This is a genomic window from uncultured Parabacteroides sp. (assembly GCF_947855115.1).
Classification (GTDB): Bacteria; Bacteroidota; Bacteroidia; order Bacteroidales; family Tannerellaceae; genus Parabacteroides.
Map to the genome: position 1 here is coordinate 1 of NZ_CANTZW010000016.1, position 57,671 is coordinate 57,671.

Annotated in this window: 45 protein-coding genes and 2 pseudogenes (1 of these 47 running past the window's edge); 37 read left to right on the forward strand and 10 right to left on the reverse strand. The window is 42.9% G+C overall.

Annotated features, from left to right (window positions below):
* Nucleotides 1–502: pseudogene (locus Q0110_RS10870) on the forward strand (hybrid sensor histidine kinase/response regulator); the annotation flags it as partial.
* Nucleotides 477–1,787: a sigma-54 dependent transcriptional regulator gene (locus Q0110_RS10875; RefSeq protein ID WP_297906172.1), complete on the forward strand. Its 1,311-nt coding sequence runs from the start codon at nucleotides 477–479 to the stop codon at nucleotides 1,785–1,787. The pseudogene Q0110_RS10870 and the gene Q0110_RS10875, both read left to right, overlap by 26 nt.
* A 389-nt stretch (nucleotides 1,788–2,176) precedes the next feature.
* On the opposite strand, the gene Q0110_RS10880 is transcribed toward Q0110_RS10875, so the two are convergent.
* Complete coding sequence (locus Q0110_RS10880; protein WP_297906173.1) at nucleotides 2,177–3,004, reverse strand: helix-turn-helix domain-containing protein; 828 nt, start codon at nucleotides 3,002–3,004, stop codon at nucleotides 2,177–2,179.
* A gap of 126 nt (nucleotides 3,005–3,130) precedes the next feature.
* On the opposite strand from Q0110_RS10880, the gene Q0110_RS10885 reads away from it, so the two are divergent.
* The 15 genes and pseudogenes from Q0110_RS10885 (at nucleotide 3,131) to Q0110_RS10955 (ending at nucleotide 22,723) form a co-directional block, all read left to right on the forward strand.
* On the forward strand, nucleotides 3,131–3,979 hold the full coding sequence (locus tag Q0110_RS10885) for an aldo/keto reductase (protein ID WP_297906174.1): 849 nt from the start codon (nucleotides 3,131–3,133) through the stop codon (nucleotides 3,977–3,979).
* 140 nt (nucleotides 3,980–4,119) lie between these two features.
* On the forward strand, nucleotides 4,120–4,416 hold the full coding sequence (locus Q0110_RS10890; RefSeq protein ID WP_297906175.1) for a hypothetical protein: 297 nt from the start codon (nucleotides 4,120–4,122) through the stop codon (nucleotides 4,414–4,416).
* A 30-nt stretch (nucleotides 4,417–4,446) separates the two neighbouring features.
* Nucleotides 4,447–4,560, forward strand: a pseudogene (locus Q0110_RS10895) (aldo/keto reductase); the annotation flags it as partial.
* Nucleotides 4,561–4,738: 178 nt separating this feature from the next.
* Entirely contained in the window at nucleotides 4,739–5,680 is a 942-nt protein-coding gene (locus Q0110_RS10900) for an alpha/beta hydrolase (protein WP_297906253.1), read from the forward strand.
* Nucleotides 5,681–5,714: 34 nt separating this feature from the next.
* Complete coding sequence (locus tag Q0110_RS10905) at nucleotides 5,715–6,464, forward strand: SDR family oxidoreductase (RefSeq protein ID WP_297906177.1); 750 nt, start codon at nucleotides 5,715–5,717, stop codon at nucleotides 6,462–6,464.
* 27 nt (nucleotides 6,465–6,491) lie between these two features.
* Nucleotides 6,492–7,049 (forward strand): NAD(P)H-dependent oxidoreductase, encoded by a 558-nt coding sequence (locus Q0110_RS10910; RefSeq protein ID WP_297906178.1) that lies wholly within the window; start codon nucleotides 6,492–6,494, stop codon nucleotides 7,047–7,049.
* A gap of 788 nt (nucleotides 7,050–7,837) precedes the next feature.
* Nucleotides 7,838–9,835: an oligopeptide transporter, OPT family gene (locus Q0110_RS10915; RefSeq protein WP_297906179.1), complete on the forward strand. Its 1,998-nt coding sequence runs from the start codon at nucleotides 7,838–7,840 to the stop codon at nucleotides 9,833–9,835.
* An 11-nt stretch (nucleotides 9,836–9,846) separates the two neighbouring features.
* Nucleotides 9,847–11,160 (forward strand): SpoIID/LytB domain-containing protein, encoded by a 1,314-nt coding sequence (locus Q0110_RS10920; protein WP_297906180.1) that lies wholly within the window; start codon nucleotides 9,847–9,849, stop codon nucleotides 11,158–11,160.
* Between the two features lie 235 nt (nucleotides 11,161–11,395).
* The gene (locus tag Q0110_RS10925; protein ID WP_297906181.1) at nucleotides 11,396–12,979 is read left to right on the forward strand and encodes a 5'-nucleotidase C-terminal domain-containing protein; all 1,584 of its coding nucleotides are present in this window, start codon (nucleotides 11,396–11,398) and stop codon (nucleotides 12,977–12,979) included.
* 40 nt (nucleotides 12,980–13,019) lie between these two features.
* The gene (locus Q0110_RS10930; RefSeq protein ID WP_297906182.1) at nucleotides 13,020–14,483 is read left to right on the forward strand and encodes a sodium:solute symporter; all 1,464 of its coding nucleotides are present in this window, start codon (nucleotides 13,020–13,022) and stop codon (nucleotides 14,481–14,483) included.
* A 45-nt stretch (nucleotides 14,484–14,528) separates the two neighbouring features.
* Entirely contained in the window at nucleotides 14,529–15,125 is a 597-nt protein-coding gene (gene yihA, locus Q0110_RS10935; RefSeq protein WP_297906183.1) for a ribosome biogenesis GTP-binding protein YihA/YsxC, read from the forward strand.
* A 55-nt stretch (nucleotides 15,126–15,180) separates the two neighbouring features.
* Nucleotides 15,181–17,055 carry a radical SAM protein gene (locus Q0110_RS10940; protein WP_297906184.1) on the forward strand — a complete coding sequence of 625 codons (1,875 nt, stop codon included), beginning with the start codon at nucleotides 15,181–15,183 and terminating at the stop codon, nucleotides 17,053–17,055.
* A 130-nt stretch (nucleotides 17,056–17,185) separates the two neighbouring features.
* On the forward strand, nucleotides 17,186–18,853 hold the full coding sequence (locus Q0110_RS10945; protein ID WP_297906185.1) for a putative transporter: 1,668 nt from the start codon (nucleotides 17,186–17,188) through the stop codon (nucleotides 18,851–18,853).
* 83 nt (nucleotides 18,854–18,936) lie between these two features.
* Nucleotides 18,937–21,858, forward strand: a complete 2,922-nt coding sequence (locus Q0110_RS10950) for an ATP-binding cassette domain-containing protein (protein WP_297906186.1) — start codon at nucleotides 18,937–18,939, stop codon at nucleotides 21,856–21,858.
* Nucleotides 21,859–21,892: 34 nt separating this feature from the next.
* A complete protein-coding gene (locus Q0110_RS10955) occupies nucleotides 21,893–22,723 on the forward strand; it encodes a hypothetical protein (RefSeq protein WP_297906187.1) in 831 nt (276 codons plus the stop codon).
* An 82-nt stretch (nucleotides 22,724–22,805) separates the two neighbouring features.
* Here the strand turns inward: Q0110_RS10955 and Q0110_RS10960 are convergent, their stop codons facing one another.
* Entirely contained in the window at nucleotides 22,806–23,993 is a 1,188-nt protein-coding gene (locus Q0110_RS10960; protein WP_297906188.1) for an SAM-dependent methyltransferase, read from the reverse strand.
* Between the two features lie 6 nt (nucleotides 23,994–23,999).
* Complete coding sequence (locus Q0110_RS10965; RefSeq protein ID WP_297906189.1) at nucleotides 24,000–26,285, reverse strand: ATP-binding protein; 2,286 nt, start codon at nucleotides 26,283–26,285, stop codon at nucleotides 24,000–24,002.
* Nucleotides 26,286–26,488: 203 nt separating this feature from the next.
* Between Q0110_RS10965 and Q0110_RS10970 the strand changes: the two genes are divergently transcribed.
* The 9 genes from Q0110_RS10970 to Q0110_RS11010 all read left to right on the forward strand — a co-directional run bounded on the left by Q0110_RS10970 (nucleotide 26,489) and on the right by Q0110_RS11010 (nucleotide 35,586).
* Nucleotides 26,489–27,682 (forward strand): saccharopine dehydrogenase family protein, encoded by a 1,194-nt coding sequence (locus Q0110_RS10970; RefSeq protein ID WP_297906190.1) that lies wholly within the window; start codon nucleotides 26,489–26,491, stop codon nucleotides 27,680–27,682.
* A 1-nt stretch (nucleotide 27,683) separates the two neighbouring features.
* Nucleotides 27,684–28,142 carry a thioredoxin-dependent thiol peroxidase gene (gene bcp, locus Q0110_RS10975; protein ID WP_297906191.1) on the forward strand — a complete coding sequence of 153 codons (459 nt, stop codon included), beginning with the start codon at nucleotides 27,684–27,686 and terminating at the stop codon, nucleotides 28,140–28,142.
* 9 nt (nucleotides 28,143–28,151) lie between these two features.
* Nucleotides 28,152–29,204 (forward strand): recombinase RecA, encoded by a 1,053-nt coding sequence (gene recA / locus Q0110_RS10980; RefSeq protein ID WP_297906192.1) that lies wholly within the window; start codon nucleotides 28,152–28,154, stop codon nucleotides 29,202–29,204.
* Between the two features lie 77 nt (nucleotides 29,205–29,281).
* Nucleotides 29,282–30,229, forward strand: a complete 948-nt coding sequence (locus tag Q0110_RS10985; RefSeq protein ID WP_297906193.1) for a GNAT family N-acetyltransferase — start codon at nucleotides 29,282–29,284, stop codon at nucleotides 30,227–30,229.
* Nucleotides 30,220–31,527, forward strand: a complete 1,308-nt coding sequence (locus Q0110_RS10990) for a polysaccharide deacetylase family protein (protein ID WP_297906194.1) — start codon at nucleotides 30,220–30,222, stop codon at nucleotides 31,525–31,527. The genes Q0110_RS10985 and Q0110_RS10990 overlap by 10 nt, the downstream gene beginning before the upstream one ends.
* A gap of 38 nt (nucleotides 31,528–31,565) precedes the next feature.
* Entirely contained in the window at nucleotides 31,566–32,201 is a 636-nt protein-coding gene (locus tag Q0110_RS10995) for a PIG-L family deacetylase (protein WP_297906195.1), read from the forward strand.
* A gap of 14 nt (nucleotides 32,202–32,215) precedes the next feature.
* Nucleotides 32,216–33,451 carry a hypothetical protein gene (locus Q0110_RS11000; RefSeq protein WP_297906196.1) on the forward strand — a complete coding sequence of 412 codons (1,236 nt, stop codon included), beginning with the start codon at nucleotides 32,216–32,218 and terminating at the stop codon, nucleotides 33,449–33,451.
* A gap of 4 nt (nucleotides 33,452–33,455) precedes the next feature.
* Nucleotides 33,456–34,595 carry a glycosyltransferase gene (locus Q0110_RS11005; RefSeq protein ID WP_297906197.1) on the forward strand — a complete coding sequence of 380 codons (1,140 nt, stop codon included), beginning with the start codon at nucleotides 33,456–33,458 and terminating at the stop codon, nucleotides 34,593–34,595.
* Entirely contained in the window at nucleotides 34,573–35,586 is a 1,014-nt protein-coding gene (locus tag Q0110_RS11010) for an SAM-dependent methyltransferase (protein WP_297906198.1), read from the forward strand. The genes Q0110_RS11005 and Q0110_RS11010 overlap by 23 nt, the downstream gene beginning before the upstream one ends.
* Here Q0110_RS11010 and Q0110_RS11015 read toward each other — a convergent pair.
* Both Q0110_RS11015 and Q0110_RS11020 read right to left on the reverse strand, forming a co-directional pair.
* On the reverse strand, nucleotides 35,530–35,940 hold the full coding sequence (locus Q0110_RS11015; RefSeq protein ID WP_297906199.1) for a 2-amino-4-hydroxy-6-hydroxymethyldihydropteridine diphosphokinase: 411 nt from the start codon (nucleotides 35,938–35,940) through the stop codon (nucleotides 35,530–35,532). The genes Q0110_RS11010 and Q0110_RS11015 overlap by 57 nt on opposite strands.
* 17 nt (nucleotides 35,941–35,957) lie before the next feature.
* Nucleotides 35,958–36,443 carry a hypothetical protein gene (locus Q0110_RS11020; protein ID WP_297906200.1) on the reverse strand — a complete coding sequence of 162 codons (486 nt, stop codon included), beginning with the start codon at nucleotides 36,441–36,443 and terminating at the stop codon, nucleotides 35,958–35,960.
* Nucleotides 36,444–36,581: 138 nt separating this feature from the next.
* Here Q0110_RS11020 and feoB point away from each other — a divergent pair, with 138 nt between their 5' ends.
* The 3 genes from feoB to Q0110_RS11035 are packed head-to-tail and all read left to right on the forward strand — an operon-like array spanning nucleotide 36,582 to nucleotide 40,566.
* Entirely contained in the window at nucleotides 36,582–39,071 is a 2,490-nt protein-coding gene (gene feoB, locus Q0110_RS11025) for a ferrous iron transport protein B (RefSeq protein ID WP_297906201.1), read from the forward strand.
* A 50-nt stretch (nucleotides 39,072–39,121) separates the two neighbouring features.
* Entirely contained in the window at nucleotides 39,122–39,277 is a 156-nt protein-coding gene (locus Q0110_RS11030; protein WP_297906202.1) for a FeoB-associated Cys-rich membrane protein, read from the forward strand.
* Between the two features lie 44 nt (nucleotides 39,278–39,321).
* On the forward strand, nucleotides 39,322–40,566 hold the full coding sequence (locus tag Q0110_RS11035) for a metallophosphoesterase (RefSeq protein WP_297906203.1): 1,245 nt from the start codon (nucleotides 39,322–39,324) through the stop codon (nucleotides 40,564–40,566).
* A gap of 7 nt (nucleotides 40,567–40,573) precedes the next feature.
* Here the strand turns inward: Q0110_RS11035 and Q0110_RS11040 are convergent, their stop codons facing one another.
* Nucleotides 40,574–41,890: a UDP-glucose/GDP-mannose dehydrogenase family protein gene (locus Q0110_RS11040; RefSeq protein ID WP_297906204.1), complete on the reverse strand. Its 1,317-nt coding sequence runs from the start codon at nucleotides 41,888–41,890 to the stop codon at nucleotides 40,574–40,576.
* 124 nt (nucleotides 41,891–42,014) lie between these two features.
* On the opposite strand from Q0110_RS11040, the gene Q0110_RS11045 reads away from it, so the two are divergent.
* From Q0110_RS11045 to Q0110_RS11070, 6 genes are all read left to right on the forward strand, one after another.
* Nucleotides 42,015–42,962, forward strand: a complete 948-nt coding sequence (locus Q0110_RS11045; RefSeq protein ID WP_297906205.1) for an ornithine cyclodeaminase — start codon at nucleotides 42,015–42,017, stop codon at nucleotides 42,960–42,962.
* 135 nt (nucleotides 42,963–43,097) lie between these two features.
* Nucleotides 43,098–44,915 carry an aminotransferase class I/II-fold pyridoxal phosphate-dependent enzyme gene (locus Q0110_RS11050; protein WP_297906206.1) on the forward strand — a complete coding sequence of 606 codons (1,818 nt, stop codon included), beginning with the start codon at nucleotides 43,098–43,100 and terminating at the stop codon, nucleotides 44,913–44,915.
* 25 nt (nucleotides 44,916–44,940) lie between these two features.
* Nucleotides 44,941–46,185, forward strand: coding sequence for an oligosaccharide flippase family protein (locus Q0110_RS11055; protein WP_297906207.1), 1,245 nt, complete (start codon nucleotides 44,941–44,943; stop codon nucleotides 46,183–46,185).
* 478 nt (nucleotides 46,186–46,663) lie between these two features.
* Entirely contained in the window at nucleotides 46,664–47,653 is a 990-nt protein-coding gene (locus Q0110_RS11060; RefSeq protein WP_297906208.1) for an O-antigen ligase domain-containing protein, read from the forward strand.
* Complete coding sequence (locus Q0110_RS11065; protein ID WP_297906209.1) at nucleotides 47,631–48,854, forward strand: glycosyltransferase family 4 protein; 1,224 nt, start codon at nucleotides 47,631–47,633, stop codon at nucleotides 48,852–48,854. The genes Q0110_RS11060 and Q0110_RS11065 overlap by 23 nt, the downstream gene beginning before the upstream one ends.
* Nucleotides 48,851–49,930 (forward strand): glycosyltransferase family 4 protein, encoded by a 1,080-nt coding sequence (locus tag Q0110_RS11070; RefSeq protein ID WP_297906210.1) that lies wholly within the window; start codon nucleotides 48,851–48,853, stop codon nucleotides 49,928–49,930. Before Q0110_RS11065 ends, Q0110_RS11070 begins: the two co-directional genes overlap by 4 nt.
* A gap of 46 nt (nucleotides 49,931–49,976) precedes the next feature.
* Here Q0110_RS11070 and Q0110_RS11075 read toward each other — a convergent pair whose 3' ends face one another.
* From Q0110_RS11075 to Q0110_RS11085, 3 genes are read right to left on the reverse strand one after another with little or no spacing between them, the layout of a single operon-like run.
* A complete protein-coding gene (locus tag Q0110_RS11075; RefSeq protein ID WP_297906211.1) occupies nucleotides 49,977–50,840 on the reverse strand; it encodes a LicD family protein in 864 nt (287 codons plus the stop codon).
* Between the two features lie 6 nt (nucleotides 50,841–50,846).
* A complete protein-coding gene (locus Q0110_RS11080; RefSeq protein WP_297906212.1) occupies nucleotides 50,847–52,457 on the reverse strand; it encodes a GNVR domain-containing protein in 1,611 nt (536 codons plus the stop codon).
* Nucleotides 52,458–52,467: 10 nt separating this feature from the next.
* Nucleotides 52,468–53,271 carry a polysaccharide biosynthesis/export family protein gene (locus Q0110_RS11085; protein ID WP_297906213.1) on the reverse strand — a complete coding sequence of 268 codons (804 nt, stop codon included), beginning with the start codon at nucleotides 53,269–53,271 and terminating at the stop codon, nucleotides 52,468–52,470.
* Between the two features lie 196 nt (nucleotides 53,272–53,467).
* Here Q0110_RS11085 and Q0110_RS11090 point away from each other — a divergent pair, with 196 nt between their 5' ends.
* Nucleotides 53,468–54,313 (forward strand): S1-like domain-containing RNA-binding protein, encoded by an 846-nt coding sequence (locus tag Q0110_RS11090; protein ID WP_297906214.1) that lies wholly within the window; start codon nucleotides 53,468–53,470, stop codon nucleotides 54,311–54,313.
* Nucleotides 54,314–54,412: 99 nt separating this feature from the next.
* On the opposite strand, the gene lepA is transcribed toward Q0110_RS11090, so the two are convergent.
* Nucleotides 54,413–56,200 (reverse strand): translation elongation factor 4, encoded by a 1,788-nt coding sequence (gene lepA / locus Q0110_RS11095; RefSeq protein ID WP_297906215.1) that lies wholly within the window; start codon nucleotides 56,198–56,200, stop codon nucleotides 54,413–54,415.
* Nucleotides 56,201–56,286: 86 nt separating this feature from the next.
* Here lepA and Q0110_RS11100 point away from each other — a divergent pair, with 86 nt between their 5' ends.
* On the forward strand, nucleotides 56,287–57,671 hold the 5' portion of the coding sequence (locus tag Q0110_RS11100; protein WP_297906216.1) for a tetratricopeptide repeat protein. 814 nt of this gene lie beyond the right edge of the window; the window shows 1,385 of its 2,199 coding nt (coding positions 1–1,385); it begins with the start codon at nucleotides 56,287–56,289; the stop codon falls past the right edge of the window.

Below are 57,671 nucleotides of genomic sequence, written 5' to 3' on the forward strand. Positions count from 1 at the left end.
CGGCAATTCGCGCACGATTCCGGTCGTCGCCATGACCGCACGGGGCGACAAGGAAAGGGAGGCTTTCGCCTCCGCCGGATTTGCAGCCTGCATCTACAAACCGTTCTCGATGCGCGAGCTGCTCGACCTTATCGCCTCTGTCACCGACGGCACGAAGCCGGAGGCTGTATCTGCGGATTTCGCCTCTCTCACGGCAGAGGTGAGGGATAAAAAGAAACTGCTCCGGACGTTCATCGGACAATCCCGCAAGGACATCGAACAGCTCCGCAAGGCAGGCAACGACCGAGAACGGCTGCGGGAGGTCGTACACCGTATGCTGCCGATGTGGGAACTGCTGCAAACGGACGACCTGCTGCACTCCTACCGGAACGTGCTGCATGACGACAAGGCGGACGACGGAGCGGTCGAGGAATACACGCAACGGGTCATAGACCATACCGCCCTGCTGATTGCGGAAGCGGAAAACGAAATGAAGCATGAAACAGAAGATATTGATAGTTGAAGATAACGTCAGCCTGTCGCAGATGCAGAAAGACTGGCTGCTGCAAGCCGGATACGAGGTGACGACGGCCATCGACGAGCCTGCGGCACGTCGTCTGATCCGCAGGACGGCTTTCGATTTGATCCTCTCGGACGTGCGTCTGCCGGAAGGGGACGGTATTTCCCTCTTGGAATGGATGCGCAAGGAGAGGATGACAACCCCGTATATCATCATGACGGGGTACGCAACGGTGTCCGATGCGGTACGCGCTATCCGGTCGGGAGCGAAAGACTACCTGCCCAAGCCCGTACACAAAGAGCGGTTGCTGGAAATGACAGACGAGATACTGCGCCCGCTTTCGACCGTGCAACGGGAGGAAAAGGTGCTGTTCCAACGCCGCAGCGTACAAGCCCGCCATGTGGAACGGCTCGCTGCGCTGGTCGCGCCGTCGGACATGTCGGTCTTGATTCTCGGTGCGAACGGGACGGGCAAGGAATCCGTCGCCCGTAACATCCATCGGTCGAGCGAACGGCGGGGTATGCCGTTCGTGGCCGTAAACTGCGGCGTGCTGCCCAAAGAACTCGCCCCGTCCCTCTTTTTCGGCCATGTCAAGGGGGTGTTCACGGGAGCCGACACGAACAGGGAGGGATATTTCAGTATGGCCGAAGGCGGGACGCTGTTTCTGGATGAAATCGGTACGATGCCCTATGAAATACAGGCCATGCTGCTCAGGGTATTGCAGGAAAACACCTACCTGCCTATTGGCGGCAGGCACGAGCGTAAAACGGACGTGCGGATCGTTGCGGCCACGAACGAGGATATGCAAAAAGCCATTCGGGACGGTCGTTTCCGGGAGGACTTGTACCACAGACTGAACGAATTTGAAATCCGGCTGCCGCTCCTTTCGGAATGTTCCGACGACATCCTGCCGCTCGCCGAGTTTTTTCGGGAGCGGTACTCGAAAGAGCTGCGGCGCGAAACATGCGGGTTCACGGAAAAGGCCGCCGAACAGTTGCTCGCCTACGCGTGGCCGGGCAATGTGCGTGAGTTGCAGAATAAAGTCAGGCGTGCGGTGCTGCTGGCCGAAAGCGGCATTGTCCGTGTGGAGGACATGGGGCTGGAAGCTGCCGAACCGACAAGCGACGCGGGGCACTCGCTGGCCATCCGTGACGAGGCGGGCGAAAAACGCCGCATCGTCGAAGCCCTGAAACGGTGCGGCGGCAACCGCACGGAGGCGGCCAAACTGCTGCGTATCGACCGTGCCACCCTCTACCGTAAAATGATAAAATACGGGTTGAACGGATAATTAACGTTTGTCTGTTTTGTAGATTTCGAGAAAATCTTTACATTTGCATAGAGTTGTTCAACGAGATGCATAGCGCAGCAGTTCAGCGCAGTTACACGGTCGCCAAATCGTTACCGACAACTTTCTTAATCTCCACTCTATACTGTCATTCAGACAGATACATAAAAGTTTCTTATCCTTGACAAAGATACGTATAAAAAACGAAATTTAGAGCGGATTGAGATTTCCAAAATTCGGGCAGAGGGAGGTGAAAAAAGTTATATTCCGAGTGTGATCGCATTGATATGCTGTGATTTGCGTATCAAAGAGCAACTCTACAACGAATAAATTTGTTCACTAAAAATTGTAGAGTTATGAATTTCATTTGTTCTACGTCCAATGCCATAAAATTAACGAGTATATGTATCCTTTCTATACTCCGACGGAGTCATTTTCATCCTCTTCTGTACATATCGACTAAAATAAGAAACAGAGGAGAAATTCATCCTCTCGGCAATCGTTGTCAAGGAAAGTTCTTTTTGTCGCAACAAGCGGGTAATCTCCTGAAGAGTAAAACGGTCAATCCAATAAGTCGCAGGTTTGCCACTTACCTTTTTACATATCTCCGATAGGTAATGAGGAGTAATGCAAAGTCGGGAAGCGTAAAAATCGAGATCCCGGTTTTGGATATATTCACCATTATATAGCAGTTCTATGAAATTCCGAAGCAAAGAGGTTATACGTTCCGATACCTGTACATTATTCCGACTGTGTGCATGAATATCATAGAGGTCGAGAATATGTGCCGTAAGCAGGCTTCCTATCAACTCTTCCCAAAACAGATGCTCTGTATCTTTCAGACGTTGCCGGATACAGAGCATAGCCTGCTCGCATACTTGAAAATCATGGGAGGAAAGTTTCATGACCGGATTCTGCAAAAGTGATAGATACCCGATAATACCGTAATTACTGCGAATGGCTATCGAGGAAACGAACGCATCTGAAAGGTTCATCAAAATACCTTGAAAGTCCTCGGAATCCGAAAATTCCGATACGAGCGTGGCGTTGGGTAGAATTACATAATCTCCAGCCGCGATGTTATAACGGGTATCTTGAAATGTGAAACCCATATTTCCTCCGCCGCAAAGAATATGGATTACTCTTCCTGCATATCGTAAAGTATTAAACTCTTGCAATGTATCAGCAAAAATAATCCCATCAAAGTCTGTATGTTTCATTTTTTCTTTCATTTCTTGCAAAGAAAACAAAAAACAACGAATAGTGAAAATTCCTCTCCGAATAATGCAACGATAAAATGATAGGTACTCTGTAACTTTGCGTCAGAACTAAAAAACATGAAGGATATGAAAAATGTAAGATTAAACAATGGAGTAATGATGCCTGCCATCGGGTTCGGTATCTTTCAGATTCCTGAAAAAGAAACGGAACGAGCCGTGAATGACGCTATCGAAATCGGTTATCGGAAATTCGATACGGCTGCGGCTTATTTCAATGAGGAGCAGTTGGGAAATGCCATTCGGCAAAGCGGTATCAAGCGCGAGGAGTTTTTCATCACTACTAAACTGTGGGTCCAGGACTACGAATACGACAACGCACTGCGGGCTTTTGACTTATCGATGAAAAAACTCGGATTGGATTATCTCGACCTTTACCTGATGCACAAGCCCTACGGGAACTATTATGCCGCATGGCGGGCGATGGAGCGACTCTATAAAGAGGGACGTATCCGGGCTATCGGGGTTACGAGTTTCTCTAACGAACGCCTGCAAGACCTTTTCTTGCATAATGAAATTAAGCCGACAGTGAATCAGTTGGAAACACATCCGTTTTTCCAGCAGCAGGCGGCCAATGCTTTCTTACAGCAGGAAGGTATCCAGCACGAAGCATGGGCGCCTTTTGCCGAAGGGAAGAATGACATATTCAATCATCCAACATTGAAAGCGATAGCCGAACGACACGATAAGGGTGTCGGAGCCGTGATTCTTCGTTGGTTGAACCAGCGCAACGTCGTGGTCATCCCGAAATCCGTACATAAGGAACGGATGATGGAGAACTTCCATATCCTCGACTTCACGCTCTCCGACAAGGAAATGGCAGCCATCGCCGCATTGGATACGGGTAAAAGCCCCATCTACGACGATATGGACTTGCCTACGGTAAAAGGTATCGGGTTGCACAAAATTCATGAGTAAACAGAGTAGTGCTATCTGTTACAAACTTTGAGCTTCTGGATAAAATCGAATAGAAAGGTTCGCTGCAAGCAACGCATACGAATTAGGCAAAGGCCTATAATCAAGATTTTAATTATTACGAATAAATAAAAGCGAAAAATATGTTACGTCATGTATTCATCATCAACGTCAAGGAAGGAATTTCCGATGACGTGGTAGAACAAAAGATGGCTGAAATGCGCGCCATGAAAGAGAAAGAAACAGTTATTGAAGACATCACGGTAGGTCGTACACGCGGACTGTTCGGGCGTCCGGATGCTGTGATGATGGTTATCGATCTTAAAGACAAGGCCGCTTTCAACGTATTGCTCCAGAGCCGGACACACATCGATATCGCGGGAAAAGCGGAAGAGGCTTTCGATATGCAGAGCGCCGATATTGCTCAAATAGAATATTAACTCTTAAGATAGAATTATATGCAGACTGTAAGCATCCGTCCGCTCGATAAACCGGCCGACTTCCGTTGGTCACACCGTAATCCGGAGCTGGTGAAGTTCCTCCTGAATTACGACAAGCAGTTTAACCCGAACAACAAAAAATAAATACATGAGATACGGAATCTTGAGAACGGGGTTTCGTGGCGGCACAATTTGAGTTTAAGGAATAAAAAAAATACTGAGAATTATGTCAATTGATTATAAAACATATTTCATCATGCTTTGTCTGTTGCTGACATCGTTCGGTGTATGTGCAGAGCGAAACTATCAAACAGAAAAGAATATGAAAACATTGAATTTAACAGAAGAATGGGACAAAACATTCCCTAAAAGCGAAAAGGTAAACCATAGTAAAATAACATTCGGAAACCGTTATGGTATCACGTTGGCTGCTGATGTATATATCCCCAAAAACACATTGGGTAAACTGCCCGCCATTATCGTCTGTGGCCCTTATGGAGCGGTCAAGGAACAATGTTCCGGCCTTTATGCCCAGACTCTGGCTGAACGGGGATTTCTCACGATGGCGTTCGATCCCTCCTATTGCGGAGAAAGCGGCGGAGAACCTCGTTTCGTATCATCCCCTGATATAAATACCGAAGATTACAGTGCGGCGGTGGATTATCTTATCCTGCGTGATGATGTCGATGCGGAACGTATCGGAATCATCGGTATTTGCGGCTGGGGTGGACTGGCCATCAGTGCAGCCGTCATGGATACACGCATCAAGGCCACCGTATCTTCCACGATGGGAGCGTTCGATACTTTCACGTCCGAAGAACGCTATGAAGCACGCCGGCAACTAAATGAACAACGGACTATGGATGCGAAAAATGGCAGTCGCACAATGGCCGGCGGTGTTCCTGCCCAACTACCCGATGATGCACCGCAGTTTATGAGAGACTACCACGACTACTACAAGACTTCGCGCGGTTATCATCCCCGTTCGTTAAACTCCAATGACGGTTGGCAGACCATTACGAACCTGCCCTTCCTGACTTTTCCGCTGATGGCTTACGCTGACGAAATAAAAAGCGCGGTGCTTATCGTTCATGGCGACAAGGCTTATTCACTCGGTGCAAGCCAAGATGCTTTCAGACAGTTGAAAGGCGAAAACAAGGAATTGATGATTATTCCAGGTGCTACACACGTCGATCTGTATGACCGTATGGATATCATTCCTTTCGATAAGTTTGTTGAATTTTTCAAGACATATTTCAAATAAAAAAGGAATCATTAAACAACAAAAAACAGTAATTATGTACGAATCATTAAATAATAAAGTAGCCCTTGTTACCGGTGCCGGAACAGGCATCGGACGGGCCATTGCATTGCGTTTGGCTGACGAAGGCGCATACGTGATGATTGTAGGCCGCACGGAAAACACCCTGAAGGAAACCGCCGCCTGCAACGAAAGAATAACTTATCAGACAGTTGACCTCGAATCGGAAGCCGGAATACGGACGGTGGTTCAGACTGTCAGTGGGCGGTACGGCCGTCTCGACATTCTCATCAATAATGCGGGATGGGCGCCCGTCACCCCGTTTGCAACGATGAAAATCGACGAATACGACAAAGTATTCGCCATCAACGTACGTGCCGTAGTCATGCTTACCCAGGCCTGCCTGCCGATGATAAAAGCAGCAAAAGGCAATATCCTGAATGTCACGACAACCATGACAACCAACCCTATCGCGACGATGGCGAACTACGCCGCCTCGAAAGCAGCCGTCTATACCATGACACGTGCATGGGCGAAAGAATTAGCAAAAGACGGCGTGCGTGTCAATTCACTTGGCGTGGGGCCCATCGAAACCCCTATCTATGGCAAGACCGAGCTTTCGGAAGAAGCCGCGAAAGCCCACAAGGATATGGTAACGAAGAGCGTACCTCTAGGTCGAATGGGACAGCCCGAAGAGGTTGCCGCCGTCGTCGCTTTTCTGACAAGCGACGAAGCCAGCTTCGTAACCGGAGCCGACTATAAAGTGGACGGCGGTGTAGGTGCATAAAAACAAATAACAATAAAAAAAATAAACATGAAAAATATATTGATTATCAGCGGCCATACAGACCTTGCCGCATCCGTAGCCAATAAAACGATTCTCGAAACCTTGAACGAACGGCTGCCGGAGGCCGAAATCGTAAAACTGGACGAACTTTATCCCGACTTCAAAATCGACGTGGAAGCCGAACAACGGAAATTGCTCCGAGCTGATATCATCGTGTTGCAGTTCCCCCTTTTCTGGTACTCCGCACCTTCCATATTGGAACGCTGGATGGAAGAGACTTTCCGTCACGGTTTCTCGCACGGAAGTACCGGAAACAAACTCAAAGGCAAAAAACTCGTTCTCTCTTTCACAACGGGTGCACCCGAAGTGCTGTATAGCCATGAGGGGGCAATGGGCTATACCATCGACGAATTTTTGGCTTGCTACAAAGCAACCTGCCGACTGACGCTAATGGAGTATAGCGGCAGTGTTTATACCTGCGGTGTAAGTTATGGTAACCGTACCACCCCGGAACTTATCGAGCAACAAAAAAATGTATCGGTAACGCACGCTGAACGTCTTATCAAATTACTCGAAACGCTCTAATGCTTGAAGACAGACTACATAATCTCGACGATATAGTATTCAGTCGCTTCTTACCTGATGATTGGCTGAATGAATTTCGTATGCCGCAACACGTACTCGTGTATGTTTATGCCGGTATTATGAATGTAGAATATAATTGAGTCATTACTCGATTGTTTGATGCCTTATTACGATAAGTCGCTCACGCCACCCCGGATGGGTTCACGGATGAAGTTACAGACAAGGCCATAGCTTGTTTGTTGATAATACTTATAGGGTACATTATATCGATAGCAGTCATCGGGAGTATGTCTGCTATCATATTTTTACGAGCATAACCGGGTACAAAAGATCGATTTCTTATCCGACACAAAAAATAGGAAGAATTTACGAGTTAGTCATAGGGCAACCACACCAAAATCAAAATCATATTCTATTCCAAGAGAAATTCCTGACAATAAGCCCACAAAACGGAATAAGAGCATAAGCCTTTGAATACCAATCGCTAAAAAACACGATCATGTATTCATCAAAATACGTACGTGTTTTCGGAAAAAGTAGTACATGTTTCTCGAGAAACACGTACATGTTTTCCCGGAAGCACGAGCGGGGAATAAGGGATATTCAAAGGATCTACAATAAGCCCCTCTTTTATCATCGAATTTAATTAAGGAAGATGCTTGTTTTTCGTGCCGTTCATTTGATTCCTTTAAAGAATCCTTGCATGTCTCAGCCAGAAAACATAAATTTGTCACCCAGCACTCGTTTAGCGAGACTATCACAAACAAATAATCTAACATTTTAATATCGTGAAACCAGAAAATGAAGAAAAGGTAACCGGGCTGCCAGAAAACGCCTACCGAGAACTAAAACAAGGGGAAAGCTACAAGCCTCTTATGTCTCCCAACAAACACTATCCGGAAGTTACGCCTTGGTCCGTCCTTTGGGGACTGGTCATGGCTGTGGTATTCAGTGCAGCAGCCGCTTACCTGGGCCTGAAAGTCGGCCAGGTATTCGAGGCCGCCATCCCGATCGCCATCATCGCCGTAGGGCTGTCTAGCGGATTCAAGCGGAAGAACGCCTTGGGAGAGAATGTTATCATCCAGTCTATCGGGGCCAGTAGCGGCGTGATCGTGGCGGGAGCTATTTTTACCTTGCCCGCCCTTTATATCCTTCAAGACAAATATCCGGAGATCACGGTAAATTTCTTCGAGGTTTTCATGAGTTCCCTGCTGGGAGGTATTATCGGTATCTTGCTCTTGATCCCGTTCCGTAAATATTTCGTATCCGATATGCATGGAAAGTATCCCTTCCCGGAGGCTACGGCAACTACACAAGTGCTCGTCTCCGGCGAGAAAGGTGGAAGTCAAGCGAAGCCCTTGATATTCGCGGGATTGATCGGTGGCCTGTATGATTTCATCATCGCCACTTTCGGTTGGTGGGGCGAGACGATCAGTACCCGTATCATCGGGGCCGGCGAAATGTTGGCAGAGAAAGCCAAGATCGTGTTGAAAGTCAATACGGGAGCCGCCGTACTAGGCTTGGGTTACATCATCGGATTAAAATACTCCCTGATTATCTGCGCCGGTTCATTCCTAGTATGGCTGGTGATCATTCCGGCCATGTCTGCCATTTTCAGCGCCGATGTACTTACATTCGGCAATGACGCTATTACGGCGACTGTCGGAAGTATGAGCGCCGAGCAAATTTTCACCACCTATGCCCGCCACATCGGTATCGGAGGTATCGCTACCGCCGGGGTGATCGGCATCATCAACTCGTGGGGGATCATCAAGGGAGCCGTAGGCTTGGCAGCGAATGAATTGAAAGGAAAAGGAGACGCCGTGGAGAGTAATACCATACGTACGCAAAAAGATTTATCCATGAAGGTGATAACGATCGGTATCATCGCATCGCTAATCGTCACGTTCCTGTTCTTCCAGTTCGGTGTACTTCATAATTGGTTCCATGCCGCCATCGGCTTATTGCTGGTCGGCGTGATCGCTTTCTTGTTTACGACCGTAGCGGCGAACGCTATCGCTATCGTAGGCACGAACCCGGTATCGGGCATGACGCTCATGACGCTGATCCTCGCCTCCATCATCTTGGTCGCCGTAGGGTTGAAGGGTCCGGCCGGCATGGTATCGGCCTTGATCATCGGAGGTGTGGTCTGCACGGCCCTTTCCATGGCGGGAGGTTTTATTACCGACTTGAAGATCGGCTATTGGCTGGGGAGTACACCTGCCAAGCAAGAGACTTGGAAATTCCTAGGCACGCTAGTTTCTGCCGCGACAGTAGGAGGCGTGATCTTGATATTGAACCAGACATACGGTTTCACGACCGGGCAACTGGCCGCTCCGCAAGCGAACGCTATGGCTGCCGTTATCGAGCCGTTGATGAGTGGTTCAGGGGCGCCTTGGGCTTTATACGCGATCGGAGCTGTTCTCGCCGTCGTATTGAATTTCTGCAAGATACCGGCGTTGGCATTTGCCTTGGGTATGTTTATCCCGCTAGACTTGAATACACCACTTTTGATCGGTGGAGCGATCAGTTGGTACGTGGGAAGTCGTAGCAAAGACCAGAGTTTGAATTCTGCCCGTTTGGAGAAAGGAACGTTACTGGCTTCCGGCTTTATCGCCGGTGGTGCCTTGATGGGCGTGGTCAGCGCGGCCTTACGTTTCGGCGGAATCAATTTGATGAACGAGGAGTGGGCATCTAGCAACGCTGCCGAGATATTGGCGGTTATCATGTACCTTGCCATGATCGCTTATCTCACATTTAATTCTCTGAACGCAAAAAAAGAATAGAATAAGATATTATGGAAGCACCTGTAATTAACGTGGGAATCATGACCCACAAGGCGGTCTCATTTGTTTTTAACGAGGAATATGTACACACGGAAACCGGTACGTTCACTATGGGCGAGCAACGTGCCCTTTGGGTAAACGGCAAGATCGTGTACAATGGGAAGCTTTATCAGGAGCTATTTTTCGAGCCGACCAGCCCGCAATCCTCTTTCGACTTGAAGGCGGTTACGATCGGCGTGGATTTTCATTGGCAACGACAGGAGGATCAACGTTTCAAGGGGGCGTTGAACCTCGTGGCGACCAACGACGGGATCGTCACGATCAACCAAGTGGACGTGGAGGAATATCTTACCAGCGTGATCTCTTCGGAGATGAACGCTACAGCCTCCAAGGAGTTGCTGAAAGCCCATGCCGTGATCTCGCGGAGTTGGCTCCTGGCGCAGGTCGAGAAGAATTTCAGCTTGACCGGATCGGCTGTGCCTTATAAAAGCTGTTACCGCGACAACGAGACCTTGATCCGCTGGTACGACCGGGAGGATCATAAACTGTTTGATGTCTGCGCCGATGATCATTGCCAGCGTTATCAAGGTATTACCCGGGCATCGAACCCGATCGTCTTGGAGGTGATCAAAGAGACCCGTGGAGAAGTATTGATGAATAACGACACGATCTGCGACGCCCGCTTCTCGAAATGCTGCGGAGGCGTGACCGAGAAATTTGAGAATTGCTGGGAACCGGTTCCCCACTCCTATCTTACCGCCTTGAGAGACAGTGAGACCACCGCCTATCCCGACTTGACGGACGAGCGGGAAGCCGAACAATGGATACGTACCTCACCGGAAGCCTTTTGCAACACCGTAGATAAGGAGATCCTCAGCCAAGTACTGAATAACTACGATCAGGAGACCACGGATTTCTACCGCTGGAAAGTGGAATATACACAAGAAGAGCTATCGGAATTGATCCGCCGGAAAACGGGTATGGATTTCGGGCCGATCATCGACCTCGTACCCTTGGAAAGAGGTTCGTCCGGACGTATCACGAAACTCAAGATCGTAGGGGTACGCCGTTCTTTCACCATAGGGAAAGAGCTTGAGATACGTCGGACATTATCCGAGACGCATCTGTACAGTTCGGCATTTGTTGTCGATAAGGAAGATATCCACCTCGATATCCCCTCTCGTTTCATCCTGACGGGAGCCGGATGGGGACATGGCGTGGGGCTTTGCCAGATCGGGGCCGCCGTAATGGGAGCCAAAGGGTATTCGTACCGGAAAATCCTTACGCATTATTTCCCCGGAGCCATTATCGAGAAAAGGTATTGAACAAGTAAATCAAAAGGGCCGCGTCTTATCCTGACAGCGGCCCTTTGACTTAATGTTTACCTATCTTCCGGTTATGATGAACAACCGGTTCGCTTTCACTCTCACGAGCTATTACTCTGGTACAAAGGTAGGCAGAAGGTTTAAAATGACCAAAAAGAATTCGACGAATCGGGTGTTTTCCTCGGTGAATCCCGTTATTTTTCATACATTTGTCGTTATTATAATAAATAAGACCATGGGACTGAAGAAACAATTCGTATCAGCGATATTGCTAAGTAGCATACTAGCCGTTCCACTACTGGCACAAGATATCGTAACCCCACCCAACTCGATAGATACTCTAGCCATTTTCTCTTTCAATGATTTCCACGGGGCCTTTGCCCCCGACGGGCTCACGCCTGGAGCCGCCCGGCTGGTACAAATGACACAAAACGAGAAACAACGTTATCCCCATACCATCGTTGTCTCCGGCGGAGATAATTTCAGCGGGAGCTACTTTTCCAAGATCACGAGAGGCGAACCTATAAAAAAGATGTATGAGGCGATGAGTGTGGAAATGTCGGCCATCGGTAACCACGAGTTCGACTGGGGGCTTCCTTATCTGACAGACACTGCCGCCCAAAACATTCCCCTTGTGGCCGCCAATATCACCGAGAAGATGAAATATACCCATCCTGACTGGTTAAGCCCTTACCGCATCGTAGAACGTAAGCTGAAAAACGGTTCCTCCCTGCGTATCGCTTTCATCGGGCTGACTACGACGGATACCTACGTCAAGACCAAGCCGCAAAACCTGCAAGGGCTTCAGTTCACGCACCCGTTGGGAGCGGCGTGCATACAGACGGTCTATCAGCTAAAGAAAGAAGGCAAGATCGATATGGTCATCCTTTTGACGCATATCGGTACAAACATGAAAACACCTTACCGCATCATCGAGGAAAACGCCCAGGGGCTACCTTTCATCGATAGAATAGATGCCATCATATCCGCTCATTCACATGAGGTGGTACTAGACAAGATTAACAATGTCCCTATCATCCAAGCCGGCGTAAACGGCAGCCATATCGGAAAATTGTTGTTTCAGATACAAGATTTCAACGGACAGCGGAATATCTCCTTCATCCAAGGGGATACCCTACGTGTTGCCTGCGAAGAGAACCCGGAAATGAAAGAGGCCGTGAAGAAAATCATGGATACATATCGGCTCAACGAGAAACTGGCTACCGCAAAAGAGGTCTTGATTCACGACCATACCATCAATAAATTCGACTATACCCCTATCGGTGCCTTGGTTACGACTTCTTACGCCAAGCGTTTCCTGCAGGAGATGCCGAATTACAAGAATCTGCCGGTAATTGGCGTAAACCATTACGGAGGTATCCGCACGTCTCTCCCCAAAGGGGATATCACCAGACTGCGTGCCGGAAATATCCTGCCTTTCGGCTCCGCTATCGTCGCTTATCATTTTGATGGCAAGAGGTTAAAAAAATTATTGGAAGACGGACGGAAGAATCCCAACGGTTTCCTCCAATCTTCCGATCTCACACTTACCTTGAATGGGGATAAAATCGAGAAAATAGTCTATACGAGAGACGGCTTGAAGATCGAGATCAAAGACGACACCCCTTGCGTGGTGACGCTCGATGCCTTCATCACCGATGGCGGCGATGGGTACGATGCCTCCCTATTCAAGGGCTACGAGATCCCGGAATTCTGTGATCTGGGTATTATAACAACCGATGCTTTCATGGATTACCTAAAAGGTATCAAGAAACCCATCACGGTAGAATCCACGCATATGCCGGTTATTTCAAAGTAAAGCCGTATCTTTGCGAACCAGAAAAAGAAGTTAGCAATACATGAACAGCTATATTATCCTTTTTATTATCGCCGTCTATTTCGCCGTCTTGCTGCTGATCGCATGGATCACCGGGCGTAATAGCAGCAACGAGGCGTTCTTCCTCGGAAACAGGAAATCTCCTTGGTATATCGTCTCTATCGGTATGGTAGGGACATCTTTATCGGGGGTGACATTCGTATCGGTACCCGGCATGGTACGGGCGATCGATATGACGTATATGCAGACGGTATTGGGTTTCTTCGTGGGATACATTATTATAGCCAGGGTGTTATTGCCGCTTTATTATAAATTGCGACTCACCTCCATCTACTCATATCTGGACGACCGGATCGGAAGAAGGGGGTATAAGACGGGGGCCTCGTTTTTCCTTCTCTCGAAGATCGTAGGGGCAGCCGCACGTTTATACCTGGTGGTCTTAATCTTGCAAACTTACGTGTTCAACGCTTGGGACATCCCGTTCGCGGTGACCGCTATCCTCAGTATCCTGCTGGTATGGCTATATACGTTCAGGAGTGGTATCAAGACGATCATCTGGACGGATACGTTGCAAGCGGTCTGTCTCGTGGCGATGCTGATCGTGATCATCTGGCAAGTGAAAGGTAAAATGGGGCTGGATTTCGGGGGCATGGCGCAAACTTTGGTGGAAAGCCCTCATTTCCGCATCTTCGAGTTCAGCGATTGGCATAGTACGCAGAATTTCTTCAAGCAATTCTTCAGCGGTATCTTTATCACGATTGTCATGACCGGGCTAGACCAAGACATGATGCAAAAGAACCTTTCTTGCAAGAGCTTGAAAGATGCTCAGAAAAACATGTATACATATGGATTCGCTTTCACGCCGGTTAATTTCTTGTTTCTTGCGCTGGGTATATTACTATTGACACTGGCAGAACAACAGAACATCCAGTTACCGGCCCTCAACGATGATATTCTCCCGATGTTTTGTACCTCGGGAATTTTGGGAGGCAGTATCTTGATCTTCTTCACGATCGGTATCATAGCGGCGGCATTCAGTAGCGCCGACTCAGCACTGACCGCACTTACCACCTCTTTCTGCGTGGATATCCTCGGCGTGGAGAAAGAGGAAGCGAGAAAGGCGAAACGTACCCGTCTGAAAGTACACCTGATGATATCCGTATTGTTCGTCTTGATTATCCTGGCATTCAAGGCCGTAAATAACAGGAGTGTCATCGACGCGATCTACATGATAGCGTCGTATACATATGGTCCCCTATTGGGTTTGTTTGTTTTCGGGCTTTTCACGAAACGGAAACCCCGTGACAAATACGTACCCTATATCTGTATAGTTTCCCCATTGATTTGTCTCGCCACGGATTTTTTGGTGAAACAGTACGCAGGCTATACATTCGGTTACGAGATGCTTATGGTAAACGGAGGCATCACGTTCGCAGGGCTGTGGCTTTCGGCAATTGAAAATGGAAAATTGAAAATCGAGAATTAAGCCTCGCCTTTATTCATTACTCATTATTCATTAATTTATATCTTTATGGAAATTAAAAGCGCAGAATTTGTTATCAGCAACACAGACGTAAGGAAATGCCCCGAAGGTAATAAACCGGAGTATGCCTTCATCGGGCGAAGCAATGTAGGCAAATCTTCCTTGATTAATATGCTTACCAATAAGAAGGGGTTGGCGATGACTTCGCAAACACCGGGTAAGACATTACTTATCAATCACTTCCTCATCAACAAAGAATGGTATCTGGTAGACCTTCCGGGGTATGGATTTGCCCAACGAGGCAAGGAGAACCGAGAACAATTGAAGCGTATTATCGAGAATTATATCCTTGATCGTGAGCAACTGACTTGCCTGTTCGTCCTCCTAGACTGCCGCCACGAGGCGCAGAAAATCGATCTGGAGTTTATGGAATGGTTGGGAGAAAACGGGGTCCCTTTCGCTATCATCTTCACGAAGATCGACAAAATCAGCAAAGGACGATTGAAAGAAAACCTACAAGCCTATACAAACAAATTACTGGAAACTTGGGAAGAGCTTCCCCCGATCTTCTTCTCTTCCTCGGAAAAGAAAGAAGGACGGGAGGAGATCCTGGAGTATATTAAAGAGATCAATCAAAGTTTATGAATTATGATTGATAATCAGATTCGCCCATAATTCATAATCACAAATTATAAACCAGATGATTCTTCTAGTTTTATCTCCGTTTACGCAGATCAATACGCCTTATCCTTCCACGGCTTACTTAAAAGGTTACTTGGAGAGAAAGGGGGTAGATGCCAGACAGACAGATCTGGGCATAGAAACGATCCTGGCTTTGTTTTCCAAGCAAGGCCTACAGGATTTGTTCGCCGAGATCGAATGGCAGAAAAGGAAATGCCCGGCTAAAGCCCGAAGATTACTGGCTAATAAACAGCGGTATATAGATACGATAACGGCTGTTATCGCTTTTCTTCAGGGAAAGAACGATACCCTCGCTTATCGTATCTGTAATCAAGATTACCTTCCTGAAAGTAATCGTAGGAGCCAAAACGAGGAAGAGTTGGAATGGGCGTTCGGAACCTCCGGATTACGGGATAAAGCCCGTTATCTGGCGACCTTATACCTAGAAGACCTCTGTGAATTAATCCGGGAGACGATTGATCCGGATTTCGGTTTCAGCCGATACGCCGAGCACCTGGGCCGCTGCGCCTCCTCTTTCGATGAGATAGAGAAAGCTCTCCAAAAGCCTTTCAGCTTTATCGAGCGTATGACGCAGCCGCTTTTGGAGAAACATATAGCTGAAAATAAACCCAAGGCGATCGCTTTCAGCGTACCTTTTCCAGGGAATTTATTCAGCTCTCTCCGACTCGCCCAATGGCTACGGCAGGTACATCCAGGCCTTCCGATCCTTATGGGAGGCGGCTTCGTGAACACGGAACTGCGTTCTATCACGGATATACGTTTTTTCAAATATATCGATTACCTCTTGTTGGATGACGGAGAGGATCCGCTCTACCAAATGTCGCGCTATCTGGACGGGGAAATCACAAAAGAAGAGCTGGTACGTACCTTCTCCCTGGATGAGAGTGGTAGCCGGGTCGTTTATCAAGATAATCCCGCTTACCCCGCTTGCCGGCAAAGCGAGACCGGATTTCCGGATTACGAGGGCTTGCCTCTAGACAAATACATCTCTGTCATGGAAATGGCCAACCCGATGCATAAACTTTGGAGCGACGGCCGCTGGAATAAACTGACTTTGGCGCACGGTTGCTACTGGGGAAAATGTGCCTTCTGCGATGGTTCATTGGATTATATCAAACGTTATGAGCCCAATACGGCCAAGACATTGGTTGACCGAATGGAACGCTTGATCGAGCAGACCGGCGAGATCGGTTTCCATTTCGTGGACGAGGCCGCACCACCCGCTTTGTTACGGGAAATGGCCCTAGAGATCATTCGTCGCGGACTGACTGTCGTTTGGTGGGGAAATATTCGTTTCGAGAAGAGTTATACTGAGGAATTATGCGATCTTCTTCAGCGGAGCGGTTGCATCGCCGTATCGGGTGGTTTGGAGGTAGCCTCTCCCCGACTCCTCAAACTGATAAATAAAGGGGTGACAGTGGCTCAAGTGGCGCGGGTCGCCAACAATTTTACCGGGGTAGGTATCATGGTCCATGCGTATTTGATGTATGGTTTCCCGACTCAAACCGCTCAGGAAACCATAGATTCCTTGGAGACTGTCCGGCAAATGTTCGAACTTGGGTTGATCCAATCCGGATTTTGGCATCGTTTCGCTATGACGGCACATAGCCCCGTGGGATTACGCCCCGCCGAATACGGTTGTCGTATCACGGAGCCTCCTTTTGGCGGGTTTGCCCGTAACGACGTACAATTCGAGGCGCTTTCCGGTTGTGACCCGGAACTTTTCGGGGAGGGGCTTCGCGTTTCCCTTTATAATTACATGAATGGAACAGGCTTCGACTTACCGCTACACAAGTGGTTTGGAGGGATAAAAGTTCCTCGTACGACATTGCCGCCGAATTATATCGAGAAAATATTGGAAAATAATAGTTGATGGTGTTACAGAGCGACCCTATAACACCATCATGCTCAAAAAACCTGCCAGACAACAAAGCAGTTGATTAATTGAGAGATCTTACTTTTTTTATGTACTTTCGCGCATCTAAAGTAAAAATGAAACTTTTATGGATTGGTTACTTGAGACGCTTACAGAACCCTCGATGATACAAGCCGTGGCTGTCATCTCTATCGTGGCGGCGGTGGGTGTGTATTTAGGGAGACTAAAGATATTCGGCATCTCATTAGGTATCACTTTTGTATTCTTTGCCGGTATCATGGCCGGGCATCTGGGTATTACCGTAAATAAGGATATGTTGAATTTCGCCCAGAATTTCGGACTTATCGTTTTCGTATATACCTTGGGATTGCAAGTAGGCCCCGGTTTCTTCTCTTCCTTGAAAAAAGGCGGGGTGGAAATGAATACGATGGGATTAGGGGTGATTGCCTTAGGACTTATCCTAACATTGGCGTTTCATTGGATAACCGGAATTTCCATACCAATCATGGTAGGATTACTATCCGGCGCCGTAACGAATACCCCGGCATTAGGCGCAGCCCAACAAGCGCTTTTACAGATGAATCCGGAAGATACGAAGAACGTAACGGATATGGCCTTGGCTTGTGCCGTTGCTTATCCACTAGGTGTTGTCGGCGTGATTCTGGCAATTATCATCTTGAAGGCCTTATTCGCTAAAAAGACGCAGAACACACACAAGGAGCAAGACACGACAACTAATGTCGCAGAATTTCAGGTATTAAACCCTTCCATTTACAATAAGAGCATCCAGCAGGTCATGAGATTGACAGAGAAACATTTCGTGATCTCCCGCCTATGGAGAAACGGAAAGGTGACAATCCCTACCTCGGAAACCATCTTAAGGGAAAAAGATCATTTGCTTGTCATATCCGTAAAAGCAGATGTAGAATCCATCAAGGTTCTTTTCGGAGAACAGGAGACCACGGATTGGAACAAGGAAGATATTGACTGGAACGCTATCGACAGCCAATTGATCTCCCGCCGTATCGTTGTAACCCGGAACCGGGTAAACGGTGTAAAGCTAGGTTCGCTCCGGCTCCGTAATTTATATGGGATCAACATCACGCGGGTAAACCGTGCGGGTATCGACTTGGTGGCATCCCGTGACCTTCGTTTACAGATCGGCGATAAATTAACGATCGTAGGTGAGGCCAATTCCGTCAATAACGTGGGGAAAATCTTAGGAGACGAGTTGAAACGGCTGGATAATCCTAATCTGCTCGCCATTTTCGTAGGGCTTACGCTAGGCGTATTAATCGGGGCGATTCCAATCGCAATACCGGGAATGAGTACTCCCATTAAGTTGGGCATCGCCGGCGGACCTATTATCGTTGGAATCTTAATGGGCGCGTTCGGTCCTCGTTTCCATTTAACAACTTATACCACCCAAAGCGCAAATCTGATGATGCGGCAGTTCGGCATCGTGATCTATTTGGCGGGATTGGGTATAGACTCCGGCGCTCATTTCTTCGAGACTGTTTTCCGCGCCGAAGGATTATTATGGATCGGTCTCGGTTTTCTATTAACGATCGTACCGGTATTGATCGTCGGATTCATCGCCTCGCGCTTCTTCAAGCTGGATTATGCTCATAACATAGGCATGCTATGTGGAAGTATGGCCAACCCTATGGCTTTGAATTACGCAAATACAACCGTTGAGGGTGATGAACCATCCGTATCTTACGCAACAGTTTATCCCTTATCTATGTTCGTTCGGGTAATTTCCGCGCAATTATTGATCATGTTATTCACTTGACCACTTAAAAATTCCAACATTCCACCTATTTTTTGTTTCACTTATCTTATATTTGCATGATATTTGAAACAATACTTTGGTTAATGAATGAAACTATACTCAACGGGTTGCTTAACTTATTCGCTATATTTGCTTCCTTGGCAAAAATAGAAAGAACCCAAGCGCGCCAAGCTGTCAATTCTTACCTGACTAGTCACTTTGGTATCCGCTCCCATAAGGAATATATGGAGTTATTTGAAGAGATACAAAGTGTTTACGATGACCCGGATTTCGATATCGATAGAGAGAACGTCATCATCAACGTATGCAATCAACTCAAACCCAAATTAATAGCAGAAGATCAGTTATTACTCCTCCTTCGATTCATGGAGTTCGCTCATGGCAACAATGAAGGACTAAACGAGAACCTGGCGATTTTCCATAAGGTCGCCACGATATTTAATATCGATACAGATAGCTTCAACGAGCTATATGCTTTTGTTGTCGGTAAAAAATCTCCTTCTATACTTACGATCAATGCCAATGATAGCGACAAGGATACCAACCATATCTACAGAAAAGGATTAGAAGGCGAGATACGAGTGTCGCGACTGACCCGGTTCGACCGAATGGTCTTTATCTATCAAGGTAACGGGCGGGTATTCATGAACGATATACCCCTTACTCCCGGTATCTTCTATAGCTGGCAACGCAGTAGCGTAATCAAAAGCCCGCTATTCCTGCCGGTTTATTACAGTGATATCCTCGATGTATTCAATCAAAATGAGCATAAGGAACGAATCTTATTAACCGGAAGGGATATCGAGTTCAGCTTCAAGAATAGCGAGAACGGCATGCACAATTTCTCTTTCAACCTTGAATCCGGCCAGCTGGTAGCTATCATGGGAGGAAGTGGTGTTGGCAAATCAACCTTGTTGAGTATCTTAAACGGAAACATTATCCCCCAAAAAGGAAATATATGCTTGAACGGACACCCATTGAGTGATCCGGAATGTAAACAATTGATCGGGTTCGTACCTCAAGATGATTTACTGATCGAGGAGCTGACCGTATTCCAGAATCTATGGTATACCGCCCGTCTTTGTTTCGCGAACCTAACTGAAAAGGAGATCGAAGATCGTGTCAATATGCTATTGGAGGATCTGGATTTGAGTAAGATACGGGATTTAGCGGTAGGGTCTCCGATCCGTAAAACGATCAGCGGAGGACAGCGTAAACGTTTAAACATAGCGCTGGAACTTATCCGCGAGCCGGCGATCCTTTATCTGGATGAACCGACTTCCGGCCTTTCGTCTACCGACTCCGAGAAGGTCATCATGCTGTTGAAAGAGCAAACGCACCGGGGGCGGCTCGTGGTTGTCAACATCCACCAACCTTCGTCCGAGATCTATAAGTTGTTTGACCGCCTATGGCTATTGGATACCGGTGGTTACCCGATCTATGACGGCAACCCGATCGAGGCGATCACCTACTTTAAACGGATCGCCAATTACACCGACCAAGATATCAGTGTTTGCGGTACTTGTGGAAATATCAATCCGGAACTAATCCTGACCATTATCGACGCGAAAAAGATAGACGATAGCGGAAACCAGACCAATATCCGGAAGATAACACCGAAAGAATGGCATGAGTTATATGTCGCTTCCCGCCCGAGGTTCCAAGAGGTAAAACCCACTCCCCTGCCCCCGAACCATCAGCGAAAGCCTTCGTTCTGGAAGCAATTCTGTATCTTCTTGGAAAGAAACATAAAGACCAAATTGACCAACAAGCAATATTTGTGCATAGCTTTGCTGGAGACCCCGCTGCTAGCATTGATCGTAGCCTTGCTCACCCGCTTTGTACCGGATGACGGGTATACCTTGCTGGCGAATAAAAATCTGGTATCTTATATTTTCATGGCGGTGATTGTCGCTACTTTCACGGGATTAAGCATCAGCGCCGAAGAAATCATCAAAGACCGGACACTCTTAAAGCGAGAACGGTTCTTGCGGCTGAGCCGGGGCAGTTATCTCTCGTCAAAGATGTTTTACTTGCTTTGCATCTCGGCGATCCAAAGTTTGCTATTCATAGTGGTAGGAAATTTTCTGATAGGCATCGGAAGCGAGATGTTCCTCACTTGGTGGATCACGTTATGGGTAACCTCATTCCTCGCCAACCTAACCGGTTTGGTACTATCGCAATCCTTGAACTCGATCGTAGCGATCTACATAACGATACCGTTACTTTTAATCCCGCAGATCTTACTTTGCGGTTTAGTCGTTAAATTCGATGATTTGAGCAGGAGCGCATCCAGCCGGAACGTAGTGCCCCTCATCGGAGAGGTAATACCTTCACGTTGGGCATTCGAAGCGTTGGTTACGGAACAATTCCGGAACAATAGTTACAACCGCTTATTTTTCACCGTCGAGAAAGAAAAGTTCTTGGCGCAATATTACCGGAATATCCATGCCGACGAAGTACGCAGCCTCATAAACAGCCTCAACCTGATCCCGGAAAAACGGGCAGAGAACACCCGTACGATCCAAAACGAGCTGGCTGTATTAGCTCGTGCCGCCCGCATCGCCCCCTATACGTCCAAAGAAAGCTACGAGAGCTATATGGATAAAGTGGAAGAGGCTTTGCATACCCGTAGCGATAATTTCACGGCATTATTAGAGAAAAAACGGAAAGAGGCCATTCAAGAACATGGTTCCGAATGGTTGAATACATTGAAGAAAGAGCATCATAACTCAGCCATCGAGGAACTGGTACTCAACTCTGCCAGCACCCAATTCTATAAGGAGGCCCATAACCGTATCTACCCCAAAATCGGACAGATTTACCTGGAACCGGACAATAATTGGGGGCGCGCGCCTTTCTATAGTCACGAGAAAAAATTCGCCAGTTATACATTTTCTACTTTTATATTTAATTTATTAATGTTAGGAATCTTTGCTTTATTGGTAATTATATCTATCTTCGCAGAGTTTCCGGGCAAGTATTTAAACAAAGGGAACGATTAATGACAAAATATATAATCTAAAAATAAAGAATAACATGAAAAAAAGTTTTGTTAGCCTGCTAACTATAGCAGCGATTACATTTGGAATGGTATCTTGCAACAGCAGTAAAAAGCAAGAGGCCGCTGAGCAAAAAGTAGAGGAAGAAGCAGCTATCGCAGGAGAAGTATCTAAAGGTCTGCTTACAGCCGAATTGAAAGACGAGGTTACTCGTTTCTTGAAAGATATGCCGGACTCTGAGTTGCCTTATAAGGTATCTACCGGAGAGGTTACGGTCTCTGTCGCCAACACTGATTTTATGTTGCCGGTTAGTAAAGTTGCCGAATTGAACACACAAGCCCAGAAAGCACGTGCTTGCGGTATCTACTTCGCAGACTTGAATGTATTGAAAGCGATGAAAAAGCCGACTACAGACATCGAGAACGTATTGGTTAAGTTAACTACCGACCTGGATATTCCTTTCGCTATCGACATCATGAAAGAATCCGCACCCGCTAACGCCAGTAAAGAGGAATTGGGTAAATTCATGAAGGACCAAGAAAATAAATTGATCGATGCCATGATGGAAAATGACAAGGCCGACATCGAGCTTGAGTTGTTAGGAGGTATGGCCGTAGAGTACGCGATCGTATACGCAAACCCGGGGTTGGTTGTTAAAGGCGACGCTATTTCCGCAGGTTTGAGTGAGAATATGGAGAAACGTATCGGCATCATCCAACAGATCACAGCCGACTTAGCTAAATATTATCCTGACTTAGAGCAATTAGGAACCACAATCGCTCCGTTAAGCGGAATGGTTACCACAATAAATGCGGCTCGCGAGTCAAAAGCTAAGATCGAGGAAATGCGTGCTAATCTATTGAAGTAATAATACAAACCTCATAAAAAAAGTGTATGGTGACAACATCATACACTTTTTTTATAACCTTTCGAGCGCTATCGCAGATATTCTATATCTTATGAGTTTTAATAAAGATCTTATCTCCGTCTTTCAAAGTGGTAGCGAACAGATAGATATTTCCTCCATCCGCTATTTTAGTCCGCTTACGTAACTCATCCACAGAAAGGGGGAAATTTCGGGCTGTTATATTCGCTTGAGGGATCAGCCTCGACAAGTTTTTGCACTGCTTATTCGTAAAAGAAATTACCTCGTCTACCGCAAATGAACGTCCGGGAAAACCCGTGACAACCTCATCCGATGTGTACAAATGACTGCTGACATGTAATTTACTCAACCCAAAACGAGTGGCTACCGCCTTAAACGCCCCCGCTTTTAGGATGGAGGCGTTCGGTTCGTATAAATAACGCTTGACTTCTCCTTGGATGGAGGCGACTGTTTCTCTCTCTTCCTCCAAAGAGAACGCAAACAGTTCAGGTTCTTCCTCCGAGGTGAAATTCACGCAACAGATACGAGGATTCGTACCCGTCGATTCTCGTTCCAACACAAACAAAAGTTCCTTACACTCGTTTTTCACCGAAAGCACCTGTATGGCTGTCACACCCGGAAGTAAATCCAGTGTCATATGAATATCTGCCATCGGAGATAGCTTAGCGATTACCTTTGGGGCATGGTTAAACAAGACAGGAACGAGTCTTGTTAAGTCCGGCTCGCAATCTCGCAACGCAAAAACCCGTTTATTCCCCTCTCCCCTACGAGCCGGATCAATATAAAACACATCGATTCCATCGATCTTATCCAGCAACTCCGTAGAATCACCATTCAATACCGTTATATTACTTGCCCCCAAGACCTTAAAATTATGAATAGCCGCCTCGCAATAAGCCGGAAAACGTTCGATATAAGTAACCTGCCGTACTTTCCGGGAGAAGAAATAGCTGTCGATCCCCAATCCTCCGGTCAAATCACATACATGTGCCTGCGGCTCCACCAGCCTCTGTTTATACAAGGCTGTTTGTTCCGAGGAACATTGCTCTGCCGCTATCTTCGCAGGAAAAACCAGTTGATCGTTTTGATACCATGAAGGTAATTTGTCCTTGATCTGCCGCCGGGCTTTTAATTGATCCACCACGAAAGGAATATCAATCCCGGGGTAACGAGAGGCAGAAAGCAACAGACGATTCAAATCATCCGAAGCATGTTCCTTGATAAATCGTGAAAGTTCCTCTATTTGTTCCATACTCTGTCAACCTATTCGTTCTTTAGGCAAAGTTAGCGTGAAACGACTGCCTTTACCATATTCCGACTTCAATTGTATCTCACCGCCAAAACGTTGCGCTATCACTTGGCAAATCGCCAACCCGAGTCCGGTACCCTGGGCAAACTCATCCAATTTACAGAAACGATCGAATACTTGCTTCTGTTTTTCCTTGGGGATACCAATACCGGTGTCTTCCACATAAATATGAAGGCAGTCGCCTTTCGTACAGAAATAGTATCCAATTTCTATATAGCCCGAAACCGTGAACTTGATCGCGTTATTGATAAAATTAGATAATACTTGTTTCAGACGATAAGGATCTACCGCCACAACTACCGGGATCTCGGGAACACGCATACGCAGTTCCACTCCCTCGGGCATCATCAACTGGAAAGTACAATAGATTTCATTGATCAAAACACTCAAATCATGGCGGTCGAACACGAAACTCATCTTTCCGGATTCCATCCGGGAAAGGTCTAGAATATCATTGATCAATTTCAACAGCAAGTCGGAGTTTGTATTAATCAACTTCACGAATTGCTCACGTTCCTCCGGTTCCAAGACCTCTTCCGAGTTCATTAAATTCGAGAATCCGACGATAGCGTTCAGCGGCGTACGGATCTCATGGCTCATATTCGCCAAGAAAGCCGATTTCATCCGGTCTGACTCCTCGGCTTTTTCCTTTGCCAAGATCAAGACCTCTTCCGTATCCTTGATATCCTGGATGTTCAAACATAAGCCATTGATTACGTACCCATCGTTCTCATCCTCCAAAGTTCCGTAACGAAATTCCCACCATTGGTAACCCTTCCCGTTAAAATCGCAACGATATTGAAGGATATGATGAGAGATCGTACCTGTACGAATGAAATCGATCAAGGATCGCAACCGTTGCCTGTCATCCGGATGGACCATCTCATACAACTCATCCAAAGGAATCTCCCGGGGAGAAATATCCACGTAACTGAAGAACTCGTTATCAAACAGGAAAGTACCCGATTGCAATTTCCAAGCAAATATATTACCCCCTTCCAACGCTAAAGAAAGATGCTCCTTCTCTTGCTTTAAATTAACGAGCACCTCTTTCCTCCTCCTCGCTTCCCGCCAATATAAATAAAACAAATAACCGATCAACGCCAAAAGCAAGATCACGCCCAAGGAAGACGCGATAATAACCTCTATCTTATACCGCTCGGAAATAGGCATATTAATAATATGAACATTATCCGGGACCTCTTCCTTCGAAATACCTAAACGTTGCATTTCCACCCAATCATACAAATATTCCTTAGGGCTTTCTACGATCGGGATGGAAGAGACAGGCGTACCAGCGAGTATCCTCGCCGCCATCCTGGCCTGCTCTGCCGCCTGTATGCGATTCGAGCAAAAATAGCCTCCCAACACTTCCACGTTTATATTAAATATCTCCCGTACCGCCGTAAACGAAGGGGTCACGAACATCTTAGACAAACCAGCGGATGTATAATCATAACGGATATTGAAAAAGACGCAATAAGGATAAGTACCGTTAATGTTACTCAATAAAAACTCTCCGTTGGCTTTACGGAAAGGCATGAAATGGATTATACTTTTCGGAGGACGTACCGCCTTCATTCTCATCTCGGTTCTAAACATTATGGAATCTACCTCAAAGTCCGAATCATTCAACTGAAAGACCAGTTGATTATAATTCAGCACATATCGACTCGTATCGACCGCTTTTATCAACTCCCGAAAAGTCAACTGGCCCAAAGAGGTCTTATCATAATTAATATATATGCGGGACTTTCCCATTTGCTGATCAATCAGACGAAGGTTTTCCTTATAATCAATCTTGTCCCAACTACCTGTCACATTCGGAAACTCCTTTAATAAATCCCAGTTAGGGAAATTGACGCCCGAGAAAACAACCGGAACCGTCTTTACAAAAGGATGATTACATTTCATCAACGTATATGTCGCTTGATCATCATTTACCAATATGATATCGGGCTTCCAATAACGGATCGTATCGATAAAATTATACATCCGTTCCTCTTCCTCATCTGCCATATAGCATTCACAATCCAGATAAAACGTACGGATATCCGCATTCACCCGATTTTTCCTCAGTTCTTTCCGGATGTCGGAGTTCAATTCCGGATAGCTCTTATCGTCCCACCGAAAAGATTGGATTACCAGCACACGGCTCCGTTCCACCTCCGGCTTGCACCCGAACGTCAATAAAAGCAAAATAAAAACACTCCCGAGATAATTCCAGAACCTCATGTCCAAACGTTAAACAGTAAATATGACAAAAGTACGACTATTTTTAGTATTCACATTCATTAGCTGTATCTTTCTTATCCCCTCTTCCGTTCTAAAATGAATAAATGAATCTTTTATAGGGATTGTCAAGGAAAAACCGTATATTTGTCCGTTGGTTGAAAACCTTGTAAACTGTATATTAACAAGATTAATTCTATTAGTAAATGGGAAGAGTATTAGTTATTGGTGCAGGGGGCGTAAGTACCGTCGCTGTTAAAAAAATAGCGATGAACGCAGAAGTCTTCACGGATATCATGGTAGCTAGCCGTACGAAAAGCAAATGCGACAAGATCGCCGCTGATATCAAGAACGTGAAAGTGCAAACCGCGCAAGTAGACGCAGACAACGTACAAGAGCTCGTTGCCTTGTTTAACGCCTTCAAACCGGATTTGGTGGTAAATCTAGCCTTGCCTTATCAAGACTTGCATATCATGGATGCTTGTCTGGAATATGGGGTCAGCTATTTAGATACGGCCAACTACGAACCGCTTGATGAAGCCAAATATCAATACAGTTGGCAATGGGCGTATAAAGACCGTTTTGAGAAAGCCGGTCTTACCGCCATCCTAGGATGCGGTTTCGATCCGGGAGTTACCGGCGTATACACCGCTTATGCCGCGAAGCACCATTTCGACGAGATTCAATATTTGGATATCGTAGACTGCAACGCAGGAGATCATCATAAGGCCTTCGCTACCAATTTCAATCCGGAAATCAATATTCGCGAGATTACTCAACGAGGCAAATACTTCGAGGATGGGGAGTGGAAGGAGACCGATCCGTTAAGCGTACACAAAGCATTGAACTATCCGAACGTAGGACCGAGAGAATCATATTTGATGTATCACGAGGAATTGGAGAGCTTGACCAAAAACTTCCCGACCCTTAAACGGGCTCGTTTCTGGATGACTTTCGGACAAGAATACCTGACTCACCTACGCGTCATCCAAAATATCGGTATGGCCCGTATTGACCCGATCCTTTACAACGGACAGGAGATCGTACCGATCCAATTCTTAAAGGCTGTATTGCCGAACCCGGGTGATCTGGGAGAGAATTATACCGGCGAGACTTCCATCGGTTGCCGTATCCGCGGTATCAAGGACGGTAAGGAGTTGACTTATTACGTATACAACAACTGTAGCCACCATGCCGCTTATCTGGAGACAGGCGCACAAGGCGTTAGCTATACAACCGGTGTACCCGCAATGATCGGCGCCAAATTATTTATGAAAGGCACCTGGAAGAAACCGGGTGTATGGAATGTAGAGGAATTCGATCCGGACCCATTCATGAAAGAGCTAAATGAGCAAGGTTTGCCTTGGCATGAATTATTTAATATTGATTTAGAACTGTAATATGGCAATACAAATAGGTGATAAGGTTCCCGAGCTTTTGGGAACCGACCAAGACGGCAAAGAGGTAAAGATAAGTGACTACAAAGGGAAAAAAGTAGCGCTCTATTTCTATCCGAAAGATAATACGAGCGGTTGCACGGCAGAAGCATGTAGCTTGCGCGACGGATATCAAGCCTTACAAGCGAAAGGCTTCGAGATCATCGGAGTAAGCAAAGATAGCGCAAAATCGCATCAAGGCTTTATACAAAAGCAAAACTTACCTTTCCGTTTAATAGCGGACACAGACACGACCTTACAACAACAATTCGGTGTGTGGGCTGAGAAAAAAATGTACGGACGTTCATACATGGGGACTCTCCGGACTACCTTTATCATTAACGAGGAAGGTATTGTTACCAATATCATCGGGCCGAAAGAGGTAAAGACAAAAGACCATGCAAATCAAATCCTTAATTTATAAAGGACATATATGGCAAAAGAAGAAAATTTGTTCGAAGAAAAAGCGAAAGAAGAAGGAGGCAAACCTGCCGCTAACATGGATAAGCTAAAGGCTTTACGTGCGGCTATGGATAAAATCGAGAAGAACTACGGAAAAGGCTCGATCATGAAACTAGGCGATGAGAGTATTGAGGATATCGAGGTGATACCGACAGGCTCAATCGCATTGAACGCAGCGTTAGGTGTAGGCGGTTATCCGAAAGGGCGTATTGTCGAGATCTACGGCCCGGAATCTTCCGGTAAGACAACGATAGCGATCCATGCGATCGCCGAGGCTCAGAAGAAAGGGGGTATCGCAGCGTTTATCGACGCTGAGCATGCTTTCGACCGTTTCTATGCCGAGAAGCTAGGGGTTGATGTAGAAAACCTATGGATCTCACAGCCGGATAACGGTGAGCAAGCATTGGAAATAGCCGAGCAATTGATCCGTTCATCCGCGGTAGATATCATCGTTATCGACTCCGTAGCCGCTTTGACTCCCAAAGCAGAGATTGAGGGTGATATGGGAGACAGCAAGATGGGATTGCAAGCACGTCTGATGTCGCAAGCCCTTCGTAAACTGACGGCTGCGATCAATAAGACAAATACTACCTGCATCTTCATCAACCAATTGCGCGATAAGATCGGTGTAATGTTTGGAAACCCGGAAACGACGACAGGTGGTAACGCATTGAAATTCTACGCTTCTGTCCGCTTGGATATCCGTAGTATCGGAAAGCTGAAAGATGGCGATGAGATCAAGGGTAACCAAGTGCGCGTAAAAGTCATAAAGAACAAGGTAGCTCCTCCATTCCGCAAGGCTGAGTTCGATATTATGTTCGGTCAAGGTATCTCTCGTTCCGGCGAGATCATAGATTTGGGATCTGAACTGAATATCATCAAAAAGAGCGGTTCGTGGTACAGCTACAACGATACCAAATTAGGACAGGGGCGCGACGCAGCCAAACAGTGTGTCGAGGACAATCCTGAACTGGCAGACGAATTATCCGAATTAATATTCGAGGCCTTAAAAGCCAACAAGTAATTTTTTAATTGACAGTTGACAGTTAAAGAGAACATCAACAACCACTGTCAACTGTCAACTGTCAATTGTCTACTATAATGAAGGGCAAATATCGTTTACTTTGCGATACAGAGAAAAATATACCGATCTTCTCACAGGACTGGTGGCTGGATACAGTTTGCGGAGAAAATAAATGGGATGTCTTGCTTATAGAACAAAAGGGAAAGATACAGGCAGCCCTTCCCCTTTACATCCCTCATCCCAATATCGTCTCAATGCCCTCTTACACCCAAACGATGGGTCCTTGGTTCGCAGCAAGTTCCTCCGACACGAAATATACGACCGAGCTAGGGAGACGCCAAGAGTTATGTAAGCAATTCACGGAAACACTAAAGCGCTACCCGCATTTCTTACAGAATTTCAATTATGACATTACGGATTGGCTTCCGTTTTATTGGGCGGGATATAACCAAACAACACGTTATACTTATTTATTAAAAAATATCCGGAACCATCGAACGATATGGGAAAATATGAGTCCCAATATCCGGCGAAATATAACGAAAGCTCAAAATAAGTACCATATATCCGTAAAGAAAGGGATTCCCTTGGATGACTTCCTGGCTGTACAGGCTCAAACGTTCGACCGTCAACACTTACGAATCAAAGAAGACACAAATGTACTGAGAAACTTAATAGTGACCTGCCGGCAAAGAGGACAAGGAGATTTATGGGGAGGTTACGATGAACAAGGCCATTTACACGCCGCCGCCTTCATTGTATGGCAAGACCGATCGGCCTATTATCTTGCGGGAGGAGGAAATCCGGCTTACAGGAACTCCGGAGCACAAAGTTTCGTCTTATGGGAATGTATTCATTTCGTTTCCCAATTTACGACCTTATTTGACTTCGAAGGGTCAATGCTACCCGGAGTAGAACGTTTCTTCCGGGAGTTCGGGGCCATTCAAACCCCATTCTTTACAATATCTAGGGGAAAATTGAGTTTATTAGACAGAGCACGCATTAAACTTAGTAAATGGATATGAGAAATCGCACTTTACACTATATAATACGTTTTCTTATAGGAGATGATGTACCTGGCGAACTGGTGGAGACGATCGGATACACTGCCGACCCGAATAAATTCGACCGGTATAATGTGGTCATCATCCCATCCGGTTTCTTTGGCGGGAAGATGTACGGAACTCCCGCTTCTCTACCGGAACTTCCCTTGCAAGAGGTTCAAGGTATTCCTTTATTGTTTGGTTCTCCGAAAGAGGAATGGGTAGGAGATACATGGGTAGTCCATGCCGATATTATCGCCAGCACTTATTTTCTCATTTCCAGATACGAGGAGATGGTACGACGCAGTATCCGGGATGAGCATGGAAGATTTCCCGGCAAAGAGTCCTTACCTTATCGAGCCGGTTTTCTGCACCGCCCGATCGTAGACGAATATCGTATGTTACTCCATCGTTGGCTACGTCAATCCCGGCTACGTGTACCCGAGGTAAAAAAACAAATCCGGAAAATCTATCTCACGCATGATGTAGATTCTCCGACTCTATATCGTTCATGGAAAGGTTTGATACGGTCTATCAGAGATAGAAGAGGTTTATACAAATCCTTTCAAGGCAAATTCGGATCTCTTGAAAAAGATCCGTTTTATACCTTCCCTTGGCTCTTTCACCAGAATCGTACTCTCCAGGATATGATCGGTAAGGAACAATGCCATCCCATTTTGTTTATCCGGAACGGGGGAAAATCTAAATACGACAAGCCTCATTATGATCTGAGAAACAAAGATATACGTAAGTTGATAAAAAGTGCGCTAGAGCATAATGTGACCATTGGTTTACATAGTAGCTATCAAGCGGGTACAACCCCAAACCTTATCCGGAAAGAAAAAAACGGGCTGGAAAATCATATCGGTAAAAACATTCGTTTCAACCGTCATCATTTCTTGGCGATACGGGAACCGGAAGACATGGATCAACTAGAAGCCGCCGGAGTCACAGACGATTTCACCATGGGGTATGCCGATGTATCCGGATTCCGGTTAGGGACTTGTTATCCGGTTCGTTGGATCAACCCCGTCACCCGCCGCCTATCTCCTCTCCGACTACATCCGCTTATCATAATGGATTGTACCCTAGAGGAGAAGAAATATATGGGGTTGGATTTTGACAGAGCTTTAACCTATTGTCGTAATTTGGTGGAACAAGTAAATAATGTAGGAGGTGAATTGGTCTTATTATGGCATAATGACTCCATACAAGAAGAGTCCGGAAGTTATTTACGTAAATTATACACCCAGCTATTAAAGGAATTAGCGAAGCAGTGAAAACAATAAAATCCCTGTATTCAAATAAAGAAGAAAGAATGATTACTAATTGCAAAAATATATTAGTCCTCGCCCCTCATACAGATGACGGGGAACTTGGATTGGGGGGAACCGTCTCACGCCTGATAGAAGATGGGAAGAAAGTGACTTATGTGGCTTTCTCCACCGCACAGCAATCGGTTCCCGAAGGTTTTCCGAAAGATATATTGAAGACAGAAGTCAAACAAGCGACCCAAACCTTAGGTATAGTACCGGAAAACCTAATCATATACAATTATGAAGTAAGAAAACTAGGGTACGCAAGACAAGAGATCTTGGAGGAGTTAATACGCCTGAAAAAAGCGTCCGATTTCGATCTAGTCTTCATCCCTAGCTTGCACGACATCCACCAAGATCATACGACTATTGCCCAAGAAGGTCTACGAGCATTCAAAAACACGAATATATTAGGCTATGAGCTAATATGGAATAACCTGACATTCAACACGCAGTGTTTTGTAAAGTTGGAAAAGCGCCATATAGACACAAAGATAGAATCATTGAAAGCCTATAAATCACAGGGAGCAAGAGATTATCTATCCGAGGATTTTATCTATTCATTAGCCAGAGCCCGGGGTGTCCAAGCGGGATGTACCTACGCAGAAGCGTTTGAAGTTATTCGTCTATTCTTATAACATTGATTGAATCCATGAATAAACTCCTTATCATATGTGATATGTTCCCACCCGCTTTCGCCCCCAGAATGGGGTATCTATGTAAATATTTGACACGCATGGGCTGGGAAGTCACCGTAGTGACAGAACATATAGAAGACGATACATTCGAATTTCTTACGGGGTATGCGGACGTATCTTATGTCCGTTACTACAAGGCCTCAGGAAAAATCTCTAAGCACATCGAATGGATGTGGGTCATGTTTCTAGACATCTTGTTTGGATATAAAGACATGAAAATAATCAACACATGTATTCCCTTGTTAAAGGCCAACCAATACAAGGGAATATTGTGCAGCACATACCGCACCTTTCCTTTAACCTCAGCAAAAACGTTAGCGCTTCGTTTCAACCTGCCCTTCATCGTGGATTTACGCGATATTATCGAGCAATATGCCTCCAACGAATATATATCGCATAAATTCCATACGTTTCCATGGTTAGACGCATTCATCACAAAGCGATTTCGCAAACGGCTACTTAAAAAACGGAATAGCGCATTGGAAGTAGCGAATTGCGTCACGACCATATCTCCTTGGCATGTAGAAGTTCTCAAACAATATAATCCCAACGTAAAACTGATTTACAACGGATTCGATCCAGAGTTGTTCTATCCGCAACAAATCAAGACCTCCCGGTTTATCATCACCTATACGGGACGGTTGTTAAGTTTAGCGATCCGGAACCCGGAATTATTATTCGCAGCAATCGACCGTCTTACGAAGGACAAGGTCATTATCCCGGATACTTTCCGGGTCGTATGGTATACTGATCAAGAATCTCGCTCCATCATTCGCCAAGAGGCCGAACGATACAAGGTACAACCTTTCATGGATTACCATGATTATGTACCGGCATCCGATATCCCTCTCATATTAAACAAAAGCTCGGTGTTGCTTTCTTTGACGAATAAGTTTGACACATCTGGCCCCAAGGGATTCATGACAACCAAGTTTTTTGAATCCCTCGCAGTAGAAAAGCCTATCTTATGCGTACGAAGCGACGAGGCTTATCTCGCTGAAGCTATCAAGGAGACTCATTCCGGATTGGCCGCTACTCACGTAGACGAAGTTTACGATTTCTTGAAACATTACTATGAGGAATGGCAGGAAAAAGGATATACAACTTCTTCCGTCAATCGGAGTAAACTATCGAAATATTCCCGGAAAGAGCAAGCGAACCAATTTGTACGTATATTTGAGGAATTATAAGCAGATGGATAAATACCTCAACATAGTATCGTTTAATATACCTTATCCCGCCAATTATGGAGGAGTTATTGATGTGTATTATAAACTGAAGGCTTTACATGCCTGTGGCGTGAGACTCATATTACATTGTTTTGAATATGAGCGTCCGCACGCACCGGAATTAGAAAATATCTGCGACAAGGTTTTCTATTATAAACGCCATACCGGGATAGTATCCAATCTAACATGGCTTCCTTACAATGTATATAGCCGGAAAGATCATCGCTTGATTGAGAATCTTTTACAGAATGATCATCCGATCTTGTTCGAAGGACTTCATTCCTGTTATTACATGGACGATCTTCGCTTAAAGAACCGGAAAAAGATATTCCGAGAATGTAATATCGAGCATGATTATTACCGCCATTTGGCAAAATCGGGCAAAGGATTGGTTCGTAATACCTTTTTCAGGATCGAGGCTATGCGTTTCCAGTCTTACCAGAAAGTAGCACGATACGCAGATCAGATAATCGCAGTATCGACAACAGACGCAGACTACTTACGAAAACAATTTCCCAATCAAAAGATTGAGTTCATCCCTTGTTTTCACGAGAATGACCGGATTACGGCTAAGCCGGGAAAATCCGACTATATTCTATATCATGGCAAACTATCCGTTATTGAAAATGAACGGGGCGTATTATTTCTCATCAAGCATGTTTTCAGCCAATTAAAACATACCTGTATAATAGCAGGCATGAATCCGACCCGTTTAATACTAAAAGCTGCCGCTTCCTACCCGCATATCAAAGTAGAGGCAAATCCTAGCAAGGAACGTATGGACGAATTGATCCATAACGCACAAATCCACATGTTGATCACATTTCAGGATACCGGCTTAAAATTGAAGCTTTTAAACAGTCTATTCGCAGGTAGGCATACGATAGTCAATCACCTCATGCTGGCAGGTAGCGGATTAGACTCATTATGCCATATCGCCGATACGCCGGATGAGATGATACAAGCTTGCGAGCAATTAATGGCCCTACCCGTAGATAAAAAGGAGATAGATAAACGAAAACAATTATTGTTCCCCGCTTTTTCTAATAAAGAGCAGGGTAAACGTTTATACGAGATGATATATGATGAAAGAGAACAGAAGTGACTTATTACATACATTAACCGAACGCCTGAAGGCGATCGACTATAATAAATTACCGATCAGTGATTATAACAAACGCTATATCGGCAATCTAAAACCGGCATTAAGTTACTTCATGCGAATATACGCAGACTGCCTACAAAAAGGGCTCCAAAGGACACGGATCCCTATCTCCGATATCACGTTAATCGATTATGGAGGAGGAACCGGATTCCTTAGTATTCTGGCGAAAACCATAGGGATAGGACAAGTTATTTATATCGATCTTAATCCTTCTTCCGTGGAAACGATCCGATTGCTGAAACAAAAAATAGGGGTAGGTCCCGATATCATACTCCAAGGAAATTCGGATGTCCTCGCAAGCTGGTGTACAGAAAACAAAGTCTGCCCCCAGCTTTTAATCGCGACGGATCTGATAGAACATGTCTATGATTTATCCTTGTTCTTCAAGGATTTAATCCATATAAACGATTCCATGTATTTACTATTCACGACAGCCTCTACCCCATTCAACCCATACATTCAGCAACGGTTACACAAGATGATGATCGGATGTGAAAGCGGATCTTTGGAATCTCCCAATTATTATACGTTACGAAAACAATTCATAACGAAACTTTACCCGGATCTCTCCCAAGAAAAGATCGAGACATGGGCCCGGCAAACCAGGGGCTTGATCTATACCGATATTCAAAAGGCAATTGAGGAAAAGATTATGCCAACCCCGGAAGACCCTTATAATACCTGCGATCCGGCTACGGGTAACTGGACAGAACGAATCCTCCCCATAGAAACCTATGAAGACTTATTGGCACCTTACCAATTCAAGCTAAAAGTAGAGAAAGGATTTTATAATACTGATCGGAACAACCCGGTCTTTTCCTTGATATGCAAAGGTATCAACGCATTGATCCGGAACAGCGGCTCTCTTGGTTTTTTATTGGCTCCATTCATCATTCTCTCCTGCGGAAAGGAGCGAACAGATACCGTCTAGAACATATTTACGGGTCAAGTCCTCTGTTTTCAAGACTTGGTCGTTCCACTGCAATAAGTCGATATCAATCGGTACACGCCCATGGAATTTATCCTCCGGCTTACGCCCGATACGACATTCTATATCTTTCAAGACATTTTTTACTTGCCACAGACTCTCTTCGCTATAAAGAACCGCCACGCAGTTCAAAAATGTAATCGGCAATGGACAATCGACCGGTTCCGTATAAACCGGATGGGAAAACCGTATAAAAACAAAATGAGCACGCAGCATTTCTACCGCACGCTCCATATTTTTTTCTTTATCCCAATTAGAGCCTAGGCACAATATAATCCGGTTTTGCTTATTTTCCATTTCCGGCCAACGACAACCTAGTCATTTTTGTGATTATTCAAGAATGTATTGATAAAACCTATCAAATTTACGAAAGAAGCAGAAAACTGCCCGGTATCGCTATCACGGATAGAAATAAATTTCTCTTTTCCTTCTGTGGTAAATGAAACCTGATACATAATATCCCCTAAATCTCGATCTGTCTTCTCATCAAAACCATAAGAATCTTTCATCTTAAAGAAATTACATTTTTGCAGAATAGGTTTCAAGGTAGCGAACTCTTCGTCTGTCAATGTTCCTTCCTTAATTTTAGGATCTCGCTTATTAGCGAGGTTATCCATATAATAATTATATTCCTCGATACGAAACGTCTTATCGCTATCAAACAAGACCATCAATTTGTAGTTGTCTACACTTTCCATACTATAACTAAAAGAGAAATCTTTCAATTCTTTTTTACAGCCTGTAAAACAAACAGACAAGACAACCCATAAGGAGGCGAACAAAATAATTCGTAGTTTCATTTGTCTAAAGTTGAAATTTGTGGCACAAACATACATAAAATACTCGGAAAACGCTCTAAGGAAATAAAAAAAATACCTACTAGTTGGTATTGGTGGTGCGAAGTTTTCGAACTACCTTCGCGTAACATTTAATAGGACATGAGATTATCAGAACTTCGCACAGGCGATAAAGGTGTTATTGTAAAGGTAATGGGGCGCGGAGCTTTCCGCAAACGCATTATAGAGATGGGATTTATTAGGGGAAAAGAGGTGATCGTTATACAAAACGCTCCACTTAAAGACCCTATTCATTATCGTGTAATGGGATATGATGTCTCTCTGAGACGTTCGGATGCCGCATTGATCGAGGTTGTCAGCGCAGCGGATTTCGAGAAGGAGCAGATGATCCCGGCACAAGATACCCAGAAGAGCGCAGGTCCTTCTATCCTGCCATCCGACAATGAACTGCAAACAATCGCACTACAAAAAGGGAAAACAATTAACGTGGCCTTGGTAGGCAATCCGAATTGCGGAAAAACCTCTCTCTTCAATTTCGCATCCGGGGCACACGAGCATGTGGGTAACTATAGTGGCGTAACCGTAGATGCCAAAGAGGGAATATTCCAACAGAACGGCTATACATTCCGTATCGTAGATTTGCCGGGCACTTACTCTTTATCTGCCTACACTCCGGAGGAACTATACGTGCGCAAGCATTTGAATGAGGAACAACCGGATGTTGTGATCAACGTCATCGACGCTTCCAACCTGGAACGGAATTTATATTTAACGACTCAACTGATTGATATGGACGTTCGCATGGTGATCGCCCTAAACATGTATGATGAGCTGGAACGTCATGGAAATAAGTTTGATCATGAGTCTTTAGCGAGAATGATTGGAGCCCCCATCATCCCAACCGTAAGTAAAACGGGGTTCGGTATAGAGGAATTGTTTAATCGAGTCATCAAAGTATATGAGGAGGAAGATCCCGTAATCCGTCATATCCATATTAATTATGGCGAATCTTTAGAGAAAGGGATCAGCAACGTCAGGAAAATCCTGAAAAATAACGTAGACATACCGAGGAGCTTGTCTAAACGGTATCTATCTATCAAATTATTGGAAGGAGACCGGGATATCGACTCATTTATCAAAACGTTACCCGGCGCAGAAACAATCTTCCAGGAAAGAGACCGTAATACCGCTCAAATAGAAGAGCTATTACAAGAGGATTGTGAGACTGCGTTCACGAATGCCCGCTATGGTTTTATTTCCGGAGCGTTGCGTGAGACTTACGAGCAAAATACGATTAAAGAGGCGACAAGCACGCAAATCATCGATCTATTCGTCACACATAAAGTACTGGGCTTCCCGATTTTTATCTTGTTCATGTGGATTATGTTCGAGGCCACTTTCTACCTGGGTGGATATCCGATGGAATGGATCGAGAGCCTAGTCGAGGTGATCGGCAACTTCGTGCGCGGACACATGGCAGAAGGCCCTCTGAAGGATCTTCTCGTGGATGGAATTATCGGTGGCGTAGGAGGTGTTATCGTGTTCTTGCCGAATATCTTGATATTGTATATGTTTATATCGTTCATGGAAGACTCGGGATATATGGCCCGTGCGGCTTTCATCATGGATAAGATCATGCATAAGATGGGATTGCACGGAAAGTCGTTCATCCCCTTAGTGATGGGGTTCGGTTGTAATGTTCCTGCTATCATGGCCTCCCGGACAATCGAGAGTCGTAATAGCCGTATGATAACAATGCTGGTAAACCCATTGATGAGTTGCAGTGCCCGTCTGCCGGTTTATGTATTGTTGATCGGGGCATTTTTCCCGGAGAACGCTAGTTTTATATTATTGGCTTTATATGTTTCCGGTATTTTGCTAGCGGTTATCATGGCTCGTCTTTTCAAACGCTTCTTATTTAACGAAGAGGATGTACCTTTCGTGATGGAGCTCCCCCCCTACCGGATGCCTACAGGTAAATCCATCATGATCCATATGTGGGAAAAAGCGAAACAATACTTACATAAGATGGGAGGTATCATCTTGGTTGCTTCTATCATTATCTGGTTCCTCGGATATTTCCCCAGACATTCGGAGAATGGGGATCAGTTTGATCGCCAGATAGCAGAAATCGAAAATATGGAGTTGGATTCTCAAGAGAAAGCTGATACGATAGAAGAATTAGAGCGATTGAAAGCAGTTGATCACCAACAAAATTCTTACATCGGACGTATCGGTCAAACGATTCAACCGGTACTGGCTCCTCTAGGATTCGACTGGAAAATGAGTGTAAGCTTACTCACCGGTATGGCTGCGAAAGAAGTCGTAGTCAGTACGTTAAGCGTATTATATACGGGTAATGCCGATGATGACAGCCAAGCGCTGTCGGAACGTTTGAAACAAGATCGTAATACGGAAGGGGATTTGGTGTTCACACCACTCATAGCGATCAGCTTAATGCTTTTCGTCTTGATCTACTTCCCGTGTATCGCTACGATATCAGCTATAGTTAACGAGTCCGGCTCATGGAAATGGGGTATATTTGTCATTGTATACACTTGTGTCTTAGCTTGGATCGTTTCATTCATCGTTTATCAAACGGGGAATTTCTTCATAGGTTTATTCGGCTAAGAACTTCCCCATATCTCTATTAGTTATATATAGGAAGAAAAATTATAAATATGTGGCAATATATAGCAATTTGTATCATCGGTATCGCAGTTATCGGATATATCGCATATAAAATTTATCGAATGTTCACCGCCCCTAAATCCAAGCACCCATGCTGTGGGTGCAGCGGTTGTGCTTCGAAGAAAGAGTTAAAAATGAAAGAATAACAAAATATTTTTTATATTTGCGTTATTCTAATACATTATAGATTATGAATAACACGACCTCACAGATTTATGTGTTTCTTATCCTGCTAATCTTATTAGCAGGATGTAAAGATGACTGGAAAAATCTAAACTTGCGTAGTGGAGAGAATGAAACCTTTTATTGGGAAAACAATAAGCTCGCCGCTCAGAGGTTAGCCAAGATTATGTATAATAAAACAGATAGCGGAAGTTATGAACGTTTTAAGATTGTCCATATTTCAGATCCTCACTTATCCTCTTGGTCTCCAAGCAATAACTATGAGTTACCGATAAATCTAAGACAATCCATCCAATTTGCGAATCAACAAGAGTTGCAGATCAATGCGATAACCGCTACGGGTGACTTCATCTCAATCGACAAGAAAGAGAAAGCGAAAGAATATATGCGTTCATTTATTCATTTCTTTTATGAAGAGAATTATATTCCCTCCTTTATCTGTACAGGGAATCATGACAGTAATTCTGAGGCAGAGATAGGTAATACATTTTTATACAAGAATGAGATCAATGAGATATTATTCAGCAAAAACAACTATTCAATGAACCGAAATAGTACAGAGAACTATTACTATTCGGATGTACCAAACCCTCAAGGAGGAACGATCCGTTTCATTGCCCTTGACATGTTAGACCAACCAGCTTCTCAATATAACACTCTATCTTACGCATATTTTTCCCAGAAACAAATAGACTGGCTTATAAATACCGCATTGAAAAATGGTATAACCGATCATCACAACATCATTATTTTAACCCATTATCCATTTCAACGTCGCAGTGTAAATAACGATACCTATTTATGTGATGGGGATTTTGTTCACTCATGGAATATGATTCCTGAGATTATTGAGGCATTCCGTACACGCTCTTCATTACAGAAAACATATCCCAATCAATTCAATTCAGAGACAATTAATGTTAATGCTGATTTTAGCGACAGTAAAGGAGAGTTTGTTTGTTATCTAGGTGGACATATTCATTGTAACGCCTATTTTGATGTGACTGGACTAGACAATGAAAACGCAGATCTTACTCCTCAAAAAATGATACTTTGTACTAATCAAGCCCCAAGCGAAAAAGGTGTGGTATATAATAAAGTCGCACGTGAAGAGGATAGCCTATCAAGCAACAGTTTTTGCATCTATGCCATAGATACAAAAGAAAAGAAGATTTATATCACCTATTTTGGAGCCTATAAACCTTCTAATGATCGCAATTACGCAGAAATTCAAACGATTTCGTATAATTAAAACATTTTTATCTTCCTATGCAATGATAAATAAAGCCAGCCTCTTCTAGTTCTGTTTTATCATAAATATTACGTCCGTCTAAAATTAAAGGAGTAGACATCAATTTCTTAATAACAGACCAAGATGGCATACGAAATTCTTTCCATTCCGTAACAAGCAATAGTGCATCCGCATCTATCACAGTCTCATAGATATCCTTGCCATATGAAATCATCCCTGTGGGTAAACGCCTTTGAGCTTCAGCCATAGCAACCGGATCATAAGCGGAAACTACACATCCCGCTTCTTTCAACTTTTTGATCAACACCAATGAGGGAGCCTCTCGCATATCATCCGTTTCCGGTTTAAAGGCTAATCCCCATAAAGCGATACGCTTACCTTGAATATTCCCTTCAAAATGTCTCTTTAATTTACGGAATAATATTGATTTTTGTTCCTCATTCACTGCTTCTACTGCTTCCAGTATACGCATCTGGTAACCATTGTCTACCGCTGTCTTCACTAGCGCTTTTACATCTTTTGGAAAACAAGATCCACCATAGCCACAACCCGCATATAAGAAACGACTACCAATACGGGCATCAGTACCGATCCCTTTGCGTACCATATTCACATCCGCACCTACGATCTCGCACAAATTGGCAATATCATTCATAAAACTAATACGGGTCGCAAGCATAGCGTTTGCCGCATATTTTGTCATCTCGGCAGAGGGAACATCCATAAAAATCACCCGGAAATTATTTAACAAAAATGGGCGGTACAATTTCGACATCAACTTTTGGGCACGTTCGGACTCAACCCCGACAACGACCCGATCAGGGCTCATAAAATCTTTGATAGCCGCACCTTCTTTCAAAAACTCTGGATTAGAAGCGATATCAAATTCAATGTCTACATTTCGCTTGGCTTGTTCTTCCCTAATCGTTTTCTTGATTTTCTGGGCAGTACCTACAGGAACCGTACTTTTTGTAACAACCAAGACATACTTGCTCATATAGCGTCCTACCGTACGGGCAACCTCAAGTACATATTTCAAGTCTGCGCTACCATCTTCATCGGGTGGTGTACCTACCGCACAAAACAAAACCTCTACCTCATTCAAGCATTCTTTTAAATCTGTCATGAAATGCAAACGACCAGCTTGAGAATTACGTGCCACCATCTCATCCAGCCCCGGCTCATAGATAGGCACTATACCTTTCTTGAGGTTCTCTATCTTTGTTGTGTCCACATCTACACAAAAAACCTCTGTCCCCATTTCGGCAAAGCAAGTCCCCGTAACCAACCCGACATAACCAGTTCCAACAATCGCTATTTTCATATATATCTATTACTTATGTTTCTCATAATATTTAAAATAGATACAAAAGTAAGACTATTTCAAGAATTATACATAACTTTGGAAGCTTTTTTGGCATAAACATGAACTAAAAAAGGAAGTTAATATGAAAATTATCTCTGAAAATCAAATTAAAGATTTAGGAATTACACCTGCGACCTGTGTAAACTGGGCGAAAGAAAGTTTCTCTATAAAGAAAAAAGCTCAGTTACCCGCAAAGATAAGTGTACACCCCCAAGGTAATGATTTTTTCACTTCCATGCCCTGCCTCCTACCTCAAGAATTCTCGAGGTTCGGGATCAAGGTAGTTCATCGTATCGTAGGTGGTATACCAGCCCTAGGAAGCGATATCCTACTTTATAATTCCAATACGGGAGAACTGTTAGCTTTATTAGACGGAGATTGGATAACCGCCATGCGTACAGGAGCTGTCGCTACACTCGCCATTCAAACGTTAAAAGCAACTGATGCCACGACTTACAGCTTCATCGGTTTAGGTAATACCGCCCGTGCCACCATGTTATGCTTGCTTGACAACCAGAAAAACACGCATCACATAGTTCAGTTATTAAAATATAAGGATCAAGCAGATTCCTTTATCGAGAGATTCAAGGATTACTCCAACGTGACATTCTCGGTTATAGAAGATATAGAAGAGCTTATCTCTGGTTCGAATGTCATTGTCAGTTGTATAACAGATGCCAGTGACTTGCTTTGTCCGAAAAACGAATTATTCAAAGAAGGCTGTCTAGTCGTGCCGGTACATACAAGAGGATTTCAAAATTGTGACCTTTTTTTCGACAAGGTATATGGCGATGATACCGATCACGTAAAAGGATTCCGTTATTTTTCCCGATTCAAACAATATGCCGAGTTAGAAGACGTTTTATCTGGTAAAGCTGTAGGTCGGGAAAATAACCATGAACGGATATTGAGTTACAATATAGGCCTTGGTTTACACGATATTCTATTCGCTAGTAAAATCTATGATAGTTTATCAGCCCAATCTCCAGAGATAAAAATAGAAAGAGAGGTTTCAAAATTTTGGATATGATACCAACTTATTATATGCAGCGTTTTAAACAATAAAATCATCTTATAAAAACAACCCCTCTCGGTTCTGTCTGATTCGTATTTTTTGACAGTAAAATCGACAGGGGTATTTGCTTATATAATTAAAAAATAAGATATGCAAGCGATCATACTAGCAGCAGGCATGGGCAAACGCCTTAAAGAGTTGACACAAAACAACACGAAATGTATGATTAAGGTACATAATCAAACCTTAATCGAACGAATGCTTAAACAACTGGAAGTCTTGTCCCTGAAACGTATTATTATTGTAATAGGTTATAAAGGAGATAAAGTTCGTGAACTTATTGGAGATAAGATAAACAACACCCCTATTTTTTATGTCGAGAACAATGTATATGATAAAACCAATAATATATACTCATTATATCTTGCGAAAAACTATCTGGTAGAAGATGAAACGATCTTACTTGAGTCTGATTTGATTTTTGAAAACTCTATTCTCGACAAATTGATAAGACATCCTTATCCGAATTTGGCAGTAGTAGCAAAATACCAAAGCTGGATGGATGGAACAGTCGTACGCCTAGATGAGGATAATAATATATTGAATTTCATCTCAAAAAAGGCCTTTCAATTTTGTCACAAAGACTCTTATTACAAGACCGTTAACATATACAAGTTCAGCAAGGAATTTTCCACAAACAAATACATTCCTTTTTTAGAGGCTTATTGTAAGGCTCTCGGTAATAATGAATACTACGAACAAGTACTGAAAGTAATATCTTTATTAGATAAACCGGACTTAAAAGCCTTGACGATAACGACCGAAAAATGGTACGAGATAGATGATCAGCAAGATTTAAACAATGCGGAAGCTTTATTCTCGGAAGGAAATCAAGCTCTATCTTTATATGGTAAGCGTTATGGTGGATATTGGCGTTTTCCTATGTTATTGGATTTCTGCTATCTCGTCAACCCTTATTTCCCTAATACTCGGCTAAAGGAAGAAATGAAAGCAAACTTTGACACCCTTCTCACTGAATATCCTTCCGGTATGCAAGAAAACGCTCAGCTAGCAGCCCGTTACGCTGGTGTATCCTCTGAACAAATCATCGTAGGAAATGGAGCGGCCGAGTTAATCAGTGTTTATATGCGTATGGCCTCTACCTATACCACAGGTGTGATATTACCGACATTTGAAGAATATCCTAATCGTTTGGTTTCTAGCCAACTTATATATTATACTCCCAACAACCGGGATTTCTCTTATACAGCCTCAGATATTATCTCTTTCTTTGATGCTAAATCAATCGGGCAACTTTTAATAATCAACCCAGATAATCCATCAGGAAATTTATTATCTAAAGATGAGATCTTATCTTTAATCGAATGGTCTAGACAAAAGGGAATACGTATAATCATCGATGAATCTTTTCTCGATTTCGCAGAACCTGAAAAGAAACTTTCTTTATTGGACAAAGAGCTTTTAAATCAGTATCCACATTTGATTGTCATTAAGAGCATCTCAAAATCATACGGTGTTCCCGGATTACGATTGGGTTTTTTAGCATCGGGAGACAAAGAATTAATACGAGCATTAAAGAAAGACATATCAATCTGGAATATCAATTCTTTCGCTGAATTCTATATGCAGATTTTCATAAAATACAGCGATGACTATGACAAAGCTTGTCATAAATTCCTAAACGAAAGAAAACGTTTCTTCCAAAATCTACAGGCTGTCTCATATCTCAGAGTTATTCCTTCTTCCGCAAATTACTTCTTGTGTGAAGTAACCAATACTTACACATCGGAAGAACTAAGTAGCTTTTTATTGTCGGAAAATAATATCTTGATAAAAAACTGTGGAACAAAAGCTGGATTTGAAGGAAAACAATATATCCGGATCGCCATCCGGAACAAAGAGGACAACGATAAGCTAACAGAAGCGTTAATATCATTGAATAAATAAAGAACTTCAATCCATTCTCTATTATATGGAAATAAAGAAGAAGCTCAAGAGCCCTATGGTTATAAATTTCATCTCCTTGGCATTGCTCCAAGGGGTTAATTATTTATTACCTCTATTATCATTCCCCTTTCTTTTCAGGGTACTCGGTGTAGAGCGTTGGGGACTCGTGACATTTGGCTACGCCCTGATGCAATATTTCATTATGTTCACTGATTTTGGTTTTAATCTATCGGCTACGAAATATATATCCGAACATAAAACAGATTTAGGCAAAATAAACTCTTACCTGAACAGTACCATGCTCGGACGTCTCTTTTTATGCGGGATTAGTTTTGCCATATTATTCATCTTAATCACTTGTTTCGATAAGTTTAAGGCAGAATCTTCTTTTTACCTTTTATATTTCGGTATGATCATAGGTAATGTAATGTTCCCCATGTGGTTTTTCCAAGGCATGGAAAACATGAAATATATAACGGTATTCAATATCATAGCGAAATCTTTGAGTTTCCTTCCCTTTTTCATCTTTATCCGGGAACCAGAAAATTATATATACGTACCGATGTGCTATAGTTTTGGTTTTATCCTTGCTGGAATTGTAAGTATTTTCATCGTTTATTTCAGAATGGGGATGAAATGGTACTTCACATCGATCAAAGAAATCCGTAACTCTTTAAAAGATAGTTCTACCTACTTTCTATCCCGAGCTTCCACATCTTTGTTCACCACAAGTAATTCATTCTTATTGGGTTTGATTTGTGGAAATACAGCAGTAGGTTATTACTCGGCAGCAGAAAAGTTATATCAAGCATACAACCAATTACTAACGCCCTTCACTGGGGTTCTATTCCCACATATAGCGAAGAGTAGAGATGTCTTGTTTTTCAAAAAAGTATTCTACAAAATAACATTCGTCAACTTTTTTTGTGTAGCTAGTGTATTTCTTTTATCAAGTTATGTATTAGGATTTGTCTATGGAACAGCCGATCCCGATATCTTGGAAGTATTCCGGATACTTGTGGTCGCTTGTTTCGTAACCATCCCTTCCATGCTGTTGGGATACCCATTCCTTGCAGCTATGGGACATCCTTTATACACGAACTATACAGTTATGACTACTTCTGTAGTGCACATCACTGGATTGGCGATTCTATACGTTTGTGGAGCGATCATCCCCATCACGGTAGCCATGATGGTTGTCGTATCCGAGACACTTCTCATTCTTTTCCGAATTTGGGGTGTACGCAGGTTTCAACTATTTCGAGTATAAAAAGTAATGATTAAAGAAATACAGATCCTACATGTTTCATAAAGAAACACATGAGAGGTGGTATGAAATAATTTTTATCAACTCTAAAAACAAGTTGAAAAGCAAATAAATGCAAAAAGGACAACAAAGCATAGTTTATTCAAAGAATAACCCATAACTTTGTTTCTTAATATAAATATGTACAAGTTACTCAACGTACTTTTATAAAGGTATGATACAATCTTTGATTAATAAACATTTTTTCAATCTGCTTCTTTTCACGCTAACTTTTGGTATATTGTTATATGATGCCATCGGATTTGATTACACAGATGAAATTTGTGCCTTATTCCTGTTCATTTTATTCGGTATATATTTATTTTCCACATCCGATTGGAACTTCAATAAGGCCTTTTTAACAACCATTGGAACTTTCCTATTCTATTTTTGCTATTCTTTATACATTGGTAGCAATACGAAAACGGCGATAATATCAGATATGTTAATTCAGATTAAACCCTATCTCGCTTTTTTCTGCGTATATTCAATGATGCCAAGATTTAGCGAACCCCAGAAAAACATTATGAAATCAATATGCCTTATATTTTGGTTTCTTTTACTCCTAATAGGACTGGGGAGAGCCGTGGAGCCTAGAATTTTATTCCATCTAATGGGACATCCCGCCTATTATGCGGCAGCTGTCGTATGTGTTTCCCTCTGCTATTTGTATTGCAGCAAGTTCACAAATCTAGACAAGATCACGTTCGTCGCCTTATTGTCTATCGGATTAATCTCCGGCAGATCTAAATTCTACGGGTTCTTTGCTCTCGCAACATTTATCACATTCTATTTCTCTAATATAAAACAATTTAAACTAGACGTAAAGAATATTACAATCATACTGTTAACGATCATAGCAGTATTATTTGTCGCCAGAGAGAAAATCTATTTCTACTTCTATCAGACACTAACAAGTGAGGTAGACAAAGACATGATTGCTAGGTATGTCTTATATGCTACTGCCCCACAAATACTAATAGATTATTTTCCCTTTGGTAGTGGGTTCGCCAGTTTTGGTACTTTCTCATCAGGGGTGTATTACTCGAGCATCTATTCTAAATACGGAATAGATGGAGTATGGGGTATGAGCAAGGATCACTATAACTTTATAGCAGATACCTATTATCCTTCCTTGGCCCAATTTGGTATCGTAGGAATTATCCTATATATAACGTTTTGGGTATATATCCTAATGAAGGCAGTCAAATTCCATAAGAAGGTATATAATATGAAGTGTCTATCCATGGTATTAATGATCATTGGTTTCTTTATTATTGAGGGTACTACTGATTCGACATTTACAACGCATAGGGGCTTCTTTGTCCTCATGGTATTAGGTTTAATATTATCCGATTTGAAAAATGGAGTGACAGATGAAATTCATCCAAATATAAAAAAGTCGCAAGATGAAAATACTTCAAATAAATAAATATTTCTTTAAAAAGGGAGGAGCGGAAACCGTCTTCTTCAATACGATCCAACTTCTTGAAAGGCATGGGCATACGGTTATTCCTTTCAGTCTTAAGAATAAGAAGAATGAACCTTCTTCTTATGAGTCGTATTTTGTAGATTATCCAGAACTATCGGAATCTTCTCTACCTAAGAAAATAAAGAACCTACCGGCTTTCATTTACAACAAAGAAGCTGCACGAAAATTAGAGATGTTAATCCAAAAGGAAAAACCAGATATAGCACACATACATCTGATGTTCAATAGTATGTCTGTATCCATCCTACCTGTTCTCAAGAAATATAATATTCCTGTCATTATGAGCGTGCATGACTATCGCTTAGTTTGTCCTGCATACACCTTCACGGATGGAAAAAGAAATTTCTGCGAACGTTGCAAGACAGGTAATTACTATAATTGCATAACGCATAAATGCTCAAAAGGTAGTCTCATCAATAGTTTTATGCTGAGTATGGATAGCTATTTCCGCTCAAAATTCTATCCACCAATTGATTATATCAATCGATTTATATTCGTCAGTAAATTTTCTATGAATAAACATATTCAAGTTGAGAAACGATTCAAGGATAAATGTACCTATTTATATAATTTCACACCAAAAGAAAAAGACTATAGTGTAATAAAAGGGAATTATATATTCTTTTTCGGAAGAATATCTGAGGAAAAAGGTATCCTCACCTTATTGAACGCAATTAAACAGATTCCTAATATAAAGCTGAAATTAGCAGGAACTGGTCCTCTGTTGGAGCAACTGAAATCTCAATGTCCTCCAAATGCTGAATTTCTGGGATTTAAACAAGGAGAAGAGTTACAAGAACTTATTCACAACGCATCTTTTGTCGTAGTCTCATCTGAATGCTATGAGAATAACCCTATGACAATCATTGAATCCTATATGATAGGAACTCCTGTTATTGGTAGTGACTTGGGAGGAATACCAGAGTTAATTATTGAAAACAAAACTGGATATACATTCAAGCCTAAATCTTCCGATGATCTAAAAAAAACGATCACAAAGGCTTGTTCTATATCCGAAGATGAATATGCGATAATGTCGGATGAGGCGAAAAAATTCGCAATGGATAATTTCTCGGAAGAAAGTCATTATCAAAGACTCGTCAAAAACTATCAACTCATTATCGATCAGAATAAGCGATGAAAAATGTCTATGTATTTGGGACAAGAGGCTTTCCGAATGTACAAGGGGGCGTAGAAAAACATTGTGAGCAACTTTATCCGGAATTGACTTCTAAATATAACATTTCTGTATTCAGAAGAATTCCATTCTTAAAGAAAAACGCCAAAAAAGTCTATAAAGGTATACAATTCATTGATCTACCTTCCACTCGTATAAAAGGGTTTGAGCCTTTTTTCCATTCATTCTTGTGTACTATATATTGTATCGTAAAGAGACCGGATATCGTACATATCCATAATATTGGTCCCGGAATGTTTATACCACTCCTTAAACTCGCCGGGTTAAAAGTTGTCCTTACGTATCATAGCGCAAACTATGAACATAAAAAATGGAATTACATATCTCGAAAAATATTAAAATTCAGCGAATGGATAGCTGTTAATGGCTCTACGGCTGTAATCTTTGTCAATAAAAAGCAAATGTGTCTTTTCAACGACAAAATTCAACGTAAATCCACTTATATTCCTAATGGGGTATATCGCAAACAACCAGCGACAAGGACAGACTATCTAGAGAAACTTGAATTACAACCTCAAAAATATATTTTAGCTGTAGGACGCATTACACAGGAGAAAGGATTTGATTATCTCATTGATAGTTATGTACAATCTTTGCCTCACGACTTCAAGCTCGTTTTAGCCGGAGGAGTAGACCATAGCTCCTCCTACTCGTCCGAGATCTGTAAAAGAGCTCAAAAACAGAATATAATCATGCCCGGATATGTGGATGGAGAATTTCTAAAACAATTATACTCCCATGCCAGACTCTTTGTATTACCTTCTTATAATGAAGGTTTCCCACTAGTCCTTTTAGAAGCGATGAGCTATCATTTACCTATATTGGCAAGTGATATACCTGCTAATAAATTACTTGAGCTAAATCCAGAAGACTATTTCAAAACGGGAGATATTTTGGATCTATCTAAGCATATAAAACAAAAACTAGTACAAGAATTTACGAGGATCAACTATCCTCTTGACGACTATACGTGGCAGAATGTCAGTGATAAAGTAAATACAATCTTTGGCAAGATATAAAAAACATCCCTCAAAAATACTGTTTAGTCATTTTGAGGGATGTTTTTTATATAATTGGTTTTATTTCATGAGCATGTTGTGCAGCCAAACGCTGTTTTTCTGGAGGTGGTGTCATATAATTCGGACCATATAGTGTAGTTAAATATACATCTGGTCTATGAGGTGCAAAAAACTTTGAATCTTCAAAGTCTATCTCTACCACTGGAAAAATATCGTCAAACCAAAGATATCTTTTCCACAAGGTATCAAAACCATGACCAAGACGGCAGTCTGTACCTAATCCCCTATTCCTATCAATAAGCTTCTTCGCAAATTTCATATATCGAAGAACCAACTTATGGAATACGGGATGAAAAAAAGCCAATATCTTTTTATCTATAGACTCATCCTTGAAATATATTGCATCCAAACTCTTGCATATAAATGTATTATAGACCTTCACCATTTTTTCGAACATAAAAGGTAATTTCTGTTTATGATAACGATCCATAGGGAATATATCTATAAATAAACCCTTCTCACATTCCTCATCCTCATATCCCGGAGATAATATGAAACTTTTCTTGTCTCTCACCTTACAAGGTAAAGGTAAATAATGGTAATGAGGGTCAGTCTCTCTGGTCTGCAACATCATATCTTCTGGGAATTCATTCACGGCAATCTTTACAAAACGCTCATAATCCTCACGAATCATACAAATATCTAAATCATCATCCCAAGGTATGAAACCTTTATGGCGAACCGCTCCTAATAATGTACCCGAACACATCCAATAAGAAATATCATGCTTTCGACATATATAATCAATAATCTTAAGCATCCTCAACATCACCAATTGCGCTTGGCGCAATACCGTTTCTCCTTCCTGACGATTATCTGGATATAGTTTCGAGAAATCAACTGCACTCATAAAATATTACTTAGAACCCTTATTTTGCTTTTTATATTCTTGAATGAGAAGAGACGATTGTTTTTTTACGAATAAATAAGATATCGGTATCACCAATGTTAATACTAACATCCCTATAAGCGCAAATAGCTTACGAGGACCTACCGGCTTACTTTTCACGTAGGCAGGATCAATTACTCGTGCCTTATCTCTTGCCTGCCCTAAAATAAGAGCTGTTTCTTCTCGCTTCTGAAGTAAAATCAAATAAACACCTTGGATAATTTCCTGTCTACGTTTCAACTCTACGAATTGTCTTTCCGCAACCGGATAATTATTCATTTTATCATAGATTTCCTGCTCTTTCGCTTTTACGTCTTTTATTGATTGTTGCATTCCTTTTTGGGCATTACCTATAGTTTCTATTACGCTTCCACGTAACTTATCAGCCTGTTCAGTTAAAGTTCCAACCAATGGATTATTGATACTTGAATTTTGAATTACCCGAGCACGTTCCAGCAAAATCTCATTATAACTAGTTAACGCACTCCCTTTCTCACCTTCTTGAGCAGTCAATAAAACAGGAACTAAATTATACTTATTCGCAGGATCTTTCACAAATTCATCCATCATATTGATAACATTCGATTGAGCCTCCAATTCTATCAACTTTGTCTGTAGCTCTTTCATTTGCTCCACGTAAAATTGAACATCGTGCTCTATATCCATCAAGCGATTCTCACTCTTATACTCTTCAATCTGGTTCTCTACGGTAGCAAGTTCCGCAATAATATTTTCAATTCTTCCATCCAAGAAAAGTAAAGATTTACGAGCTTCCCCTTTTTTATACGCCTCAGATTCTTTGTTATAGATTGCTATTAACGTATCTAACATATCCGTACCCCGATTCCTCTCATAATCAGTACAACTCAACTCTATTACATTTGAGGTCTTAGAACTCCCCTCTATTAAAAATTCTTTTTCTAAATCTTCCGCAACCCAACCTGCTGGATTATAAGTGATATCAAGCTTTGCCGAAGTAATACCTTTTTTCCCTGGCGCAAAATCCAAAGTAAAATTTCCCATCGGCAATTCAATAAAAGCAGGCAATGAAGAGAAACTAAAATGTTTCTTCTTCATATTAACAGACTTTGCTGAAACTTCTGTCTTACCATTTTTCATGACAACGGAGAACTCCACAATTTCTGCCAGACGTGCATTTGTAACAGAATCAGCAACCATTTTAAAAGGTGATTCATCATATAAACGATAACCTAAAGAAAATGGTTCGCAATAATCGACATTCACACCTAAACTTAGAACCATATCCCGAAGCATCTTATTAGAGGTCAGTGTCATTAATTCATCATCTATATTAACAACACCTCCAGAAACAGATCCCAATCCAAAAGATTTCATTAACCCGGCAGCCTCTCCTAATCCAAAGCTACCACCTCCAAGATCCTTATCCTCCTGAATCTGAATACGAGCCATCATCTCATAAGTACGAGGGTAATAAATCAGATATAAAACCGCTGGTATTATAGAGAAAAGGAATACACCTAAAAAAAGTTTCCAATGTAACAGATATCTTACGATAATACTCTTAAGTCCGATTGTTTCGTTGTCTTTCACTTCCATTTTCTAATCATTATTTAGTAATCGCCAATATAACAGTCGTTATCACAGACACAGCACTCAAGATTGAGGAGAATACAGTTATACTATATTGTTGGGCTTGACTGTAACGGGCGTTTCTCTTCTTCGCATTATTCGGTTCTACATAAACAACATCATTTTGTTGAAGATAATAATAAGGGGAAGTAAATATATCCGGTTCAGTGATATCTAAACGAGCAAACTCCTTTTCTCCATTATTATCGCGTATCACCAAAATATTCTTGCGGTTTGCATTAATCGTCAAATCACCGACCTGACCTATAGCATCTAATATTGAAAGACGGTCATTCTTCACGGAAATCGCCCCCGGTCGAGCAACCTCACCCATCATCGTAACTTTATAATTCACAATTTGAACATTGACCAAGGCATCTTTCACATAAGGAGAGATCATCTCCTGCATTTTATCACTTAATTGCTGCTTGCTCAAACCCGCTACATGTATCTTTCCTAAAACAGGAAAGTTAATGTCACCTTCTTGGTCAACCAAATACGTTCTCAATTGACTAGAAGAAACCGTTGAGGTTGCTCCTTGAATCGCATAGGCATATACAGGAGGATTAAAGGGAGTAACAACAGTCGGATCCCATGCCGTAACAGTTATCGTAAGTAAGTCATCAGGGCAAATTTTCGAGGTATAAGCTTGATTCATCTTGCTTACCTGTTCAGGTGTCAAGGTATCAACCCCTTGGAAATAAACTACGTCTTTAGGAACAGAACAAGCTCCTAGCAATAAGACAAACAATACCACTACTGATACTAATTTTACTCTCATAATCTTTGTTTTCTTCAAATAAGGTGCAAATATACGTTTTTTAGTTTGAACATGAAGCCTTAAAAGGACCACAAGTATAAAGATACCTTTATAACGATGCAAATGTCTAGATATTGCTGCATGCCAAACCAAAATTATAGTTGTTTTTACCGCTTTTTCATGATTATTGCGTAAGTTTGTGACAAAACAAAAACATATGGTTGAGATAGGAAAATACAACACACTGAAAATAGTGAAAGACTTGGATTTCGGGGTTTATTTGGATGGCGGCAACGGGGTGGAAATATTGTTGCCAACTCGTTACGTACCTAAAAACGTGAAAACCGGGGATGAAGTTGAAGTGTTTATTTATCATGATAATGAAGGGAGGTTGATCGCTACTACCGCACGCCCTCTGGCAACGGTCGGGGAATTTCAGTTCATGGAAGTAAAAGATGTAAATAATGTCGGAGCATTTCTGGAATGGGGTATCATGAAAGATTTACTCGTCCCTTTTAAGGAACAAAAAATGCCGATGAGGGAAGGGAAATGGTATTTGGTGTACGTCCGGTTAGACCATGTGACAGGCCGTATCATGGCATCCGCACGTATTGAGAAATTCTTAAATAACGTACCTATCAATTATGAGCTGAACCAAGAGGTTGAGCTGTTGGTGGCCGATGAGACGGACCTTGGCTATAAAGTTATCATCAATAACCAACATTGGGGATTGGTATATCACAATGAGGTATTCCAGCGTCTTGAGAAAGGCGAACATCTGAAAGGCTATATAAAAGAAATACGTGAGGATGATAAAATAGATGTAAGCCTAACACCTCTGGGTTACCAAAAAGTAGAGGGTATCGCTGGTATTATCCTAGAAGCATTGAGGACACAAGGGGGATACATCGCAGTACACGACAAAAGTGAGCCTGAAGTAATCTACTCCTTATTTCGCTGCAGCAAGAAAGCCTTCAAGCAAGCTATTGGGGCACTATACAAACAACATCTCATCATATTGGAAGATGGAGGGATACGGCTGATAAATAAAAATGAAAAATGATTTGTTCAAATAAAAAAGTCAATGGTATCCATAGAAGGATCCATTGACTTTTTTCTATCCATCAATCTATTGGTCTCTCCAGTAGATTCCATTGACACTCTAATCTAGTTTCAATACGGCTAAAAATGCTTTTTGTGGAACTTCTACTGTACCGATTTGCTTCATCCGTTTCTTTCCTTCTTTCTGTTTTTCCAGCAACTTACGTTTACGGGAAATATCGCCACCGTAGCACTTCGCTGTCACATCTTTACGAACAGCCTTGATCGTCTCACGAGCGATAATTTTAGCACCTATCGCCGCTTGGATAGCAATATCGAACTGCTGACGCGGGATTAACTCTTTCAACTTCTCACACATACGACGTCCGAAAGTAACACTATTATCTACGTGCGTCAAAGTAGACAAGGCATCCACAGGCTCTCCATTCAACAAGATATCTAACTTAACCAACTTACTTGGACGAAAATCATGTAAATGGTAATCGAAAGAAGCGTACCCCTTTGAGATACTCTTTAACTTATCATAGAAGTCGATAACGATCTCACCTAACGGCAAATCATAATAAATTTCCACACGATCGCCGGATATATATTCTTGCTTGATCAGAATTCCTCGCTTACCCAAGCAAAGTGTCATAATCGGACCAATATAAGTAGTATTCGTGATCACGGAAGCACGGATAAACGGTTCATCGATATGATCAATCAAAGTCGGATCAGGCAAACCACCCGGATTATGTACCTCAAGTTCCTCTCCTTTCTTCGTATGTACGATATAAGAGACATTCGGCACGGTGGTTATAACATCCATGTTGAACTCACGATCCAAACGTTCTTGGACAATCTCCATATGTAATAACCCCAAGAAACCGCAGCGGAATCCAAAGCCTAACGCAGCGGAACTTTCCGGCTGGAATGTCAAGGACGCATCGTTCAACTGTAGCTTCTCCAATGAAGCACGTAGATTCTCGAAATCCTCGCTATCGATCGGATAGACACCTGCGAAGACCATAGGTTTTACCTCTTCAAAACCGGCGATCGCATCTTTTGCCGGACGAGACACGTGAGTAATCGTATCGCCGACACGCACCTCCCGAGAAGTCTTGATGCCGGAAATGATATATCCTACATCTCCTGTTCGAATCTCCTCCCGCGGACACATATCTAATTTTAATATGCCGACTTCGTCTGCGTCATATTCTTTCCCTGTAGCGATAAACTTCACATGGTCACCCTTACGAATCACACCATTTACCACTTTAAAGTAAGCGATAATACCACGGAACGGATTGAAAACAGAGTCGAAAATCAAACATTGCAATGGCGCTTCCGGATCTCCTTCCGGAGCCGGGATCTTTTCTACGATCGTACTCAATATCTCATCCACTCCCTCGCCCGTCTTTCCGCTCGCCCGTAAGATATCTTCACGAGGACAGCCTAACAACTCCACGATCTGATCCTCAACCTCCTCCGGCATAGCGCTAGGCAGGTCTATCTTGTTCATCACCGGAATAATCTCTAAATCATTCTCTATCGCCATATATAGGTTAGAGATAGTTTGCGCTTGAATACCTTGGGCCGCATCCACGATCAGTAAAGCGCCCTCACAAGCGGCAATAGAGCGGGAAACCTCATACGAGAAATCCACGTGTCCCGGAGTATCAATCAGGTTCAGTATGTATTCCTCACCTTTATAATTATACTTCATCTGGATCGCATGGCTTTTGATTGTAATACCACGCTCACGTTCCAAATCCATGTCATCAAGGACTTGAGCCTGCATGTCCTTACCCTCTACTGTCTTGGTATACTCAAGCAAACGGTCTGCCAAGGTGCTTTTCCCATGGTCAATATGAGCAATAATACAGAAATTGCGGATATTCTTCATCTGCTAAATTTATTTTTAGGTACGCGAAGATAGGAAATTTAGCCTAAATACTATACTTTTGGCATACCATTTGTTGTTAATAGTGTATGACAATACAAGAAATAAATAAGGCATATAACCGAATTATCGGTTCATTAGACAGTAAGGAGTTAAAGAACGCATTCGATTTCCTCCAAGGTTTAATAGCGGGAATACGCGAGTACTCTTTTCAAGACAGGTTAAACGAGTTACAAGATACTTATAAATACATGTTGCGGTACCGGATCGAAGGAGCTAAAGATCCGATGCAAGACCAAATATACAATAATTTGATCACATCTAGTTACGAATTCGCTGATATGGTGAGACATAAAGCCTTGTTGGTGAATTCACCCCTGTCCTATTACAGTCGTAAACGGATGATGCAAAAGGAGCTTATCAACTATGATCAACTCCACAAGGTTCTGAGAAATGCTTCCTTGGTGAAAATAGAGACTCCAACTGGAACTATCACAGAACAGCAGCAAATAGAATCTGCTACAACCACGTTATTCAATAAGATATGGACTTCTAATCCTCTTAACAAAGAAGAAATAGCTTCTATTCAAAACATATTGAATGACCAAGAGTTACATTTTGTTATCGGTTGCCAAGTCGTATCGGCATTAATGTTGGGACTGCAAGCCGCATTTGATAAAGAAAAGTTGTTGTTATTATTTGACGCAGCCAATATCCAGGTAGACGAGATCCGCTACCGTGCATTGATCGGAATTCTTTTGACATTATATACTTATAGAAAGCGTACCGCACTATATCCACAGATAGCAGATAGGCTGGCGGCTTTATCCGAGGAATTCCCTAATTTTACGAAAGCGATCCGTACAATTATCCTTCGTTTTATTCTTGCGCGTGAGACTGAAAAAATCACTCGTAAGTTACAAGATGAGATCATTCCGGAAATGATCAAGCTTGGTCCTAAAATCAGTCAAAAGATAAACTTAAAAGATATTAATCCGGAACTTCTCGGAAACGAGATGAATCCTGAATGGCAGAATATATTATCAGACAGCTCACTAGGGAAGAAAATGGAGGAATTCAGCGAATTGCAACAAGAAGGCGCAGATGTTATGCACTCCACTTTCGTGCACTTAAAACATTTCCCCTTTTTCCGGGAACTTGGTAACTGGTTCATGCCATTCACTACCGATTATTCCGCATTCAGTAATCAATTAAGCAGTAATCAAACGGAGAAGGTTATGTTGGATTCCATGACTTTAGCGGCATTCATGTGCAACTCCGACAAATACTCCCTATATTTCAGCATGATGCAGTTACCGGATCAAGCCCGTCAGATGATGATGGGACAGTTTGGTAGTCAAGCTTCCGAGATGATCCAGCAAACAAAGGAAGAATTGATTAGCAAACGGGGAAAATTGGAAATCATCTCCGGACAGTATATACAGGATTTATACCGTTTCTTCAAACTTTATCC

Coding starts and splice junctions, on each gene's coding strand:
- Q0110_RS10875 (WP_297906172.1), top strand. CDS start 477: ATGAAACAGAAGATATTGATAGTTGAAGATAACGTCAGCCTGTCGCAG.
- Q0110_RS10880 (WP_297906173.1), bottom strand. CDS start 3,004: ATGAAACATACAGACTTTGATGGGATTATTTTTGCTGATACATTGCAA.
- Q0110_RS10885 (WP_297906174.1), top strand. CDS start 3,131: ATGAAAAATGTAAGATTAAACAATGGAGTAATGATGCCTGCCATCGGG.
- Q0110_RS10890 (WP_297906175.1), top strand. CDS start 4,120: ATGTTACGTCATGTATTCATCATCAACGTCAAGGAAGGAATTTCCGAT.
- Q0110_RS10900 (WP_297906253.1), top strand. CDS start 4,739: ATGAAAACATTGAATTTAACAGAAGAATGGGACAAAACATTCCCTAAA.
- Q0110_RS10905 (WP_297906177.1), top strand. CDS start 5,715: ATGTACGAATCATTAAATAATAAAGTAGCCCTTGTTACCGGTGCCGGA.
- Q0110_RS10910 (WP_297906178.1), top strand. CDS start 6,492: ATGAAAAATATATTGATTATCAGCGGCCATACAGACCTTGCCGCATCC.
- Q0110_RS10920 (WP_297906180.1), top strand. CDS start 9,847: ATGGAAGCACCTGTAATTAACGTGGGAATCATGACCCACAAGGCGGTC.
- Q0110_RS10925 (WP_297906181.1), top strand. CDS start 11,396: ATGGGACTGAAGAAACAATTCGTATCAGCGATATTGCTAAGTAGCATA.
- Q0110_RS10930 (WP_297906182.1), top strand. CDS start 13,020: ATGAACAGCTATATTATCCTTTTTATTATCGCCGTCTATTTCGCCGTC.
- yihA (WP_297906183.1), top strand. CDS start 14,529: ATGGAAATTAAAAGCGCAGAATTTGTTATCAGCAACACAGACGTAAGG.
- Q0110_RS10940 (WP_297906184.1), top strand. CDS start 15,181: ATGATTCTTCTAGTTTTATCTCCGTTTACGCAGATCAATACGCCTTAT.
- Q0110_RS10945 (WP_297906185.1), top strand. CDS start 17,186: ATGGATTGGTTACTTGAGACGCTTACAGAACCCTCGATGATACAAGCC.
- Q0110_RS10950 (WP_297906186.1), top strand. CDS start 18,937: ATGAATGAAACTATACTCAACGGGTTGCTTAACTTATTCGCTATATTT.
- Q0110_RS10955 (WP_297906187.1), top strand. CDS start 21,893: ATGAAAAAAAGTTTTGTTAGCCTGCTAACTATAGCAGCGATTACATTT.
- Q0110_RS10960 (WP_297906188.1), bottom strand. CDS start 23,993: ATGGAACAAATAGAGGAACTTTCACGATTTATCAAGGAACATGCTTCG.
- Q0110_RS10965 (WP_297906189.1), bottom strand. CDS start 26,285: ATGAGGTTCTGGAATTATCTCGGGAGTGTTTTTATTTTGCTTTTATTG.
- Q0110_RS10970 (WP_297906190.1), top strand. CDS start 26,489: ATGGGAAGAGTATTAGTTATTGGTGCAGGGGGCGTAAGTACCGTCGCT.
- bcp (WP_297906191.1), top strand. CDS start 27,684: ATGGCAATACAAATAGGTGATAAGGTTCCCGAGCTTTTGGGAACCGAC.
- recA (WP_297906192.1), top strand. CDS start 28,152: ATGGCAAAAGAAGAAAATTTGTTCGAAGAAAAAGCGAAAGAAGAAGGA.
- Q0110_RS10985 (WP_297906193.1), top strand. CDS start 29,282: ATGAAGGGCAAATATCGTTTACTTTGCGATACAGAGAAAAATATACCG.
- Q0110_RS10990 (WP_297906194.1), top strand. CDS start 30,220: ATGGATATGAGAAATCGCACTTTACACTATATAATACGTTTTCTTATA.
- Q0110_RS10995 (WP_297906195.1), top strand. CDS start 31,566: ATGATTACTAATTGCAAAAATATATTAGTCCTCGCCCCTCATACAGAT.
- Q0110_RS11000 (WP_297906196.1), top strand. CDS start 32,216: ATGAATAAACTCCTTATCATATGTGATATGTTCCCACCCGCTTTCGCC.
- Q0110_RS11005 (WP_297906197.1), top strand. CDS start 33,456: ATGGATAAATACCTCAACATAGTATCGTTTAATATACCTTATCCCGCC.
- Q0110_RS11010 (WP_297906198.1), top strand. CDS start 34,573: ATGATGAAAGAGAACAGAAGTGACTTATTACATACATTAACCGAACGC.
- Q0110_RS11015 (WP_297906199.1), bottom strand. CDS start 35,940: ATGGAAAATAAGCAAAACCGGATTATATTGTGCCTAGGCTCTAATTGG.
- Q0110_RS11020 (WP_297906200.1), bottom strand. CDS start 36,443: ATGAAACTACGAATTATTTTGTTCGCCTCCTTATGGGTTGTCTTGTCT.
- feoB (WP_297906201.1), top strand. CDS start 36,582: ATGAGATTATCAGAACTTCGCACAGGCGATAAAGGTGTTATTGTAAAG.
- Q0110_RS11030 (WP_297906202.1), top strand. CDS start 39,122: ATGTGGCAATATATAGCAATTTGTATCATCGGTATCGCAGTTATCGGA.
- Q0110_RS11035 (WP_297906203.1), top strand. CDS start 39,322: ATGAATAACACGACCTCACAGATTTATGTGTTTCTTATCCTGCTAATC.
- Q0110_RS11040 (WP_297906204.1), bottom strand. CDS start 41,890: ATGAAAATAGCGATTGTTGGAACTGGTTATGTCGGGTTGGTTACGGGG.
- Q0110_RS11045 (WP_297906205.1), top strand. CDS start 42,015: ATGAAAATTATCTCTGAAAATCAAATTAAAGATTTAGGAATTACACCT.
- Q0110_RS11050 (WP_297906206.1), top strand. CDS start 43,098: ATGCAAGCGATCATACTAGCAGCAGGCATGGGCAAACGCCTTAAAGAG.
- Q0110_RS11055 (WP_297906207.1), top strand. CDS start 44,941: ATGGAAATAAAGAAGAAGCTCAAGAGCCCTATGGTTATAAATTTCATC.
- Q0110_RS11060 (WP_297906208.1), top strand. CDS start 46,664: ATGTTAATTCAGATTAAACCCTATCTCGCTTTTTTCTGCGTATATTCA.
- Q0110_RS11065 (WP_297906209.1), top strand. CDS start 47,631: ATGAAAATACTTCAAATAAATAAATATTTCTTTAAAAAGGGAGGAGCG.
- Q0110_RS11070 (WP_297906210.1), top strand. CDS start 48,851: ATGAAAAATGTCTATGTATTTGGGACAAGAGGCTTTCCGAATGTACAA.
- Q0110_RS11075 (WP_297906211.1), bottom strand. CDS start 50,840: ATGAGTGCAGTTGATTTCTCGAAACTATATCCAGATAATCGTCAGGAA.
- Q0110_RS11080 (WP_297906212.1), bottom strand. CDS start 52,457: ATGGAAGTGAAAGACAACGAAACAATCGGACTTAAGAGTATTATCGTA.
- Q0110_RS11085 (WP_297906213.1), bottom strand. CDS start 53,271: ATGAGAGTAAAATTAGTATCAGTAGTGGTATTGTTTGTCTTATTGCTA.
- Q0110_RS11090 (WP_297906214.1), top strand. CDS start 53,468: ATGGTTGAGATAGGAAAATACAACACACTGAAAATAGTGAAAGACTTG.
- lepA (WP_297906215.1), bottom strand. CDS start 56,200: ATGAAGAATATCCGCAATTTCTGTATTATTGCTCATATTGACCATGGG.